37 protein-coding genes and 2 pseudogenes are annotated in these 45,694 nt (G+C 69.5%); 19 read left to right on the top strand and 20 right to left on the bottom strand.

The window, feature by feature from the left end; genetic code table 11:
• A partial coding sequence (locus ABD844_RS12100; RefSeq protein ID WP_344876094.1) for a hypothetical protein occupies window positions 1-563 on the bottom strand: 563 nt, incomplete at its 3' end.
• A 530-nt stretch (window positions 564-1,093) separates the two neighbouring features.
• Here ABD844_RS12100 and ABD844_RS12095 point away from each other — a divergent pair.
• Window positions 1,094-1,339 carry a hypothetical protein gene (locus ABD844_RS12095; protein ID WP_344876092.1) on the top strand — a complete coding sequence of 82 codons (246 nt, stop codon included), beginning with the start codon at window positions 1,094-1,096 and terminating at the stop codon, window positions 1,337-1,339.
• Window positions 1,340-1,654: 315 nt separating this feature from the next.
• On the opposite strand, the gene ABD844_RS12090 is transcribed toward ABD844_RS12095, so the two are convergent.
• A complete protein-coding gene (locus ABD844_RS12090; protein WP_344876090.1) occupies window positions 1,655-2,941 on the bottom strand; it encodes a CynX/NimT family MFS transporter in 1,287 nt (428 codons plus the stop codon).
• A gap of 84 nt (window positions 2,942-3,025) precedes the next feature.
• Window positions 3,026-3,955 (bottom strand): alpha/beta fold hydrolase, encoded by a 930-nt coding sequence (locus tag ABD844_RS12085; RefSeq protein ID WP_344876088.1) that lies wholly within the window; start codon window positions 3,953-3,955, stop codon window positions 3,026-3,028.
• Between the two features lie 127 nt (window positions 3,956-4,082).
• Between ABD844_RS12085 and ABD844_RS12080 the strand changes: the two genes are divergently transcribed.
• From ABD844_RS12080 to ABD844_RS12040, 9 genes and pseudogenes are all read left to right on the top strand, one after another.
• Entirely contained in the window at window positions 4,083-4,400 is a 318-nt protein-coding gene (locus ABD844_RS12080; RefSeq protein ID WP_344876086.1) for an ArsR/SmtB family transcription factor, read from the top strand.
• A gap of 639 nt (window positions 4,401-5,039) precedes the next feature.
• Window positions 5,040-6,389 carry a WD40 repeat domain-containing protein gene (locus tag ABD844_RS12075; RefSeq protein WP_344876084.1) on the top strand — a complete coding sequence of 450 codons (1,350 nt, stop codon included), beginning with the start codon at window positions 5,040-5,042 and terminating at the stop codon, window positions 6,387-6,389.
• Between the two features lie 484 nt (window positions 6,390-6,873).
• Window positions 6,874-7,005 (top strand): annotated as a pseudogene (locus tag ABD844_RS12070) (IS701 family transposase); the annotation flags it as partial.
• 1,184 nt (window positions 7,006-8,189) lie between these two features.
• The gene (locus ABD844_RS12065) at window positions 8,190-8,462 is read left to right on the top strand and encodes a hypothetical protein (protein WP_344876082.1); all 273 of its coding nucleotides are present in this window, start codon (window positions 8,190-8,192) and stop codon (window positions 8,460-8,462) included.
• Between the two features lie 259 nt (window positions 8,463-8,721).
• Window positions 8,722-8,952, top strand: coding sequence for a hypothetical protein (locus ABD844_RS12060; RefSeq protein ID WP_425568547.1), 231 nt, complete (start codon window positions 8,722-8,724; stop codon window positions 8,950-8,952).
• Between the two features lie 208 nt (window positions 8,953-9,160).
• Window positions 9,161-9,715, top strand: coding sequence for a hypothetical protein (locus ABD844_RS12055; RefSeq protein WP_344876080.1), 555 nt, complete (start codon window positions 9,161-9,163; stop codon window positions 9,713-9,715).
• A 484-nt stretch (window positions 9,716-10,199) separates the two neighbouring features.
• Window positions 10,200-11,582, top strand: a complete 1,383-nt coding sequence (locus ABD844_RS12050; protein WP_344876078.1) for an MFS transporter — start codon at window positions 10,200-10,202, stop codon at window positions 11,580-11,582.
• A 237-nt stretch (window positions 11,583-11,819) separates the two neighbouring features.
• Entirely contained in the window at window positions 11,820-13,706 is a 1,887-nt protein-coding gene (locus ABD844_RS12045; protein WP_344876076.1) for a RiPP maturation radical SAM C-methyltransferase, read from the top strand.
• Between the two features lie 17 nt (window positions 13,707-13,723).
• The gene (locus ABD844_RS12040; protein ID WP_344876074.1) at window positions 13,724-14,344 is read left to right on the top strand and encodes a DUF5825 family protein; all 621 of its coding nucleotides are present in this window, start codon (window positions 13,724-13,726) and stop codon (window positions 14,342-14,344) included.
• 76 nt (window positions 14,345-14,420) lie between these two features.
• On the opposite strand, the gene ABD844_RS12035 is transcribed toward ABD844_RS12040, so the two are convergent.
• Window positions 14,421-15,890, bottom strand: coding sequence for a serine/threonine protein kinase (locus ABD844_RS12035; protein ID WP_344876072.1), 1,470 nt, complete (start codon window positions 15,888-15,890; stop codon window positions 14,421-14,423).
• 258 nt (window positions 15,891-16,148) lie between these two features.
• Between ABD844_RS12035 and ABD844_RS12030 the strand changes: the two genes are divergently transcribed.
• Complete coding sequence (locus ABD844_RS12030) at window positions 16,149-16,394, top strand: WXG100 family type VII secretion target (RefSeq protein ID WP_344876070.1); 246 nt, start codon at window positions 16,149-16,151, stop codon at window positions 16,392-16,394.
• 57 nt (window positions 16,395-16,451) lie between these two features.
• Here ABD844_RS12030 and ABD844_RS12025 read toward each other — a convergent pair whose 3' ends face one another.
• Complete coding sequence (locus ABD844_RS12025; protein ID WP_344876068.1) at window positions 16,452-20,834, bottom strand: type VII secretion EssC family protein; 4,383 nt, start codon at window positions 20,832-20,834, stop codon at window positions 16,452-16,454.
• 184 nt (window positions 20,835-21,018) lie between these two features.
• Here ABD844_RS12025 and ABD844_RS12020 point away from each other — a divergent pair, with 184 nt between their 5' ends.
• Both ABD844_RS12020 and ABD844_RS12015 read left to right on the top strand, forming a co-directional pair.
• Window positions 21,019-21,315, top strand: coding sequence for a hypothetical protein (locus tag ABD844_RS12020; RefSeq protein WP_344876066.1), 297 nt, complete (start codon window positions 21,019-21,021; stop codon window positions 21,313-21,315).
• Window positions 21,316-21,322: 7 nt separating this feature from the next.
• Window positions 21,323-23,173 (top strand): hypothetical protein, encoded by a 1,851-nt coding sequence (locus ABD844_RS12015; protein WP_344876064.1) that lies wholly within the window; start codon window positions 21,323-21,325, stop codon window positions 23,171-23,173.
• An 88-nt stretch (window positions 23,174-23,261) separates the two neighbouring features.
• Here ABD844_RS12015 and ABD844_RS12010 read toward each other — a convergent pair whose 3' ends face one another.
• From ABD844_RS12010 to ABD844_RS12000, 3 genes and pseudogenes are all read right to left on the bottom strand, one after another.
• Window positions 23,262-24,917: an aldo/keto reductase gene (locus ABD844_RS12010; RefSeq protein ID WP_344876062.1), complete on the bottom strand. Its 1,656-nt coding sequence runs from the start codon at window positions 24,915-24,917 to the stop codon at window positions 23,262-23,264.
• 90 nt (window positions 24,918-25,007) lie between these two features.
• Window positions 25,008-25,280: pseudogene (locus ABD844_RS53095) on the bottom strand (Gfo/Idh/MocA family protein); the annotation flags it as partial.
• Between the two features lie 119 nt (window positions 25,281-25,399).
• A complete protein-coding gene (locus tag ABD844_RS12000; RefSeq protein ID WP_344876058.1) occupies window positions 25,400-26,698 on the bottom strand; it encodes a glycosyltransferase in 1,299 nt (432 codons plus the stop codon).
• Window positions 26,699-26,830: 132 nt separating this feature from the next.
• Between ABD844_RS12000 and ABD844_RS11995 the strand changes: the two genes are divergently transcribed.
• Window positions 26,831-27,124, top strand: coding sequence for a hypothetical protein (locus tag ABD844_RS11995; RefSeq protein WP_344876056.1), 294 nt, complete (start codon window positions 26,831-26,833; stop codon window positions 27,122-27,124).
• A gap of 229 nt (window positions 27,125-27,353) precedes the next feature.
• On the opposite strand, the gene ABD844_RS11990 is transcribed toward ABD844_RS11995, so the two are convergent.
• Genes ABD844_RS11990 through ABD844_RS11945 form a run of 10 tightly spaced genes read right to left on the bottom strand, consistent with a single transcriptional unit; the run spans window position 27,354 to window position 38,199 of the window.
• Complete coding sequence (locus ABD844_RS11990) at window positions 27,354-28,340, bottom strand: isopenicillin N synthase family dioxygenase (RefSeq protein WP_344876054.1); 987 nt, start codon at window positions 28,338-28,340, stop codon at window positions 27,354-27,356.
• Window positions 28,330-29,571, bottom strand: a complete 1,242-nt coding sequence (locus ABD844_RS11985; protein ID WP_344876052.1) for a glycosyltransferase family 2 protein — start codon at window positions 29,569-29,571, stop codon at window positions 28,330-28,332. Before ABD844_RS11985 ends, ABD844_RS11990 begins: the two co-directional genes overlap by 11 nt.
• A 52-nt stretch (window positions 29,572-29,623) precedes the next feature.
• Window positions 29,624-30,775: a VOC family protein gene (locus ABD844_RS11980; RefSeq protein ID WP_344876050.1), complete on the bottom strand. Its 1,152-nt coding sequence runs from the start codon at window positions 30,773-30,775 to the stop codon at window positions 29,624-29,626.
• A complete protein-coding gene (locus ABD844_RS11975; RefSeq protein WP_344876048.1) occupies window positions 30,772-31,695 on the bottom strand; it encodes an SDR family oxidoreductase in 924 nt (307 codons plus the stop codon). Before ABD844_RS11975 ends, ABD844_RS11980 begins: the two co-directional genes overlap by 4 nt.
• On the bottom strand, window positions 31,692-32,738 hold the full coding sequence (locus ABD844_RS11970) for an ROK family protein (protein ID WP_344876046.1): 1,047 nt from the start codon (window positions 32,736-32,738) through the stop codon (window positions 31,692-31,694). Before ABD844_RS11970 ends, ABD844_RS11975 begins: the two co-directional genes overlap by 4 nt.
• On the bottom strand, window positions 32,735-33,853 hold the full coding sequence (locus ABD844_RS11965) for a sugar phosphate nucleotidyltransferase (protein ID WP_344876044.1): 1,119 nt from the start codon (window positions 33,851-33,853) through the stop codon (window positions 32,735-32,737). Before ABD844_RS11965 ends, ABD844_RS11970 begins: the two co-directional genes overlap by 4 nt.
• Before the next feature lies 1 nt (window position 33,854).
• Entirely contained in the window at window positions 33,855-35,105 is a 1,251-nt protein-coding gene (locus ABD844_RS11960) for a sedoheptulose 7-phosphate cyclase (RefSeq protein ID WP_344876042.1), read from the bottom strand.
• 4 nt (window positions 35,106-35,109) lie between these two features.
• Entirely contained in the window at window positions 35,110-36,360 is a 1,251-nt protein-coding gene (locus tag ABD844_RS11955) for an MFS transporter (RefSeq protein WP_344876040.1), read from the bottom strand.
• 11 nt (window positions 36,361-36,371) lie between these two features.
• Window positions 36,372-36,626, bottom strand: coding sequence for a phosphopantetheine-binding protein (locus ABD844_RS11950; RefSeq protein ID WP_344876038.1), 255 nt, complete (start codon window positions 36,624-36,626; stop codon window positions 36,372-36,374).
• Between the two features lie 22 nt (window positions 36,627-36,648).
• The gene (locus tag ABD844_RS11945) at window positions 36,649-38,199 is read right to left on the bottom strand and encodes a GMC oxidoreductase (protein ID WP_344876036.1); all 1,551 of its coding nucleotides are present in this window, start codon (window positions 38,197-38,199) and stop codon (window positions 36,649-36,651) included.
• Window positions 38,200-38,425: 226 nt separating this feature from the next.
• On the opposite strand from ABD844_RS11945, the gene ABD844_RS11940 reads away from it, so the two are divergent.
• The 5 genes from ABD844_RS11940 to ABD844_RS11920 all read left to right on the top strand — a co-directional run bounded on the left by ABD844_RS11940 (window position 38,426) and on the right by ABD844_RS11920 (window position 43,915).
• A complete protein-coding gene (locus ABD844_RS11940) occupies window positions 38,426-39,526 on the top strand; it encodes an acyl-CoA dehydrogenase family protein (protein ID WP_344876034.1) in 1,101 nt (366 codons plus the stop codon).
• An 81-nt stretch (window positions 39,527-39,607) separates the two neighbouring features.
• Window positions 39,608-40,726, top strand: a complete 1,119-nt coding sequence (locus ABD844_RS11935; protein WP_344876032.1) for a DNA glycosylase AlkZ-like family protein — start codon at window positions 39,608-39,610, stop codon at window positions 40,724-40,726.
• Between the two features lie 61 nt (window positions 40,727-40,787).
• A complete protein-coding gene (locus tag ABD844_RS11930; RefSeq protein WP_344876030.1) occupies window positions 40,788-42,074 on the top strand; it encodes a DegT/DnrJ/EryC1/StrS family aminotransferase in 1,287 nt (428 codons plus the stop codon).
• Window positions 42,075-42,084: 10 nt separating this feature from the next.
• Entirely contained in the window at window positions 42,085-43,266 is a 1,182-nt protein-coding gene (locus ABD844_RS11925) for a hypothetical protein (RefSeq protein WP_344876028.1), read from the top strand.
• Window positions 43,256-43,915, top strand: a complete 660-nt coding sequence (locus ABD844_RS11920; protein WP_344876026.1) for a hypothetical protein — start codon at window positions 43,256-43,258, stop codon at window positions 43,913-43,915. The genes ABD844_RS11925 and ABD844_RS11920 overlap by 11 nt, the downstream gene beginning before the upstream one ends.
• A 28-nt stretch (window positions 43,916-43,943) precedes the next feature.
• Here the strand turns inward: ABD844_RS11920 and ABD844_RS11915 are convergent, their stop codons facing one another.
• A complete protein-coding gene (locus tag ABD844_RS11915; RefSeq protein WP_344876024.1) occupies window positions 43,944-44,921 on the bottom strand; it encodes a Gfo/Idh/MocA family protein in 978 nt (325 codons plus the stop codon).
• A partial coding sequence (locus ABD844_RS11910; protein WP_344876022.1) for an inositol monophosphatase family protein occupies window positions 44,914-45,694 on the bottom strand: 781 nt, incomplete at its 5' end. The genes ABD844_RS11915 and ABD844_RS11910, both read right to left, overlap by 8 nt.

Below are 45,694 nucleotides of genomic sequence, written 5' to 3'. Positions count from 1 at the left end.
GCACGCCGATCCTGTCTGATTCTTTCCAAGATCTGTATCACGAAGTCAGACGCAACCCACAGGTCCGCGACATCTCTCTGGCTGTGCGCCAATCGATCCAAGGACTTCTCTCGATGGACAAGAGCGTATGACCAGCGGGTCAGATCATCTCCCCATGCCTTCCACGCTGCTGCGACTTCAGTAGGGCTCGCCTTCTCGTTACGGCGACGTTGCACGTAACGCCCGTAGCTCGCCTCAACAGCTCGCCTGGCCTCGGTCAGCGCCGTGGCCTCGGTGGAAAGGATCACGGTGTCGGCTTGTGGAATTTCCGTCCCGATATAGGCGGATAGGTCGACGCCATCCTTGACCTCTGCGAGATGGACCAAGGCGCGAACCCACTCCTTCAGCGCCCAATACCAGGATTGCTGGGCGTGGCTTAGATCGCGGGTGGAGCTGTTTCCCGCTCGCAGACCGTGGCGAGCCTGCTGGTAATAGGCCATAGCCTGGCGAATTTCGCGGTACGCATCCTTGAACGCCTGCCGAGCGTCTTCCTGATCCTCGCGGGTCCAATCCCCAGGTAGCATGCTCGGATCATAGAACTCAACTGCCCCACGCTGATGCCTTCCAAGCCACTGTTTCTGACCCCAACGCCACTCGGATTGCAGCGCTCCATGACACACGGTTGCTGTGAGAGGGCCGTGCGTGGTCTGGGGTGGACGGCAACGAGTGCTCCCGAGAGGGGGGTTTCCGGCAATCGCTGCACTCGTATCTTGAACGGACCGGACGATCACAAACCTTCCTCAGGTTCTACGGGCGACGAGCTCGTAGATAACGGCACGGGAGGGCTTGCGATACCGCGGCTCCAGGTTCTACCTGCGCAAAGAGTCTCAGATGTCTATTCTGGAGCGGCAATACCTGCGGTCTTGGCCTCCCCTTCTTCGGTCGGGATTACATGCCTAATTTGGGCGAAGGTGTGAATGAGCGACGATCTTCTTCAAGGCAGTGACCTGTCCGTTGCTGATCTGGCCGAGCAGCGCTGGCAGGTGCGCCCCAAACTGGCGATCGAACGTTTCGCTCAGCCCGGCTGGTCCTATGAGCAGCAGATCAACGTGCCGTGCCCCCCTGCCTACCAGGGCGACTACACCGGTGCGGACCGTTCACGGTACAGGCATGGGCCAGCCACGACGGCGGCAAGAACTGGACCGCTCTGGGCACCCGCACCACCGACCGGGCCGGGCAGGCCCGGTTCGACATCCGCACGCCGCGGGACGCCAAGGCCGTGACACTACGGGTCAAGGCCGGCGACGCCCAGGGCAACTCGGTGGACCAGACCATCACCGACGCCTGGCACGTACGCTGAACCCGCCCTGAGAGGGCCGGCATCGGCCCTCTCAGGCTCGGCGGCGAGCGCCGGCCCCATCCGGGCCGGCTCGACGGCGCGTGAAGTCGGCCACCCAGGCGGCGTTCGGCCGCTCCGCGGTGAAGTCGCGCCGCGGTCCCGGCGAACTCCGCGTGATGGGCCTTCACCTGCTGGGCATGGTTCACGCACGTTGGGATCCACACCGCCCCTGACTCAGTTGCCGGAGAAGAACGCCTCGGCGATGGGCAGGACGAGTTCGGCGCGGTCCATCACACGGGTGTGCGTCGTCCCGGCAGCACGGTGATGGCGCGCAGGTCATCGGCCTGCCACCCCTGCCACCCTTGCCACGCCTCGACATCGCGGATCACCACCGATGTGGCGATCGCGGGCCGCCGCCAGTCCGGTGCACAGTTGTGGCACGAGGAGGGCCAGGAGTAGGACGAGGCCGGCCGTCCATGTGCCGGTTACGGCTTGGAGCAAGCCGAATGTGAGGGGGCCCGCGGCCGCGATGACGAAGCCGATGGACTGCGCCATCGTGGACAGGGCAGCGGTGTCCTCGGTGGTCCGGGAGCGCAGGACGATGAGGGTAAGGGTCAGCGGGAAGATGGGACCCTGGCCGAGCCCCATCAGGGTCGCCCACAGGTAGGGAGCCGCGGTGGGGGCGATGAGCAGCCCCAGAAGACCGGTGGCGGTGAGGGCGGTCAGGAGGACGATCCAGGGGCGTTGGCTCGGGCGTCTGGCCGCCAGAGTGGGCAGGACCAGGGAGACGGGGATGGCCACGAAACCGGTGACGGACAGCAGGAATCCGGCGGTGGCCTGGTCGATCCCCGCGTCGATGAAGATGGACGGCAGCCAGGCCAAGATCGTGTGATAGCTGAGCGCCTGGAGTCCGAACAGCCCGGTGACCTGCCAGGCGAGCCGGTCGTGCAGCAGCCGCCGCAGGTGGGCCAGGCTGGGCCCCGCCGAGTGATCAGCGAAGCGCGCGTCTGAACGTAGCTGCGGCGTCCAGACGATGAGGGCGACGAGCGCGGGAAGGCTCCAGATGGCCAGGGCGGTGGGCCAGCCACCCCCGATCGCGTCTCCGAGGGGAACGGTCACGGCGGCGGCGATGGCGGCGGAGGAGGCCAGCGCGGTGGTGTAGAGGCCGGAGATCAGGCCGGCCCGATCGGGGAAGTCGCGGCGTACGAGGACGGGCAGCACGATGTTGCCGACGGCCACGGCGGCGCCGACCAGGACAGTCCCGGCGAACAGCGCAAGGGCCGAGCCGCCGAGCCACATCGCCGTGGCCGCCGCGATGGCGGCCAGTGCCCAGGCCAGGCTGCGTTCGATGCCCAGACGGTTGACCAGCAGCGGTGCCACCGGGCCCGCCAGGCCGAAGAACAACACGGGAAGAGTCGTCAGCGCTCCGGCGGCGGCTCCCGACAGGTGGAGGTCCCTGCTGATTGGCTCCAGGATGGTCGCGGTGGCCGCGATGGCGGGGCGCAGATTGGCCGCTATCAGCACGACGCCCAGGACGAGGAGCGCGCGCGCCGCCCGGTGCGTACGGGCGGAGGCGATCGGGGTGGCCGGGGCCCGGTCGGGCGTCCGGTGCAGGAAGGGCATGGATGCTCCGATCAAGCAGCCTGCGGACCCTGGACGAGGTCGGCGTGACCGTGTCGAGGGCCCGCTGCGAAGGGGATCGCGCTGTCAGCCGAGGAAGGCGGTCAGTGCGTCGATGACGGCCTGGGGTTGTTCCTCGGGGATGTAGTGGCCGCAGTCGACCACCTCGATCACCTGGACGTCCGTACCCTTGGACGGCATCAGCTCACGCAGGAAGGCGTAGTTGCTCTTGTCTCCGCCGAGGGCGAGGATCGGCGTGGTCACCCGCCCATAGGTCTGCTCGTCGTCGATGTCGCGGGTGAAGGTCTGGTACCAGCCGTTGCCCGCACGTACGGCGTCGGCGGTGGAGTAGGCGTGGGCGTACACCTGCCGGGACCGCTCGTCGACAGAGTCCGGGTCCTTGGCCTGACGGTTGAAAAGCCAGTCGACCAGCAGCCGGCTGCGGCCTTCCAGCAGTTGCTCAGGCAGGTTACGGACCTGGTTGAAGGCGAACCACCACAGGTAGGAGCGGGCGCCGGCCTCGATGACCGAGTCGACGTGCTGGTCGGACTCGGGGAGCAGGCCGAACGTGGACCACGTCTTGTCGGGGTGGGGGACGTCCAGCAGCGCGATCTTGGTGGTCGCCTCGGGATAATTGGCCGCGAACGCGTACGCAACCATGGCGCCGATGTCGTGGCCGGCGATGCTGACGGTCGTCAGGCCCAGGTGGCGGACGAGAGCGTGGATGTCGGCCGCCATGGTCTTCTTGTCGTAGCCGTCGGCGGGCTTGTCCGAGCCGCCCATGCCGCGCAGGTCCACGGCGATCACCCGGTGGCGGCGGGCCAGCTCGGGCATGACCTTGCTCCACTGCCACCAGGTCTGCGGCCACCCGCCGAGCAGGAGCAACGGCTCACCGCTGCCGCCCTCGACGTAGTGCAGACGAACTCCGTTCACCTCGGCGTGGCGGCTGGAGAAGGCTCCCTCCAGCGAACGCGCGAGCTCGGGGTCGTGCAGGGGATCGGTGGGGGACGTGTTCATGGGGTTCCTTGTCGTTCGACCGTACGGTAATTTCGTACCGTTTATTCGTACGAGATGCTCGTACAGTCGTACGGAAGGTGTCAAGTAGCGGAGAGCAATTGTACGAAAATCGCGTACAGTGGTAGGCGTGGCCGTACTGCATCATCCCGACACCCAGGAGATCGAGCTGGTCGATGTGCTCGCCGCCCTCGGGCATCCGGTCCGCCTCGACATCGCACAGGCCCTTGCCTCCGGCGAAGAGAGGTTCTGCGGCGAGATCATGCCCGACGTCCCCAAGTCGAGCATGACCCACCACTGGCGAGCCCTGCGCGAGAGCGGCGTGATCCGCCAGCGCCGCGCCGGCCGCAAGCTCTACCTCACGCTGCGCCGCGACGATCTGGAGACCCGCTTCCCCGGCCTGCTCGACATCATCCTCAACCGGACGGCCCAGGACAGGGGCGAGTGAGCACGCCGCGTTGAGCCGGGCTCGAACATCCGGGAAACGTACTCCGCCTGGCTCGAAAAGGAGGAGGCAACCCCAGGATCGTGGCGTGGATGGTGGCGTTCACCTCGGCGCGGAGGCTGGTGGCCAGGCCCTCCAGCCCGTCGTGTACCCAAGCAGCTCCAGCCGGAGCAATTCCAGCGCCGCTCTGGATCCGCACGTAGGGGTGCGGTCATGGTCGGCGGTTGGGGCGTTTGCCTCAGCGGTGAGTCGTCCATGCTGGTCGGATCAGACTACGCACAGTGATGATCGTGTCGGCAAGGTCGAAGAATGCGCCGATGACGGCTTCTGTTCAATCCCCGCCCCGACCGGGCGCCAACGCGCCGTAGAGGGCCGCCATCGCGCGGGCGCCCGGCGCTCGCCGCGCTGGATCGTCATCTGCCCCCGGGACAGACCCGCCGCACTGCGTGCTGCCGGGGCCGGGGCCCATGGAGATCATGGACGCAGCCGGTGCCGTCGGGAGGGATGGGCCGATGCAGGAGATCCGGGGATCATGTGCGGAATCCGTGGACTGCGAACCATAATCACGGAGTGTGTGAAGATCAGCTTTACCAGTCGTTTCGTGTGCGTGGACGCTCCTTCTTCTGACTGTGAGGTTCGCAATTGTCCACCGATCTGTACGGTGTCCGCGTGCTTGCGCTCGAACCCGAGCGCCGCAGGGTGACGTTCAAGGTCTTCGTCGTCTACTACGACACGCACGCCAAGACCTGCCCGCCGCTGCCAGATGAGCCCGGCTTCTTCCTCCATGTCTTGTGGCAGCAGGGGCGGTGGGAGCATCCGCTGGGCGAAGCGATCACCGTGGACCAGATCCGGAACGAGGAGTGGGTCAACATCCACAGCCGGTGGTTCATCGAGAACATCGAGCGGACCTCGACCGCCAACTATCCGCCCCAGGATGAGGACTTCGAGCGGCTCTACGACTTCTCCTACGAGCGCCCGGGCGGCTGGAAGGACGAAGAACTGCTCGTCCAGGCCGATTACGACGTGCAAGTGACCGATCCGCGCTGGCTGGAGCAGTTGAGTGTCGGCGACGCCTGGGGTACGGCGGCGTACCCCATGGCTGCCGACGATGTGCGCTGCGAGGAGGCTGCGTACGTCCCGGACCTGCGCGACGCGGTCACGCTCATGCCCTTCGAGGGCCGGTCCGAGGAGGCGGGCACACCGGGTGGGCTCGCCTTCTCGGACGACGGCCGCTATCTGGCGGTCGCCAGCGACGAGGACGGGCTGGTGATCTACAACACCGACGACTGGGCCGAGCATGCCGATGTCGACGGCGTGAGAACAGGGCTCTTCCCCCAACTCACCTGGGTTCCCGGGGAGCACGTGGTGGCGCTGACGGGGTTCCGAGGGGACGGGCAGTGGGCGTACGACGTGGCCGCGCGCGCCTCCGTCGACGTCCCCCGTCAACCAGGGAAGGCCCGGTCCCGCACGGGCCGCTATCGCGTGGATTACGGCGAGGGCTACTGGCTCGACGCGTTCGTCAGCGATTCCGGCAGAGCTGAGGACGTCGTGCCCGTCGGTGCGGACGATCCGGAATTCACCGTCGAGTCGGCGGCTTTCACCGCGGACGAGTCCAGGCTGTTCGTGGCAGGCATGGACTCGAATATCCACGTCCTGGATTCGTCGACCGTGAGCATCGTGGACACCATCGCCGACGTCGGGGAACGGGTGATTGGTCTGGCGGTGAGCCCGGACGGCGCCTTTGTGGCGGCAACGGTCGACACGAACCGGTACTACGAGCCCAGTGAGCACGAGTTGTGCGTCTGGAGGATCGCCGACCACAAGATCGTCACGCGCCGCCGCGGCGGCATCTACGGCGGTCCGCTGGCCTGGTCACCGGACGGCCGCTGGCTGGCGGCCAATGTGACCACCGGCTTCGACGGCTGCGGTGGTGAGACGCGGATCTTCCCGATCGGGCTGCCCGCCGATCCGCCGGCCGGTCTGTTCGGGTAACGGCAGCGATGGAAAAGATCGCCTCGTCCTCCGTGGATGGCGGACGAGGCGGCTGGACCGCTTCCAGCCCATGCAGATAGGCGTGTGGTCATGGTCGGCGCTTGGTACGCCAGTGACACTTTGAGAGCATGGTCGGGATCTGCGCTGGTAGTGGCATTGGAGGCTCGTGGCTGGTGATGGCGTTGCCAGGCAGGCCAGTACAGATCGAGCGCCTCTACTTTCGGCCGCGGGTTGCCGGCCGCACGATGAGGAGGACCACGCCGCCGACAACTCCGACGAAGATGAGCAGCGTACTGTCGGAGGCAGACTCCAAGGTGGCCCTTGCCTGGGGCGTCCGCAAGGCTCCGGCGCTGGTGGATCGGGGTCACATGGCGACGGCCACTGCGTGATCATTCGGAGTTTGTGAAGACCAACCAAAGATCGTGCGGTGGCCGCGGGCCACAGCGTAGATCCTGACGGCTGGGTGGTCATCTTCAACGAGTTGATGGCCCGGATTGCCAGCCACTTCGGCCGCGTCGAACCACGCCGCACCGCCACCGCCTACGTGCGCGGGCTGCTGGCCGACATCGACCGCAAGAACTGCTGGAACCTGGCCGAACACGCCGGGCTGATCGGCTTACTGGATCCCATGACTGCGTGATGGGAGCCCCGGTGAACATCAACGCCCTCCTCGCTTTCCTCGGCGCTCCCATGGTCCTGGGCGGCTGACCTGGATCATTGCCGCACTCCGTACGCCAGGCCCTGAAGAGCCCGTACGTCCGCCCTCGCGATGAATCAGTGCCCACGCGGCCCTTGCTGTGCACTACCGCGTGATCGTCACGGTCCTGATCGCGGCGATCGCGATCTTCGCCGTCACGAAATGGCCAGTGGCATCTGTGGCCGTCTGAGTCGCCGGCCCGCCAATCCCAGGCAGGCTGCCCAGCCTGGAGCAGGTCGCGAGCATTCTGACCTCGCCGATGGTCGCAGCCGCACCTGATCGCGCGGCAAAGCCCCAGCTCGCATCGCGAAACCCGGGTTTCCGAGCGGGACACGCTGAGCCGTCGCGATCCGACCACGCCGCCCGACGAACCGCGTCACCGCTGGTTGAGGATGTGATGTTCATGACCATCGCGCGGCGTCCAGGCATGCTGAGCCAGGCGTGATATCCGATCCGATATCGATGATCGACTAATGTGGATATTGGACAGCGGGCCGTTTGGCTGGTGTGCTTTGATCACGAAGCAGTGAAGACGAAGATTCCGCGGTGCTGCCCTGTGCCCGCATTCACCGTCGCCGATTGTGGATGCACCAGGTCGTCACGCGAGGCGGCATTGTCCTTTCGCGCCCACCATCGACATCGATACAGCGACAATAAGCGGAGCTCCAAATCAAGGTTCATTTGAAGCCGGACCATTTATCGGAAAGGTGACTGGTGAACAAGGTGTGGGGGAGGCCTCGATCGCCATGGCGGTCGGTGTCGTCGTTCCGGCGACATCGCTTGGTGGCGCGGCACTGGCGGCGCCTCGGCCGTGTTCGTGTGACGTCGCTTTTCCTGGCGCCATCGAGAACGGCAGCACGGCCAATGGTTGGGGCCATCCAGTGGACCTGCAACGGTGCGCCGGAACAGCTTCGTACTCGATGCTGCCGGCGGCACCCGCGAGAGTACGCGGGGCGATGGTTTTCTGTAACCTCTCCACTTTGCGGGAATTAACCGATCGCCGCAGTTGACGCACATTATGGAATATCTATATCCTGGCCAGGTTCAGTCGAATCGGGGAACACGTATAAAGTGTTCCACTTATCGGAAAGTTAGGAGAATCTGTGAATACCAAGAAAATCGTTCTTTCTCTGGCCGCGTCTGCGGCATTCTTCGGTGCGACCATGGCGATGGCGCCGGCCGCCAGTGCCGGTGACATTGGCTGGGACGTGACCCCGGCTGGTGACATTGGCTGGGACGTGACCCCGGCTGGTGACATTGGCTGGGACGTGACCCCGGCTGGTGACATTGGCTGGGACGTGACCCCGGCCGGTGACATTGGCTGGGACGCGACTCCGGCCGGTGACATTGGCTGGGACGTGACCCCGGCTGAGTAAGTTGAATTGATGCCCCCCGGTGCGAGGCGCTGGCGTGGATCTCGCACCGGTACGGGCCCGTCGTCGGGGCAGGACGGCGGGCGAAGCTCAGAGGACGTCGGTTCGAATCCGACCAGCCTTGCCCCAAATCGTGGACGTCATCGGTGGGGGCGTGGGTGTCGGTCGCCGATCCCTACTTGACTGGGACACCGCCGCTCGGATGAGGAACCCTCCCCAACCAGGCTGAGGTCGAGACCTGCCTGCGATACCGCGACGCCTCTTGACCAGCGGCGACGACTTTCCGAACCCCACAGCGTGTCGTCATCTGATCGCCGACAGGTTTGACTTGGCCGGGGCGCGGTGGGGTCTGGCCGGGGCCGAAGCGGTGTTGAAGCTCCGTGCGCTGGTCGCCAACGGTCATCTGGAGGAGCGCTGGCGTTACCACCTTGCCCGGCAACACGAGCGTGTCCATCAGACCGGCTACCAGGACGGATATGCCCTCACGGCTTGATCGCTCCAGCCACTGAGAACGAGTCGCACCCATCTGAGCAGGGCGGAGTGCCTGGCTCACACCATCAGCCCTCCGCACCATAAAGTCACGGCCCTTCGCGGGCATCGCCAAGACACTCATCGACCCGTACGACTCGCCAACGAACCGGAAGCAGCAGAGCTACGGGTGGCACAGGGGGAGCAAGACTCGTCACGCTAAAGTGCCGCTTATGCAACGATTGTCGGCCCTATTCGTCGGTGCAGTGATCGGGACAGTCTTCATCTTCCTTAGCGTCAACGAGTCCCTCAGCTCATCCTTGGCAATTGTCCTGCGCGTGCTCGCCGCCGTTGCCCTCACCAGTGTCGTCGTCATGTGGCTCCTCGGCGTCAAGGTCGCCCAGTCGGGCGGCGCTTTGAGAGCGGAGCCGAATGCGGCGGAGGGCTTCTTCGGCCGCAGGTACGTCCTCGTCGTCGTCGCCGCTGAGGCCGCGCTGCTCTTTGCCGGGCTCACCCTGCTCCGCAATTGGAGCTTGCCGGAGCAGGTCAACATGGCCTGGCTGGCATTCATGGCGGGCGTGCACTTCGTCGCGTTCGCGCCCGTCTGGCGGGAACGCGGCCTTCTGATCCCCGGCGTGGTCCTCATCCTGATCGGCGTTGCCGGTTTCGCGCTGGCCGCCGCCACGGCCTTGGAGTGCGTGCCCGTCGCGAGCGGCGTGCTGACCGGAGTTACTATTCTGGCCGGATCCGCCGCCTACTCCTGGCGGACGCTGACGTCAATGCGGTAGTCGAAGCGCAGACCCGTCTCGCGCGTCTGCTCGCACGGTAGACGACGACCACTCGTCCAAGCAGCCCAGGCCTGATCCCGCCCAGCTCAGCCACTCGCTCAGATAGAGCTACACCCTTTCTATTTTCGGGTCAGATCGGTGGCGACCGCCTCGGCGGCCAGCGGTCCAGCGGGAGGAGGACTTCGCCGCGCTGATCGTCGAACTGGCCGTGTTCCGCAATGACCGGTTGCAGCACCAGCGCCCGGACCGTAGTTCGGCCCAGGCCGCCGGGGTCAGCCCGACCACGATCGAGGACTTGGCCGGCGGGTGATCGCCGCTACACCCGGACGCGATGAAGGCGCCAGGTCCTTAGGCCCGATTTTCACCGACAAGAAGGGATCGGAAGGTTTTCTTCTTGGCCTTCGGCGGTTAGCTTTGTTGCTACTAGTCCCTGTGACAGGAGACCGGCGGATCGATGGTGACCGGGATCTCGGCAGACCGAAGCGTGCTTCGTAATCCGGGCTTTCGGTTGTTCTTCGCGGCCGACACGGCAAGCCAGATCGGATCCAACGTCGCCCTGGTAGCCCTTCCCCTGGTAGCGGTGATGGCGCTCGGCGCCTCACCGTTCGAGACCGGGCTGGTGGTCGTGGCCGAGCGGGCGGCGTACCTGCTCGTCAGCTTACCGGCTGGGGTGTGGGTGGACCGGTTGCGCCGACGTCCCATCATGATGGTCGCCGACCTGGCACGAGCGGTGCTGCTGGCCTCCATTCCGCTGGCCTGGTGGGTCGGCGCGCTCACGATGGCGCAGCTTTATGTCGTCGCCCTCGTCACCGGTCTCGCCACCGTGTTCTTCGACATCGCCTACCAGAGCTACCTGCCGAGCCTGGTCGGCCGCGATCTCCTGGTCGACGGAAACTCCAAGCTGGAGGTCGTGCGATCGGGCGCCGAGGTGAGTGGCCCGATGTTGGGCGGCTGGCTGGTGCAGTTCATCACCGCCCCGCTGACGGTGCTAGCCACAGCGGCGGGTTATCTCCTGTCGGCGGTGTTTCTCGGACGGATCCGCGTCCCCGAGAGCGTGCCTGGGCCCACCGCTCGCCGCGGCCTGTTCGAGGAGATAGGGGAGGGGCTCCGGTTCGTTGCCACGCATCCGATCCTGCGGATGATCGTGCTGTGCATGGGGATCGCCAACTTCTCGGCCAGCATGCTCCTGTCCGTACAAGCGATCTTCATGGTGCGCGAGGTGGGCGTGTCCCCGGGGCTCTACGGAACCCTGATGGCAGCGGGAGCGCTCGGCGGCCTTGCCGCTGTCGTGCTGGTGCGGCCGCTCACCCGGCGGATCGGCTCGGCCCGGCTCATCTGGGTCGCCCTGCTCGTCGCCGCGCCGGGTTCGCTGCTGATTCCGCTGACCGAGCCGGGCTGGCGGGTGTGGCTGTTCGCCGTCGGGCTCTTCGTCGACGTGCTGGGCGTGGTGATGTACAGCATCTCGCAGGTCAGCTTCCGGCAGGCGACGACGCCGGCGGACCTGCTCGGCCGGATGAACGCCACGATACGCGTGGTCGCTTTCGGCGCTCTCCCGCTCGGCGCCCTCGCCGGCGGTCTCATCGGAGAGGTGTTCGGCGTGCGTACCGCCGTCTGGGCAGGGGCAGTCGGATCGGCGCTGTGCGTGATCCCGCTCCTGTGCTCACCGCTGGTACGCATGCGCGATCTGCCCGGTGGCGACAACGGCGGAGGCCCCGACGACACCGGTCCGGCCCTGGCACCCGCCTGGGCCGAAGACTGGAGCGGACGAGCGCCCGCGATCTCATCGACCCCCACGGCACCCTCGAAGACGGCAGGCGGGAACGACCCCGCCGGCCGTACCGTCAACACCCCACAGGAGGAGAGATGACCGGCGACCCGTGCCCGAAGCACACCGAGGCCGTCACGGCTGAGGAAGCGGACGACCTCGTGCCCCATGTGTTCGAGGATCACGACATCCTGAGTCTGTACCCGCACGTCTGAGTGGTTTCCGCACGCGGTGGCACCGGTGGCCATGGTGACCGGCATCGCCGCCGCGTGCGGCACACAAGCAGCTTCCGCCCTTGAAGACACCTGAGAGCCCTTGATGCGCCTTGTCCTCGTGAGCATGCCCTGGGCGGTCGTCGACTTCCCCTCGATCGCGCTCGGAATTCTGCGGCGAAGCGTCGCGAAGGCGATGCCGGACGTGGAGATCGAAACGCTCTATGCCAACATCGCCTATGCGGACTGGATAGCCGAGCACCACGAGTTCGGCTCGGCCGACTACCGGTTCTACGCGGAGGACTCGTACTTTCTCGGATGCGGGGACTGGGTCTTCTCCTCAAGCCTCCATGACACTCACGAATGGCGAGTGGGGGACTATGCGGAGCTGATGGCCGGGCGGGTCTCGGATCAACGGCTGAGGACGAGCAGCGTGCTGCACGGCCTCAGCGGGCGGTTCGTCCGGGACATCGCCGAACGCGTGGCGGCGCTGGAACCGGACGTCGTCGGCTTCACGACCACGTTCCAGCAGAACGCTGCGACGCTCGCCGCAGCCAGAGAGATCAAGAAGCTCGATCCCCGCATCGTGACCGTGCTCGGCGGGGCCAACTGCGACGGCGTGCAGGGAGCCGCACTGCACCGGAACTACCCTTTCGTGGACTTCGTGGTGCGCGGTGAAGGGGAGTTGGCGTTCCCGCAGGTCCTTGGCGCGATCCGGGACGGGGGAAGCGTCCTCGACGTGCCCGGCCTCTGCTGGCGTGACGCGAACGGCACTTCGGTCGCCAACGCGATGACGATGCGACCGCTCTCCCCGTCCGACATGGTCATGCCCGACTATGACGCCTACTTCGACCAGTGGGCGCCGTCGCGGGTCGCCAACTGGGCTGCTCCCGTGCTCGTGGTCGAGGCGGCCCGCGGATGCTGGTGGGGAGAGAAACACCACTGCACGTTCTGCGGGTTGAACGGGTCCTTCATGCAGTTCCGCAGCAAGAGCCCCGCGACCTTCTTCGACGAGATCGTGACGCTGGCACGGCGGCACCAGATCCTGGACGTCTGCGTCGTGGACAACATCCTCGACATGTCCTATCTCTCCTCGCTCGTGCCCAGCCTCATCGAGTCGGGCTACGACCTGCGCTTCCACTACGAGATCAAGTCCAACCTGCGCCTGGATCAGCTGAGACTCCTCGCCCAGGCGGGCATCGTGACCGTCCAGCCGGGGATCGAGAGCCTCAGCAGCCACGTGCTGCGCCTGATGGACAAGGGGGTCAGCGGATGCCAGAACGTCCGCCTCCTCCGAGACGCCTCGACGGCCGGCGTCGTCACCTCCTGGAACTACCTGTACGGCTTCCCCGGCGAGACCTCGCAGGACTACGAGACGGTCCTCGCCCAGATCCCCGCCCTGCACCATCTCATGCCCCCGGAGACCGTGAACCGGATCGCCATCGAGCGGTTCAGCCCCTACTTCGACCGCCCGGAGCTCGGCTTCGCGGATCTGAAACCGACGGCGCAGAACAGCCTGATCTACGGCCTTCCAGAAGAGGAACTGCTGGACATCTCCTACATCTTCGACGCCGCGCCCCGCGGCATCGACGAGAACGCCGCCGACCGGCTGAGAGAGGTGCTGGACGGCTGGCGGGACGAAGCGCGGAAAAGCCGGCTCACCCAGTGCGACCTCGGCCATCGCATCGTTCTCGTGAGCCGCCGGGCACATTTCGACTGGACGGTCCTGGTCATTGACGATCCGGTGGAGTGCGCCGCCTTCCGGCTGCTGGAGCAGCCGCGCCGAGTACAGTCGCTGGTGAGCAAGCTCTCGGCACAGTGCGGCCGGGACATCTCACTGCCCGACCTCGAAGGACTGCTGCGACGATGGCGTGCGCTCGGCCTGATCTTCGAGGACGACGGCCAGATCATTCACGTCGTGCCGGAGGCGGTCAACGGGGAGTTGCTGCGCGTTGGCGCCGCCGTCGACGCCCACGAGACCGGGCGCCCCGAGCCCTCGATGCCACGCGCCTGACGACACAGGAGGCCACGATGAACGGGCGAGAGGCCACGCTGTGGCGCGACTACCACCGCGACGCCATTGCCGTGACCGGCATGTCCTTGGGGACGAGGCAGCTCAGGGGGCATCCTTCCGCCTGCGCGCTGGAGCTGTTCCGGCAAGGGTGCCGCAAGGTGACGTTCGACGACGTCGTCGATGTGGAGTCCGGCACGGACGAAGTGGCGGCGGTGCGAAGCCTCGCCCTCGTTCGCGAGTTGACCGCCCTGGGGATCGTGACGGAGTGGCGGTTACGGCTCGGAGGTGATGTCTCCTGGCAGGTCATGAGCCATCTCTATCCGCCGCTGGAGATCGTGTCGGGGGAGACCGAGGCGCTCCGGCACTGGCGGAACGCGTATGTGACCGGCCGGCTCATCTGGCGTCGGGGTCCGGGCTTTCTCCTGGTACGAGACTGCCGATGGGGCGGCATGCGGCGTTTCACCATCACCCAATCTGACTACCTCCGCGTCATCGAAGCGCTGAACGAAGGCGACGCCGCCGCGAACGCGCCCGCGCGCGTTCTGGCCACCCTGGCCGCACGGCACCTGGCCGTCCGGGTCGGCAGCATGTACTGCTGGCTCCCGTACCGCGTACGGCGCTGGCCGGACAACCGCTGATCCGAAAATCGGCCGGCAACTGAGCCTGGGTCCCGCAAGCCGCCCGATCAGCCTCTCACGGCCGCGATGTTCTCGATCATGAGCCGCATTTGTTGAGCCATGAGTGCGTGATGTTCGTGTTGCTGCCCGGAACGTGACCGGTGACGCCGTTGTCGACCTTCACCCAGTACCACCATCGCTGGTCGGCTCCCCAGCGTTTGCAGGTCGCGTAGATGCGCGCGCCCGACGGGGTGACCCCCACGTTGTCCGAGAACGGGTTGACCCTCTTCCAGATCTTGACTCCCGCGTGCACCGATCCTGCCTTGTTGGCGGTGGCCGGGGTGGGCGAGGCCCGCTCCGAACGCGTCGGAACGGGAGCATCCGAGGGCGTGGGCGTCGGGGTGGGGGTGGGGGTGGGGGACGGTTCCGGCTCGGAGGTGGGCCGGTTCCGGGTGGATCGCGTGGGTTCAGGGGTGGGCTCGGCCGTGGGTTTCCTGGAAGGGCGCGAGTCGGGGCTTCTTGCCACAGAGGGCTCGCGCACGGTGACGGTGCTCTGCGGTTGTGCCTTGCGCGTACGCGTCGGCTGCCGGGTGGTCGGTTCCCGGGTGGACGGCGACTGCGACGGGCTCTTCGTCGTCTCGACGCTGCCCGCCAGCGCCTCCGTCCGCAGCGGCGGCTCCTCGCGCAGCGTCAGCCATCCTGTCACGGCGGCGATCACGAGCACGGTCATGGCGCCCGCGGCTATGGGGATACGCAGGTCCCGTCGTTTCTTCGGCGTCTGTGGCCGGGCCGGTGGACGCTTCGAGGCCGTCGCCGGGGCCGGCGCGGACGGCATGCCGCCGATCAGCATCTGCTGGGCGGAATGGGCAGGGGGCCGCGCCGCAGGGTCCTTGGACAGGCACGCGGCCACCACCTGCCGGAGCGACCCTGAGAGCCGACCGAGGTCCGGCTCGTCCCGCAGGATCCGATGGAACACCCCAGCGGTGTCCCCGTCGCCGAACGGCGGGCGTCCGGTCGCCGCGTACACGATCGTCGAGGCCCAGGCGAACATGTCGCCCGCGAACGTGAACTCGTCCGCCGCCACCTGCTCGGGAGCGGAGAAGGCGGGCACGCCTCCGCGCGCCACCCCGTAGTCCACGATCACCGGGCCCTGTGGACCGCAGACCACGTTTCCCGGGTGCAGGTTCCCGTGTACGACGCCCGCCTGGTGGAGCGCCCCCAGCCCGGCCAGCATCCCCAGGGCGGACCGGTCGAGCTTCTCGCCGCCCCGCGGCCCGTCCGCCTCCACGACGGCGGACATCGAAGGCCCTTCGACGAGTTCGCTCACGATGTAGGGCCGCTCGCCCGCCAGCCCCGTCTCGACGACGTGGGCCGCGCACATCGACGGGATCGCGGGGAGGAGCGGTGGAACGGCGGCCCGTAGGTTGAGCAGTTTGACGGCGTACGCCATGCCGTCGCGCCGCCCGGCGTAGACCACGCCTCGCGGGCTCGCGCCGAGGCGTCCGTGGAGTTCGTACCCGCCGAGGACGGCCGGATCGTCGCCCTGGAGCGGGCGTGCCTGCGCCATCACTCGTGCAAACGTAGCAACAAAAGTGAATGATGTGGCGGAATGCGCCCCTTTTGGTGCGGGACTTTCCGGCGGAGGGCCGCGAAATTGCCTCCGCTCGGCGAGCTTTGTCCGGATTTATGTAGAGATGTCGGACTCGATCTGGTTGGTCATGGCAAACCATCAACAGCCACGAAAGTTGTGGTGTATTACTACCTTCGGGCCAGAAAATGAAAGGTGCGATTGATGACAGCTAAGGTCGGTGGAATCCTCCCGGACATGGAGGCCATGGCTAAGGCGTTCTCCCAGCAGGCCGAGGCGGCGCAGGCCATGAAGCGGGCACTCGACGCGCAGGCCAACAAGATCCCGGCCTCCTGGTCGGGGCCGAACGCGGACAAGTTCAAGAGCGCGTGGGAGAACTTCAAGCGCTCTTTCGACGACCTGCAGCGTGAGCTGCAAGAAGCCCAGCAGGGCATTCAGAAGAACAAGCAGGCCATCGCGGCCGCCACCGGCAGCGGCGGCTGACCGCCTGCCGGGTGGCGGCTCCGCCGCGTGACGCCACCCGGCAGACGGACGGGCGCGTCAGGGGGTGGCCACCTGGATCTGCTCCCAGGAGCCCCCGCGCACGAGCAGTCCTCGCCCTGCGGGGGCCATCCCGGTGGCCGCGCTGCGCGGCAGCGTGATGCCGAACAGATCGCCCTGCCCTACGCTGTTCGGCCGCAGGAGCAGCCCTGACCTGGACTTCTTCATCGCCACGATCGGCCCCGAGTACATCGAGTCGAGGTCGTCCGCGCTGCCGGCCGCGATCACCAGATTGCCCGAGTCGCGGATCTCACCCACGTGCTCGGTCAGCCAGTACGCCAGCTCCGAGTCCGTGCCGAGCAGCTCCAGGTCGTCCACGACCAGCACGTGGCGACCCCGCAACGCCGCCCGCACCTGATCCGGTGTCGCGTCCGCGCCGAACGTGGCGGGCACCCCCAGCCCCCGCAGCGGACTCGCCCTCGGCGCCACGATCGCCGGCTGCCAGCCACGTTTCACCAGGTAGGCCAGCATGGTGGCGAGGGCCGTGCTCCGTCCCGACTTCGGAGTGCCCGCCACCACGAGCGCGGGGCCGTGCTCGGCGGCGCGGAAGTACCGCTCGCCGAGGGTGTCCCCGGCCACGCCCACCACGACGGCGTCGTCCGGCGGCGGGACCTCGGCCAGCGCCAGCGTGCCCGCCAGGTCGATCTGGCCCGGCAGCGCGTCCACCCGGAACGGCCGCCGCGCTCTCGGCTGCCCCGCGTGCCGCTGCCCCGCCCGCCTCGCCACCTCGTGCAGCGCGGCCACCTGCGCAGAACCGGCCGGGTCGGCGTCCAGCAGCGCCACTTGCACCTCCCGCAGTCCCGATGCCGCGCGGAAGGCCCGCCCCGGCGGCAGGTCCTCGGGCACGTCACGGGCCTTGAGTCCCAGGTAGGAGTAGTCGGAACTATCGGTCAGCTTGAGCACCAGGCGGTCGTCGAACTGCGTGGACACCCGCCCGATCAGCGTGCTGCGGTCGCCGGTGACGACCACCTTCACCCCGGCTCCCGCGCCCTCCTGCAGGATCTGCAGCCACTGGTCGATCAGGACGCCCTGGTCGTAGGTGTCGAACGCGGCGGTGAAGCCCTCCCACCGGTCGAACAGCACCAGCAGGTACGGCAGCCTCTGCCCCGGAGGAGCGACGGCCCGCTGCTCGGTGACGTCCGCGAACCCCTGCGCGGCCAGCGACTGCTGCCTGGCCGCGATCTCGTCCAGCAGCCGGTTCGTGAGCCGGCCCAGCCGGTCCGGCGATTCGCGTCCCACCACCGCGCCCGTGTGAGGCATGCCCACCAGCGGAAGCAGCGCCTTGTTGCCGCAGTCGACGCCGTAGATGTGCACGTCGGCCGGATCAGTCAGCCGCCCGGCGGAAGCGGCCAGCGCCCGCAGCACACTGGAGCGTCCGGTACGACCGGCTCCGATGACGAGCAGATGACCGGCGGTCTCCAGGTCATAGTGCTCGACGCGGCGCACCTGCCGCGCGGGCAGGTCCGCCAGCGCGAACGGCAGCGGCGACACCCCGGAGCGCCCTGCGGCGGGAACGGGCAGGTCGTCCAGCATCACCGTCTTCGGCAGCGGCGGCAGCCACGGGCTGCGCTGCCGTTCGATGCCCAGGCCCCGAGCGGCCTCGGCGATGGCGTCCACGAGGATGGCCAGGTCGGTCACCATGCCGCCGTCGTCCTCGGAGGTCTCGGCCGGCGCGGGCAGCGGCAGGCCGAGGCGCTGCCAGCCGACGGGCTCCACCCGGACGGGCTCGCCCACCGCCGGCCCCTCTCTCGGCCGCCGGCCGCCGATCCGGGCGGACTGCACCAAGTGCAGCGAGGCCGCCCCCGAGCGCACGTAGCAGCGGCCCGGCGTGGCCTTGGAGATGGCGGCGGCCCCGGCCGAGTCGATCACGTCGGCCGACTCGTCGCCGCTGGTCACGCGGAGCGCGATGCGCAGGTTCGTGTTGGCCGCGATGTCGGGGGTCACGACGCCGCCGGGACGCTGGGTGGCCAGGATCAGATGCACGCCGAGCGAGCGGCCCCGCCGGGCGATGTCCACCAGGCCCGTGATGAAGTCGGGCAACTCGGCCACCATGGCCGCGAACTCGTCGATGACCAGCAGCAGGCGCGGCATCGCTTCGAGCGTGCGGCCCTGCGGCAGGTCGCGCAGTTCGTTGTGGTCCTCGATGTCCTTGGTGCCGGCGCGCAGCAGCAGGTGCTCGCGCCGGCGCAGTTCGGCGGCGAGCGACTCCAGCGCCCGCTCGGTCAGGTGGCCGTCAAGGTCGGAGACCATGCCGACGGTGTGCGGCAGCTTGGCGCAGTCCTTGAAGGCGCTGCCGCCCTTGTAGTCGATGAGCACGAACGTCATCTCGTCGGGCCGGTTGGCCACCGCGAGTGAGGCGATCAGCGACTGCAGCAGCTCCGACTTGCCCGCGCCGGTGGTGCCCGCGATGAGTCCGTGCGGCCCGTCCACCTTCAGGTCCACTGTGTACGGCCCGTCGGCTCCGACGCCGATCGGCACCCGGGTCGCCCGTCCGTCACGCCGCCACCGCTCCGCGATCAGGCCGGGGCCCGGGTCCGGCATGCCGAGCAGGTCGAGCAGCCGGGCCGAGTCGGGGATGGCCGCCTCGGCGTCCTGCCCGCCGATGTCCCTCAGCGGCGCCATGGCGCGGGCGGCCCGGTCGCACCATCGCGGGCTCACCAGGTCGGCGATCGCCGGGGCCGCGTGCTCGGCGGGGCCGCCGCGCAGGCGTACCGTGCCCGGGCTCTCGCACACGGCCACGGCCGTGCACTCCTCGGGCAGCAGGCGCTGGTCGTCGTCCACGCAGATCGAGTAGACGCCCACCGTGGGCCCGAGCTGCAGCAACTGGGGCACGCCCGGCAGCCCGCGCAGCGCGCGGGCGCCGTCGAGCACCACCAGCACGTTGTACGGCTGCGCGCCCGCGTACCCGCCGGCCGCGAATGTGCCGGAGGCGAACGCCCCGCCGAGCCCGAGCTGCGCCTGCCGCTCCCGCCTGGCGCCGATCTTGGCCATGAGCTCGGCCACGCGGCGGGCGACCGTCTCCGGGTCATTGCCGACGAGCGCGAGGCACTCCTCGCCGTCGCGCGGCGCGCAGTGCGGCAGCCAGCGGGCCCAGCTCCAGTTCGCCTCACCCTCGTGATCGGCCGACAGCACGACAATGCTCAGGTCGCGCGGGCTGTGCAGGGCCGCGGCCTGGGCGACCAGCCAGCGGGCCAGTGACCTGGCGGGCGGCCGGTCGCCGGTGACGCCCATCACCCCGGCCTGCGGCAGCGGCACCACGATGGGCACGGCGTGAGAGACGGGCACGGGTGGCAGGTCGTCGGAGCCGGACGCGTTGCGCTCGGGCACCAGCTCGATCTTGGCGGGCAGGTCCGTGACACCGACGCGCAGGTGCAGGGTGTCGGCGTCGTGCAGGCGCCGCTCCCACAGCCGCTGCCTGGGCCCGACGGCGGCCAGCATGGTCGCGGCGGGGTCGGGGAACTCGGCCCGGCGGCCTGCCTCATCGGCCCGGCGCAGCTCTTCCAGGTGGGTGTCGAACTCGGCGCGGCGCCGCCGGTAGTCCTTCATGGCCTGCCGGTGCTGCTTCTTGCCGTACCGCTTGTCGCTCCACCACTGCGCGATGAGTGAGGCCGGCGTGAGCAGTGTCATCAGCAGGAACCAGGGCGTGTCCATGACGAACGCCAGGACGATGCCGCCGATGCCGAACACCAGGCTGGACAGCAGTTGCAGGCGATGATGCTCGGGTCCGGGCGGTCGGATGGGCACCTCGACCGTGCGCACCGTTACAGGGCCGTCCAGCCGGGGCGGCCGGTTGTAGGCCAGCCCGCCTTCGGGCAGCGGCGTCACATGGGCGTCGGGCGGCCCCGGCGGGTGCAGGGTGAGCACGCTCAGCCCGGCCTTCAACACGCCTCCGTACGGCCACGGCTCCGGCTCGTAGAGCGGCCGGCCGTCGAGCGTGACCCCGTCGGCCATCGGCGCGACCACGATCCGGCCTGGCGCCTCGGCCCTGATCTCGGCTACGCAGTCGGGCGCCGTGGCGTCCTCAACGGTGATGGTGCACCAGCGTCCGGAACCGAGGGTGGCCAGGCCCGGCGACAACGGGTGCACCTCGCCGGCCGAAGGCCCGCCACTGACCCGTACCTCGAACAGGCCCTGCGGCTCCTGGCCGCGGACGGTGGCGGTGGCGGCGGTGGGGTTGAAGGCGATGACGTCGCCGTCGCGCAGGGCCGCGCGCGCCAGGGTTCGCGGGTCGAGCGGCCGGCCGCCCGCCCACAGGCCCCCGGCGGGGACGCCCAGCGTGCGCCGCAGGGCGGCCGTCACGTCGGCGACCGTGGCGGCCTCTCCGCCGCTGACAACCAGGCTCTGCAGGCCCCTCGCGGTCAGGGCTGTCAGGGACGTGCGCATGCAGCCTCCACTCGGCGATGCGGAATGGGGACAATCGTAAAGCTCCTCGCCGATCTCAATGAACTACTCAAACGTCTGGCGCCCCTCCCTTATCATGACAATCTTTCGATTTCCCCGAGGTGACTCACGAAGTTGTCAGGAACTCGCCCGATAGACCGTGATCTTTCCCCGTTAGGATGCTGCGGTGGCTGAGGTGGACAACCCGATGCATGTCTATCTGGTGCAGCTGAAACGCCAGATGGAGTCAGTACGGCCAGCGCTCCGCAACGGCCTCGACAGACCGACCAGGAATATGGCCGGCGGCAAGGTGTGGACCAGCGCCGCGGCCACAGCCTTCGCCCGCGCCCTCGATGCCAACGACGCCAAGACCAAGAAGGCCGTGGACCGCGCGTACGAGGATCTGACGGACAGACTGGCCAGGACGCCCGAGAAGGTCTCCCCGGAGGAGGCCGACAAGATCCGGCGCCGGTACGGGTTGTGACGGGACCATGCCCCCCAAGAACTTCGACGGGATCGACCCGGCCCTCATGGCGGCGATGAACCGCGACATCGCCAACGCCCGCACGCAGATCAGCACCCATGTGCCCAGGCTCGAGGCCGCCTTCGCCAAGGTGGGCCTGCCCACCGCCGGGTTCGGCGCGCTCAAGGCCGTCGGCGGCTGGGTGGACTCGCAGTACCCGATGTTGCAGCGCCGCCAGAGCATGGCTCAACAGCTCGCCAGCGAGGGCCGCGTGTACGGCCTGACGCGCACGCCCAAGGTCCCGGGCGAGTCGCTCGGCCAGTTCGCCACCGTCCAGGAGGCCCAGCAGAAGGCCGCCGAGCTGGCCCGAGCCTTCCAGGCGGGCAAGGGCGGGGACGCCCTGTCCGGGCAGGCATGGGAGCAGGTGTCCAGGTACTCCAACGACCCCGACTTCGCCGCGGCGCTCGTGCGCGCGCTCGGCCCCGCCAAGCTTGCGGAGCTGGCCCATGGCACGAAGTCGGACCGCGACGGGACGGACGGCGTCAACCGTTTCGCGGCACTCCGGCAGATTCTGGCCACGGTCAGCCACCAGGGACTGATTGACAAGCGTTTCCGCGACTCCTTCAACCCCGGCAACGTCCCTGTGGACGAGCTGGAACTGCTCGGCATGCTCACGCAGGACGGCGTCTGGGATCCCCAGACGATCGTGGAGCTGGCCAAACGCGACCTGTCGGAGACCGGGGGGCGGACCGACCCGGCTGGCAAGGGCAAGGGCAACATCGAGGTCATGAAGGGCCTGGTGCGGAATCCGGTCGCCCTGCAGCGGATCCTCGCGGACGAGACGTACGCCAAGGGCCTGCTGGCGCAGAACGTGTGGAATGCCGCGCCGTTCCGCCAGTCCGCGATGTACGCTCTTGGCCGCGCGCTCGACAAGAACGGCCCCGATCCCGAGCTCGCCCCGCAGGTCTGGGGCAACCTCATCAAGCACGGCCACAAGGGCCCCTTCCACGAGGCTTTGAAGGACGACAAGGCACTGGCCGCGCTGGTCACGGAGAAGTTCCTGCCCTTCTACGAGTCGGCCGCGTACCTGCACGCCCTGGCCTGGGCCCGGGATCAGAAGGTTCCCCTGCAGGAGGGTGAGTTCAGGCCGCCGAACATGAAGCCGCCCCCGCCGCAGCTGGGGGTCCGGCCGGATGAGGAAAGGCCGAACCTGGTGGCTGGGAAGCTGCCGCTGCCGAAGGGCGGGCTCATGCTGCCCGACGATGTCGAGCTCGCGCACATCCACCGCTTTCTCGGCGCGCTCGTGCAGCACGACGAGCCGCGCCTGGTCATCAAGCGGGAGAACCAGGCATTACTGGCACGCAGCCCGACGCTGGCCTACCTGGGCAGGATGAAGTTCGACCCCAAGAAGATGGGGCCCGGCGGAGGCCTGTTCGAGGCCATGCTCAGGGACGCCGGGAGCGTGGCGCTCTATCAGGGGATCTACAAGATGGCGGAGAAGGACGGGCTCGACGCCCGCGCCAAGAAGGAGATGTGGATCGAGGAGGGCGTCGGCCTCGCGGTCAGCCTCATCCCGCTGGACAAGCTGTTCAACAAGCCGGTCTCCCAGTTCGTCGCGGACCAGGCGATGGGGGTGCTGGAGAGCGAGTTCGTCAAGCATCTCAACAAGAGCCTGGAGAAGTCGGCGCGCAAGCCGATCGATCCGGACGAGGCCGCGGGTGAGGTGTACGACGCGTATGTCGAGGCCCTGACCGCGCTCATGATCAAGCATGGCATGGACCCGGTCGCCGTCGACAGTGTCATCGCGCAGAACAGGGCGGGCCTCGATGCCCTGTTCCGGATGGTGGACGGCGCCCACGAGGAGAAGAAGGGCCCCTGACGCTGCGGCTGCCGTTCGCCGGGGTTGTCACGAGAGCATTGTTCTCGTTGCGATCTTGCGCACCCTTCTACATGTGCGCGGCCGCTGGTCACGGCCGGTCGCCGCGTAGCCAGGCGATCTGCTCGGTGGACAGGTGAACCTCGGCGGCCCTGAAGCCGGCTCTCGACTCCTCGAGCGTCTTCGGCCCGTACAGGGCGAACGTCGGGAAAGGCTGGTGCAGGACGTAGCCCATGGCGATCGCCGAGGGCGAGACGCCATAGTCGCGGGCCAGCTTTTCAGCTCGCTGCTTCCGCTCGAAGTTCTCCGGCCCGTAGAAGCACCGCACCAGCATCGCGTCCGTCCGGTCCGAAGGATCGGCTCGAGTGAAGAAGTTGCGGGACCGGGCCGACCAGGCGAGTAGCGGCAACTGCCGTTCGGTGAGCCAGCGGATCGATTCCGCGTCGCAAGCGTCCAGGCAGCCGGGCCACGGCAACTCGTTGGGTTCGGCCAGGCCGAAGTAGTTGCTGAGCAGCGAAAAGCCGCGTTTGTCATTGGCCCGTGCCCAGGCGTTGGCCTCGTCCACCCGTCGGATCGACCAGTTCGAGCCGCCGAAAATCCGCACGAGGCCGGCGTCGGCGTGCTGATTGAGGACGTCGACGAACTCGTCGGCCGGTATGTCCTCGTTGTCGCGGTGCAGCAGATAGACGTCGAGGTGGTCCGTTCCCTGCCGCTCCAGCGACTCCAGGAGTTGACGGGTCAGCCCGTCCGGGTTGCAGTCCGGTGTGTGCGCGCCCTTTCCGATCACCACGACGTCGTCACGGATGCCACGGTTGGCAATCCACCGGCCCAGACGACGTTCGGCCTGTCCGCCAAGATAGAAGTGCGCGGTGTCGAACACGTTGCCGCCGAGCGTGACGTAGTGGTCGAACAGCGCGGACGCCGTGGGAAGATCGGGCTGGTGGTCACATCCCATGACAATCCGCGAGAGCGGCTTGCTCAGGCCCTCGATCCGGCCGGTGCCGCCGCCGTGGTCCACGCCGTCGGGCGGCGCGGGTGCACGCAGCGACAGCGCGGACACCGTTGGGATCGTCGCGTTGTCCCGCTCGAACGGGTAGCAGACCCCGACCGCCCTGCGCCATCGGTCGAGAGCCGCGCTGTTGCCCAGGGAGTCGGCGTTGCTGATCTGCTCCGGCTCCGAGCCGTGAATGCTTTTGGCGAAGGCGTCCACCTGTAGGGCGTACGCCCCAGGCGCAGGGAATGTCAGCTTCTGTGGCAGGTGTCCGACCCGGCGGACGATGACTCGCGGGCTCGTCGAGAGCGCCCATGGGTCGAGCATCTCGATCGTGCCCTTCGACCCGACGATCTGCACGGTGTTGTTGTCGACCATCCGCACACCCGCCCGTACGGACGCCGTCACCCCGTTGCCGAAGCACAACTGCGCGGTCGCCCACTCGTCGACACCGCCGTCGCTGAGGCTCCCATCGCCGGTGAGGCTCACCGGGTCCAGGAAGTCGACTCCGGCCGCGGCGCCCGCGATCGCCCGCGCCATCGACATCGGATAGCACCCGACATCAAGGATCCCGCCGCCGGCGAGGTTCGGATCGAACAGCCGCCCGTCGAGCCCGCCGGCATCTTCGATGACCAGGTCGGCGCTGACTTCGGTGGCCGTGTTCGGGGCGGAAGGTACAAAGAACGCGAATCCCGCGTCGATGTGACGTACCTCCCCGATCTCGCCGTCGCGCACGAGATCGCGGATCGCCGCCATCTGCGGGTGAAAGCGGAACATCATCGCCTCGACCAGGCGGACCCCGGCGTGCTGCGCGGCATCCACGACGGTCATCGCCTGTGCGTGGTTGACGGTCAGCGGCTTCTCGCACAGGACGTGCTTGCCGGCGGAGATCGCACGCATGGTGAGCTGGGCGTGGGTGGTGTGGACGGTCGCGATGTAGACCGCGTCCACCTGATCAGAGGTGGTCGCGTGATCTTCGGTGCCGTAGATCAGGTCGCCCTCGCAGAGGTCGCCGAACTCCTCCCCGAGCGCTCGGGCCTGATCAGGATCGCGATCGCCTATCGCACGCAACGTGCACCGCCGGCTGTCCGGCAACTGCCGCAGGAATCGGCGGGCCATGTTTCCCGTCCCGATCAGCGCCAGGCGCAGCTTGGCTGAGTCTGCCTTGTGGTTGGTCGTCAGCATGTCCATCTCGAATCCTCGTGCGCAACGGCGTGTAAGAAGGGGTGTACCTGGATCTATGGGACGGCCAGTTCCGCCCAGGCCAACTCACCGTCGTGCCGGGTCACGAGCATCGCGAGCCGTGAGGTGCCCCGATACGGAATGTCGGCGGCGAACGAGCCGTCTGGTTGCCGATCGAGCGCCACGATCTCCGGTGGAGAACCAGGGAACACGACCTCAACCTGCGTGGCTTCGGTGCTGTCCCACCGAACGGAGACCAGGTCCGCCTTGCGTACGGCGGCTCCGCACGGTTCGGCAGCCGGTGCGTCCGCCGCGACGTCGGGAAACGTCGTCCCCATCGTGGTCGCGGGGACCGCGCCTCTCAGGCAAGCCTCGAACAACAAGAGGAACCGTCGTGCCACGGCGTCCCAGGTGAATCGGCGTGCCACCGCCACCGATCGCGCGCGAAGGGCGGACACGCGCTCGGGATCGGTATCGATCAGCTTCACCAGATGGCGCAGACCCTCATATACCTCTTGGGTCAGCAGCGGATCATCGACCCGGAACGAACGCCGGACCGCGAGGCCGGCGGCTCCCGGTGACTCGAGGTCGTACGCGTGCTGGAAGTGCGCCATTCCCCGCTGCGCCGTGGCCACCGGGATCGTTCCCGCCGCCATGGCCTCGCCCATCGCCATCAGGAACGTGTCCAACTCGAACTTGGACGGGAACACCGACAGATCGCTCGCGAGCGCCCAGTCCATCAGGTCGGTCGTCGCCCTCGCCTCGGTCCGGACCCGGACGAGGTCGGGGTGCCGGGACGCCAGGTCGGCGAGCTCGGGGTTGTCGAGCGGTCGCGCGGTCAGGAAGTGCAGAAGCACGTTGCAGTGAACACCGTCATCCAGGAGTCGCGCGACGGCCCGGATCACTTCCTGCTGGCCCTTGTGCTGCAGCGCGTAGCGCCCGCTGTGGTAGATGGTCGGCAGGCCGGGGTCCAGGCCCAGCGCGTGCAGCGTTCGACGGCGCCGGTCGCCGGTTCGCTCGACGGCCCGCCACTCATCGCCGATGGCGCACCCGCATACGACCAGGCGGTCCTTGTGCCTGCGCAGTTCACGCGCGATGGCGAGCTTTCCGAAGAGCTGCTCGAACGGGGTGCCGCCCTGCGTGAGCAGGTGCTGTAGCTGACCCTCGGAGAGAAAGTCCATGGCCGCGACGGCGCGCAGTACGATCGCGAGCGTGCTGACGTAGTTCGCCGCCGACGCCGTGATGTGGTCGGCGTAGGGCGCGGTGCGCGGCAGGAATGACCGCATCGCCTGGTGCAGGTAGGACTCCAGCGGCGGATCGGCGAGCCCGTCCAGCACCGAGGTGTCGGCGCCCAAGTGGTCGAGGACCGCCCGCGCTGTCGGCTCGTACACCTTCTGGTTCACCGGATGGTTGGTCTGCACCGTGGACACCACAGTGAGCCCGCGGTCCGAGAGTGCGGCCGGTAGCAGGTAGTGGTCTCGGGGCTCGTGGAGGTGCACCACCGTTCCCGGTGGTTCGTGGTCCGCCAGGTAACGGGCGGCGGCGATCTGGAAAGCCAGCGGTTTCAGGAAGTCGAGGTCTTTGCCTTCGAGTTCGGCCGGCGGGTAACGGGTGTCCGGGTACAGATCGAGCAGACCGCCGCGCAAGAAGACGATGGGGATGCCATCCACCGTGATCCGCGCTGCGCGAACGGAGAGGCGGAGATGAACGGTCTCGGGGTGGCCGGTCCAGATGCCGGGATCCAGGCGGATCGGTACCTCTTCGTCGATCGCCCACGGTAGTTCTTCGACTGAGTGGGTTGCGGCCAGGTAGTCGAGCAGACCGTGGGCCGGAGTGATCGCGCATATCTCATGTCCGGCATCCCGGAACTTCCGGACCAGGTTCCAGAGATATACCGAGGTCCCTGCTCGTACGAGGCTGTCGTCGAAGCCGGTGAACTCGTAGTGGCACTCAACAATCCGCAAGGGATCAGTCCTGTTCTCGTTCGATGGGTGACTTCGAGCCCGATGATCACCGGATGCTGTTCTCCTCGAGCGTCAGAGACCCTCGGACCTTCTCCAGAATCGATTCGCCGGCGATGACCGGGCTCATCCCCCGGCCGCCTCCCGCGGGCGCCGCCAGCGGTACGACCTCCAGGTCAGGATCGGTCTCGAAGAAGTAGACCAGGGACACCAGCTCCTCGTCCGGAGCCTTGTCGCTGGGCGCGAGCACCCGGTGCCGCAGTGAGCGCCAACGGCCGTCCGTCCACAGCCGCATCAGGTCGCCCAGGTTGACGACCAGGGTGCCCGGCTCGAAGGGCGGTTCGAACCAGCCGTCCGCCTCGTTCCAGACTTCCAGCCCGCCGACGCCCTGCTGGCGGTCGAGGAGACTCAGCGTGCCGAAGTCGGTGTGCGGACCGACCCGCATCTGTCCTTCCACCACGCCGCCGACGGCCCGAAGCGAGGGATACCAGTTGACGTTCTGGGTCCATGTCGCCCGCTGCGATCTGGCGGTGAAGAAATCCGCCGGCAGGCCGAGGACGGCCGCGAGGACACCGAGCACCTCGTGGGCCACCCGCGTCATGTGGCCGGTGTACCGCAGTGCTGTGCCCTGCAGTCCGGGCTGTTCCGCCGGCCACTTGTTGTGCGGGTAGTACGTCGCGTCGTACGACGGGTCGCCGGTGCGGTGGGAGGGACCGACGTGATACGCCTCGTGCAGATCGGGTGCGCCGGCCTGCCCGTTCACGGCGCCGACGTCGAGCGCGCCCAGGCCACGCCAGCCGTTGTCGTAGGGGCGGCTGACCGCGTACTGCCGCTTCACCTCGGTGGGCAGGGCGAAGAACACCCGTCCCTGCGTACGCATGCGCTCGGTGAGCTCTGGCGGAACGTCGTGGCCGCGCAGGAGAAAGAGCCCGGTTTCACGCAGGGCGGTATCCAGCGCCGCGGCGATCTCCGAGCGGCGCGCAGGGCCCGACGTTCGCCACTCGGTCAGGTCCAGAACGGGGACGTCACGAGACACGACTGTCTTCCTTTCGCTCGGGCCGGTGGCCGGTTCCGGTCGTGTGCGTGAACCGGTGGACGTCGCCGATGGGTACTGAGGAAGGTCCCCAGCTCAACGCGGGTATGTGGGCGTTGACCAGTTCGCCGTCCGCGCGCAGCACTGCGGAGGACGGGTGGTACATGTGCAGCAGGGGATCGTGGTAGTGGTCGAAGGCGGAGTTGATGTCCATCCGGTAAGCGAAGTCGTTGTCCTCGCCTCCCCAGCCCTCGAAGCGTTCGTCCATCCCGCCGACCCGGTGGAAGGCGCTTGCGCGTACCCAGACGCAGCACCCAGGCGGTCGCCGCAGCACGAAGGCCCGCAGTCGGTCCGCGTTCACCTCGGCGGCACGCCGCCACAGCCGCTCCTCGATGGCCTTGGCGGTGGCTGACTCATCGAGGCACCACATGTCGCGGTAACTGAGATGCCCCATGACGCCGGGCTGGTGGAAGCGGGCGACGTTCCGCGCGATGAAGTCGCGGTCGACCAAGGCGTCCGCGTCCAGGATGCAGATGATCTCCGCCCGGGCGGGAGTGTTGACCACTCCGACGTTCACCGCCCAGGACTTGTTGAAAGGGCCGGGCTTGTACGCGTAGAGGTAATGGTCCGTACGGGGCAGGATGACGTCACGCCACCGCGGGCCTTCGTCCGTTTCCACGACCGTGACCTGGTAGAAGGCGCGCGGTACGGACTGGTCCCGCAGCGCCAGCAGACAGGCCAGCAGGTTGCGCAGCCGCGGCCCTGAGCCCTGTTGGCGGAACGGCACCACGACCAGCACCTGGGGAGCGTCGCCGGGCCTGAGCCCTTCGCCCGGGGTCAGGGTGGCGAGCCGCGCCGCCCCGACCTCGGCCTGGCCGGTGGCGGCGTAGTGCCGGCCCAAGTGGTAGCCCAGGCGTGAGTTGGACTCTGCCTCCCACGCCCGCGCGAAAAGAGTGCCGAGGGCCGGCCCGTCGCCGGCGAGCTGGATCAGCCGCCTGCGCAGGGCGAGGTGCAGGGCCGGGTCGGCCGGGCCCGCGCGCAGTTCGCCGACCAGGCGGGTGACGGTCTCGTCCTGGGTCCGCTCGGCCGCCTCCACCACCGCTCGGCGGTAGCGCAGTCCCCGTTCCCAGTAGAAGATGCTGGCCTCACGGGCCTGCGGGTCGAAGTCGACGGCCAGAGTCGTGACGACGGCCGTGGCCAGGAGTTCCGGATCAACGGGTGTCAGCGTGGCCACCGGGCATCCTTTCTGTCGCCGGCCGGATGCGATGCCAGGGCTCGCCGGGCGCTCAACGGTTCCACCATCGATCACCACCGGCAGGACGGCGTCTGGCGGCGGTGCCGCGCTCATAGGGCAGGGTTCCGTCAGGCATGTGCACCACCTCGATGTACAGCCCGATTCCGGTTCGGACGTACACCCAGCGGTCGCCGGCCAGAGGGCCCGCTGGGATGGTCTCGGGGGCGCCGAGCACCGTACAGCCCGGCTGCGCGGCCAGATACGCGGCCGCCGCGTCGACGTCGTCCACGTACAGCGCCAGGTGGTTGCCGCCCACGTCGCTGTTGCGGGGCCACGCGCGGCGCGCGCCGGGCGAGTCAGGGAAGCAGTTGAGCTCGATGTTGTCGGTAGGACCCATGCGCAGGGCCGTTTGGTGCAGGGTGCCTCCCCGCGGCACGCCCAGGGCCGCGGCCAGGTCAGGGTCGGTGAGGTCGGCTGTCGTCCGGTAGATCTGTTCGGCGCCCAGGACCTGGGTGCAGAAGCGTTCCGCTTCGTCCAGGTCGGCGACCGTGCAGGCCAGGTGGTCGACGTTGCGCGCGCTGGGTAGTGCGCCGGCCGTCGCGGAGCCGTCGTCGCGGTTGCGCCAGGCCGCGCACGGACCGAAACGGCGCGCCGGAGTGTGCCGTTCGTACGGCAGTGAGGCGGGCACCGAGCGCAGTTCGAGGGGCATGCCCCAGGGAGTGGTCACCCTGACCCATCGGATCCCGGCTCCGGGCAGCCCGTGAGGCACGGTCCGTACGGGCCCGTACGGGTGCCATGGCCCGCGGTCCCTCAGGGCCGAGACGGCGGCGTCCACGTCCGTCACGTGCAGACCCAGGTGCGTGCTGCCCAGGTCGTGCGGTCGCGGCGGAACCTCACAGTGGTCGGGCGAGTCGTAGGCGAAGAGCTCCAGGTTCGTGGCCGGGCCGAGACGCACCAGGGCTATCTCGGCGCTGGCCCGGGGATGGACGTCGAGGTGTTCGCGCATCCAGGCGTCGTCGTGGGCCAACGGGGGCAGACGGTAGACGAGTTCGCCGCCCAGCACCCGCACCGTGAAGTCGATCGCGACATCGAGGTCCGGGACCGTGAAGGCGATGTGATCGACCCGGCGGGCGCCCGGCACACCCTGGGGCGCGGTGGTCCGGGTCGCCGGCCTGAGGGCAGGCGGGCCGGTGTTCGCTGTCACACGGTGCTCCTCGGGGTCGGGGGAGTGTGTCGGTCGAGCAGGAGGCGGCTGCCCTCGCGAACCGGCCGCGCGGCCAGCCCGGCCGTCGCGGGGTGCGTCGCGAGCAGCCCGCTGGACAGACAGGTGGAGGCGGGGCGGCCGGCATAACGGCCGTTCGCCCGCGGCTCCGCCACCACCAGGCCGGGCGAGGCGCCTAGCTGCTCGGCGATGGCAGCCGCCCAGCCGGCCCGGGAGATCCGGTCCGGGCCTCCGAGATGGAGCAGCCGCGGCGGTGCCTCCGCCTTGGCGAGCGCGACGATCACCTCGACCACGTCGTCGATGAGCACGGGGGTCGCCCACTGGTCGATGGGCGCGGTCACCGGCCGGCCGGCCTGGAGGCGGTGCACGCAGGCGGCGAAGAAGTTGAGCCACTTGGGGCTGTCGGCGGGCTCCCATCCATAGATCAGGCTGACGCGCAGGAGGGTGCGGGCCGGCAGTTCGGCCAGGATCTGCTCGGCGGCCAGCTTCGCCCGCCCGTAGGCATTGGCGGGCCGGGGCGGAACGGACTCGTCGGGTGCCTCGGGCACTCCGTCGAAGACGTTGTCGGTGGAGATGAAGACGACGCGCCGGTTCCCCGCCGCCCGCGCCACCTGCCTGGCGGCCTCGGCATGGCCGTGCATCGCCGCCGCGGGGTGTTGTTCGCACCAGGTCACATCTGACGGGCCGTGCACCAGAACGACGGTGTCCGGCCGCGCCTGCTGCAACGCATCCCTGAACGCGCCGTCTTCGGTGATGTCGAGGCCGATCCAGTCCTGCCCGGTACCGTCACCGTGTGGTGCAGGAGGCGTCCGCGAAGCGAGGACCGCCTCCTCTCCCGACGTGGTCAGGTGACGGGCCAGTGCGCGGCCCACGAACCCACTGCCGACGACGAGCGTCCTCATGCGTCACCCCCGGCGGGCAGGGCCTGAGACAGCATCCGTGCCATCCCGATGAGGCAGTGGTCGTCATCCGCGGCGCCCAGCGAGAGCATGTCGCGTATCTCCGCGTCGGTGAGCCCGAAACAGCCGAGCTTCGTCAGCTCATCGCCGAGCAAAGTGACGAAGCGGGGCCCGATCGCCATGGCGAAGCCGCCGATGAACAGATAGCGCCGCACACCGATCGCCGTGAAGATGCAGTTGACCGCGAGGGCCAGGGGAACCAGGCAGGTGCGCAGCACTCGTGTCGCGAACGTGTCGTCCGCGCGGATGGCACGGGCCAGGTGTTCGTTCGTGATACCGGCCGGCCTGCCACCCGCGGGCCCGGCGAGTGCGGAACGGCCGAAGCCTTCCGGGTCGGCCACCGCGGCCCGGCCGACGGCCCGCAGCACGCCGCGGCCGGACGCCATCCCGCCCAGGTGGCCCTGGCCACCGCATTCGCAGGGCACGGCATCCTCGCCAGGGTCGACGCGCCAGTGCCCGATCTCGCCGCCGTGCCCGGAATCCGAGATCAGCACCTCGCCGTTGCGGAAGACCTTGTGCCCGATTCCCGAACTGACGGTGATCAGGCAGAAAGGGTCCGCCGCGGCGCTCGCGTAGCGCCAGGTGGCGGCGGTGATGTCATTGGCCACGACGACCGGCACGCTGAGCCGGCGGGTCAGGATGTCCGTGATGGGCAGGGGGGCCGCGTCCCTTCCCCACAGCGTGGGCCCGGCCAGCACGGTGCCGTCCTTGGTCATCGGCCCGGCGAACGAGACACCCACCGCACTCACCCTCGCCCCTTCTGGAGAGGCGAGGTAGGCCTTCAGCTCCCGGGTGAGCTGTTCCACGACCATGTCCTGCAACGTCTGGGCGGGCAACTCCCGGTAGCGGTCCAGGCCCTCGGTCGCCACGCGGCGGACCGATTCGGCTGAGCCCGCACCTTCGGCGATCCGGCCGATCCGCAGCGTCGTGCCGCCCAGATCGGCCACGACGTACGCCCGCGGAGCGCCCGGCGACACCGCGGTCATGAGGCGACACCTCCGAGCACCGGAGCCGGCTCGCACTGCTGCACGGTCCCGTCCTCCAGAAGGATGGCCGACTCCAGCGCGGCGCCTTCGGGGACCGTGGTCCCTGGCAGCAGCACACAGTCCCGTACGCGCGCACCGGCACCGATCGTGACGCCGGGGTACACGACGCTCCACTCCACCCGGCCGGCATTGGACAGGTCGGCGGGCACGATGCTGGCGCGAACGGCTCCCTCTCGCGCGACGTACCGCCGCCTGACGGCGGGGCGGACGGTGAGCGGCAACTGGGCCAGACTCATGGTCGGGGACTCGCTCAACAGGCCGCGGTGGGCCCGGTGGTAGCGGTCGACGGTGCCGATGTCCTCCCAGTAACCGGTGACCTCGTACCCGCGGATGCGCTCGCCCGCGGCCAGCATCGCCGGAATGACGTCGCGGCTGATGTCGTGCTGCCAGCGCGTCCCGTCCAGTTGCTCCAGGTAACGGCGCAGCGTACGGGCGTTGAAGATGCAGAACGCGGCGAACACCAGGTCACTGGTCGGCTCCGCCGGCTTCTCTGCGAACGCGGTGAGGTTTCCGTCGGTGTCGAAGTCCACCATGCCGAACAGCCGCACGTAGCGGCGCTCGATGCGCTGGTACGACACCGTCAGGGCGGCCAGGTCGGCACGGTGCTGCCGGATCATGTCGCCGTAGTCGACCCGGTAGACATGATCGGCGTGCAGGACCAGCACCTCGGACGGGTCTCCACCGAAGACGTGATCAGCCTTCCTGATCAGCGCGTCGGCCGTGCCGCGTTCGCTCGGCCAGGTGCGGTCGGGCAGCGCCTCGGGAACCCCTCCTGCGGCCTGCCGATAGGCCTCGTCGTACGGCCCGAAGTGCACGCGGAAGTCCCGCGGGCTGCCGTTCCACACCGTGTGCAGATCGTCCATGAGGCGCCGCTCCTCGTACTGCGACAGCAGCAGCGCCTCCCGGAAGCCGGAGCCGCGGGTGTTGGCGAGGCTGAAGTCGATCAGCCGGCTGGTGCCGCCGAAGGGGACCAGCGGCTTCAGCCGGCCGTGGCCGAGCGGGCCCATGCGGCGGCCTTCGCCGCCGGCCAGCAGAACCGCGCGCACTCCGTCCATGTCACGCTCCTCGGTTTCCGGAGGTCACGGCCAGCGCGCTGGTGCTCCCGCTGATGTCCAGCAGCACGGCCATGGCCGTGTCCAGTTCCGCATGGCTGACGTCGTTGACGAAGCGGGCGTGGCCCATCCGGTCAGGCAACGGGAGAAGCTGCTCGCCGTCCCGGTGCTTGACGGTGTCGGCGAGCCCTCGCGCCATGAGCTCCGGCGTGCAGAACGGGTGCCAGGTCGGCAGTCTCAGACTGTCCATGACGTGCACGATCCGCGCCAGGTCGCGCCGGTCGAGCAGCCCTCGCCGGTGGGCGAGCACGGCACTGAACGCCATGTCGATGCAGACGGCTTCACCATGCAGCAATCTGGGCAACGCCGCCATCTCGATCGCGGGCGAGAAGGAGTGCCCGAAGTCGACCAGTCTCCGTAGCTCGTGCTCCCAGAGATTGGGCTGAAGCTCCTCCAGCATGGAGTGGATGGCCCGGGCCATCACTTCCTCCGCCGTCTTCGCGCCGTCGGCGGAGTGTGAGGACTGCATCCGCTCCTCGACCAGGCGCGGACCGTGAGCTTCGAGGTGGTCGAACAACGCCGCGTCCTTGACGATGGCCATCTTGAGGATTTCGGCGAGCCCGTTCCGCAGGTGCCGGCGGCTGAGCGACGCCAGGAACTCCTGGTCGATCAGGGTGACCGCGGAGGGGTGGTAGGTCCCCAGGCGGTTCTTGTGCTGACGGAAATTGACTCCGGTCTTGGCGCCGATTCCCGCGTCCACCATGCCGATGAGGGTGGTGGGTACCCGAATGTAGGGAGTCGACCTGCGATACAGACTCGCGGCCAGGCCGACCAGGTCGGTGAGGACGCCGCCGCCGATGGCGATGACCGGCTCATGCCGGCGGGAGACCTCGAAGGCGTCCATCGAGGCGGCGATCTCGAAGACCGTCTCCATGCTCTTCACCGACTCGTGCGCGTCGACGACGCACACCTCGTGCTCGATTGCCTGTCGTGTGAAGTACCTGCGGATCCGCGCGCCGTACAGAGCGTGCACGGTGGCATCGACGACCACGAGACGGCGCCCGGGCTGTGCTTTCCTCGGGACGCCCGCGGCGGCCAGTGTCGGATTCGAGGAGTTGAGCAGGCCTGGACTCAGGACGACTTCGTAGGTGACCGACTTGCTGGTGCTGACCTGCCAGGTGCGGCGCGGCGGCGCCACGACGGTGCGCAGGCAGGGGCCCATCGCCTCCGGCATCGATTCAGGCTGGACCGTCATGTCGTCAAGCCTTTTCTCCCTGCGCTGCCGGCGGTTTCGACTGGTGAGCCGGGCCGTCTCCGTCCGTACGGGTGGGCCTGACCCGGCCGACCAGCATGATCACGGCGACGGCGGAAACGATCACCAGCAGCAGGGCGGCGCGCAGGTCGACGACGCCGGCGAGCGCCCCGATGAGCGCAGGCGCAGCCAGAAACGCCGGCCACTGCCCGAGGGCCACCACCGAGACCCCTTCGCCGGCGCTGACGCCGCGCTGCTCGCCGACCAGGCCGAAGATGGTCGGCAGCGTGCAGGCGACCCCGATGCCGAACACCGCGAAACCCGCGATCGCCGCCGCTGGATGAGCGACCGACAGGGCCAGCGCGATGCCGGCGGCGGTCACCACCGAGGAAACCTGGATCAGCCGCCGCCGGCCCAGGCGCGCCGCCACCTGATCTCCCACGAGGCGGGTGGCGGCCAGGCCCGCGGACATACTCGTGTACGCGATCGCCCCCATCGCCGCGCCCGCGCCGATGGTGTCGGCAGTGTAGATGGCGCTCCAGTAGGCGCCCGCCCCTTCGGAGAAGGACGCGAGGAACGCCAGGGCGGCGAGCAGGACCAGTCGCGGCGTGAACCGATCCCGCAGCCGGCGCCGCGGGCCGCTACTCCCGGACCTCGACGAGGAGTCGTCGGGGTGCCACCGATAGCTCATCACCAGCAGAAAGCACAGCAGGACGCTGGACACCGCGAGCTGCACCCCGGGCCGCACCCCCAGCGCGACGGCCACGACACCCAGGCCCCCGCCGGCCAGCATGCCGATGCTGAAACTGCCGTGGAAAGTGGACATGAGCGGCCGCCCGTACCGCCGCTCCACCTCCACCGCCTGGACGTTCGCCGGTGTGGACAGCAGCGTGGCGGCGAACCCGTACACGAGGATGCCGATCAGCAGCGCGGGCAGGGTCGGCGCCGACGCGGCCAGCGGTGCGCTCAAGAGCACGAGGACGGCACCGACCAGCGACAGGCGGGGGGTGCGGGTGCGGCCGATGAGCAGCGTGATCGCGGCGAGCGCCACCAGCTCGCCCGCCGTCGCGGCGAAGTAGGACAGTCCCCAGCCGGTGTCCCCGAGGCCGACTCCGTGCCGTACGTCGGGTGCCCGGGACGTCCAACTGCCGAGCGTCACTCCCTCGATGAAGAACAGCAGCAGCACGGCCAGACGTGCTCGCGCGTCGGCGGAGCGGAACGCGCCGTCGCGGTGGGCGGGTATCGCTTCCTGGGCCACGTAGCCTCTCCTCAGCCATCCGTGTGGTTCGGGTCTTCGTCGGACCGAGACTCGCTCTCCACCAAGGCGAGCACGTCAGCCACGGTGCGGAGCTCCGCGTCCATGAATGCCGTGTCGCTGAAGTTGAGGCCGAGTGAATCCTCGATGCTGACGATCGCGCGGACGAGGGCGAGCGAGGTGAGTTCGAGCCCGCCGCCGGAGAGCGGCGTTTGCGGCGTCGGCACCACGCCGTCGGCCGGACAGGCCTCGGCGAGTAGCAGATCCACGATGGCCTGCGAGCGGGTGCGGTCACGTGGCTCCGTCGGGAGACCTCGGTGCGAGGGAGTGGATGCCATGGCGGCCATGCTCGTCCGCTCCGATACGTCGTCCGTACGCGGCCGATACGGCCCGCGGCCTGGGCCCGCCGCTGTCGTGCAGATAGTCGAAGACCTGGTCGGCCGTGTGCCGCGCGAGAGCGAGGGTCGTCAGAGTGGGATTCGCCGCACCCGGACGGGGGAAGGCCGCGGGACCGACGACGAACGCCCCTGGCACGCCGCTGATCTGGCCCGTCGGCTCAAGGATCCGGCCGTAGGGGAGGGTGCCGCTCTCGTGGTCGGTGCCGCCGAGGGTGTTGACGTAGCTCTCGGCCCTGCCCGGTGCCGTGACGGCCCGGTCGAGATAGCCCGTGACCTCTCGCGTGGCCGTCAAGTAGTCCCCGAAGTCGAGGCGCGAGGCCGGCAAGGCCAGCGCGCCGGCCACCGAGTCCCACAACTGCTGCAGGCGCGCCCGCTGCCCGGCCACGAGGTCGGCGTCACGCGCGGTGAGACCCGTGCGGATGACGGCGCGCCACGGCGGCCGGACGCGGCCGGGGAACTCGACGGCGTTCAGCTCGGAGGGCTCCTGCTCGCCCATCTCCCACGCGTCGAGGAGCACTCCGCCGGCTCCGGGGACGTCGATGAGCTTCACGAAGAGGTTGCTGCGGGCGTCGGCGTCGCCGCGGACCAGGAGGCACGCGCCCTCGCCGCCGCCGCGACCCCACGGGTTCCGCGGCAGGTGCACCGTGAAGCCTTGCAGGATGTGATCGCTGAGGCCCGCATACCGGCCGTGCCGTGGGTCGCGGTCTCCGAGCAACTGTGCGACCAGGCGGGTGTTCTCCACCGTGCCCGCGGCCAGCACCACCGCGTCGGCCGTCGTCCACCGCGGCTTCGCCGCGCCGGGGTCGTGCAGCAGCGCCCGCAGGCCGTCACGGTGGGCCTCGAGGCTGATGGCACGGGCGCCGGTGCGCAGCCGCACCGTGGGGCTGTCAGCCGCGGTGGCCGCCGCGCCCCAGCCGGCGTAGAGCGGGCTGAAGGCCCGCCAGCGCGGTCCCGCGTCGGTCGCGAAGCGCTGTACGGCGAGCGGGGTGCGCTCGACGTCGGTGCGGATGGAGTCACTGAACCACTCAAGGAGCGACTCCTCGGTGTCGGACCGCGGCGCCTGCAGCGACTGCCCGGACCAGGCGGTCAGCTCCCGCTCGATCTCCTGGTAGAGACCCTCGTCGGCGCCGAGTGCCGCCGGCCACGGGGTGGCGTCACTCAGCGCCCACGGATCCATCCGCAGGACCACGCCGTGCCAGTAGAGTGATCGCCCGCCGAGCTGGCAGCGCAGCCCGGTGGCGCCGTCGTAATGCGGTGGGGCGGCGCTGGACCAGGGACGCCACAGGACGGGGTCCTCGCCGGGCACCCGCCAGCGGTCCTCGATCTCCTCCTCCGACATGACGGCGTTGATGTGGTCGTCCAGACTCCGCTCGCCTGCCTCGGCCAGGATGATCTCGCGCGCGCCGCGGGCCGCCAGCCGTTGCGCCGTGGCCAAGCCGCTCATGCCACCACCGATGACGATGACACGCGGTTCTGTCGTCGGGCCATGCGGTTGCTCGTTCACTCGTGGCCTCCGTCCTTCGTGGGCTCGTGGTCGGCCCCGCCACGGCGCGGACGCGGCGGCCGGGCCAGGGAAAGAGCGTCGCCTTCGCCGATACGCGCGGCGTACGCACCGCCGGCACGGGCCGCCGACGTACCGTCCCCGTATCGGCGAGCCGGACCATCGCTGAGTGACTTCCCACCAGACTTCCGAGTGGTATCGCGCCGCCGTGGCCTCGGCGGCCGTCGAGGCCGCTGAGCGCGGCCTCGACGGCCGCGGCCTGTGGCAGTTGCTGGGCTCTCGCGGCCTGGTAGCGGCGCTCGCGCAGGACCGGGGCGGCGTGCCGGAGCCGAGTCGGCTCGCCGCCCTGCTTGAGGAGCTGGACGCGCGGTTGTCCGTCGGTCTCGTGCTGTCGGTGTGCGTTCAGGCGGCGTCGGTGGTGCCCCTGCTGGCCGAGGCCGCGGGGGACACCGGCCCGGATGGCCTCGTCGACTCCGCCGTCCGCGGGGACGCGGTGGTGGCATTCGCCGTAACCGACGCCGCGGCGGCCGGATCGGACGTGATGAGCGCGCAGACCGAGGTGACGGGCGATCCGCCGGTGGTGACGGGCGTCAAGCAGTGGATCACCAACGGCGCGGACTGCGATCATTTCCTCGTTCTGGTCCGGCGGCGGCCCGCCCGGCACTTCACGAGCTTCGGCTGGGTCGTCGTGCCCGCGCGGGCGGACGGCGTCACCGTGCGCCCGGTCGGACGGCAGGTCTTCGCGGCGGCGCGCCTCGCGGACGTGGAGTTCAAGGCCGCCCGCGCGGGCGGGCCTGGGCTTGTCGGCCCGTCCGGCCGAGGTCTGGCCATGTTCGCCCGGCACGTGGCCACCGAACGACTGGCCGGCGCGCTGTGGTCGCGAGCTCTGTGCCGCCGGGTGCTTGCTGACACGCGCGAGTGGCTGACCGGCCGGCCCTCCGGCGCGGGTGTGCTGTGGGACAGCGAGGCCGTCCGCCAGCGGTACGCGGCCTGCCTCGTGGAGTACGCCCGGCTGGATGCCATGTGCCGGTGGGCGGTGTCCGGAGATCCGCAGACTCCGGCGCGCGCCATGGCGTTGAAGGCCGCCGCCGGCGAGGGAGCCCTGCGCATCGTCCGTGAGTGCGCGGACCTACGGGGCGCCGACGCGTTCAGCGACGGCGGGCTGGCGTTCGTCAGCATGCAGACCGCGATGTTCGCGGTCGCCGGCGGCGCGACCGGGGCGCTGCTGACCGGCCTCGCCGACCACGCGGACGATCTGCTTCGGCAGTGATCGCCCGCCGCCGGCCGGTGTCCGGCTATCGTGGCCGGGCGCCCGGACCGCGGCGCGCGGACGCGAGACGGTGAGGTCGGTGTGCCTGCGAGCGAAGAGGCCGAACAGGTTACCTGGTCGCAGGTGCTGAGCTGGCGTCTCGTCCAGCAGCACTTGGCACCCCGAATGCCGTCCGGAGGCGTCGCCGACGTGGCGTCCGCGCTGTGCGGGCTGCACGCCCAACTGACGTCCTCGGCGGAGCTGTCCGCGGTGGCGCGGCTGCGGAACCCGAGGGAGCACGAGCTCGAAGAGTCCCTCTGGAACCGGCGGGACCTGGTGAAGCTCTGGGGCGTACGCGGCACCCTGCATTTCCTCCCGGCCGCCGAGCTCGACGAGTGGCTGTCGGTGTTCGGGACCTTCGGCAACTACGGGATGGGCAAACCGGACGTGCGCCGCCTGGTGGACATGGTCGGGCGCGCTCTGTACGGGCGGCACCTCACCAGGGTCGAGCTGGCGCGGGAGGTGGACCGGCTCTGCGGCAGCGCCGAGTACGGCCGGCTGCTGACAGAGAGCTGGGGAACCGCGCTCAAGCCCGCGTCGTTCAGCGGCCGGCTCTGCTTCGCGCCGGGGGAGGGTACGACCGTCCGCTTCACCCACCCCGGCTCCTGGGTGGGAGCCGACCCGTCGTCCGTACCCCCGCACGACGCCCGCCCGGCGGTGGCCCGCCGCGCGCTCGCCATGCACGGCGCCGCCGGCCTGGAAGACCTCACCCGCTGGCTGGGCACCGGCTCGGGCCGGACGGTCGAGCTGCTCGCCTCGCTGGGGCCGGCGGCGGTCCCGGTGACGATCGAGGGCAGGCCCGGCTACGCGCTCGCGGAGCACCTTCCGGGCCTGCGAGCGGCGACGGAGCCCAGAACCGTGCGGCTGCTGCCCGCGTTCGACCAGTGGACGATCACCCTCCCCCGCGACACCGACGCCGGCCTGGCGCCGGTACACCGCCCTCGCGTCTACCGGCCCCAAGGATGGCTCTCCCCGGTGATTCTGGTCGGCCACCGGATCCGCGGCGTATGGAGGGCGACCCGGCAGGGCGGCGGGCTGCTGGTGACGCTCGAAAGCTTCGGCCGAGGGCTGCCGCGATGGGCGATGCTGGCCGCGGAACACGAGGCGGAACGGCTGGCCGCCGTCTCCGGGCGGCGCCTGGCGCTCACGTGGGAAGCATGAGAAGGCCGAGACGTATGCACGCACGTATCGCGACCGTATCGGCGCCGCCAACGCTGGGCGCATGGCTTATTTGACGACCCCATCGGCCCAACTGGCGGTCTCCGGTGGGAAACCCGTAAGGCCGCCCACCCGTCGCTGGCCCACGTGGCCGAAGCCCGCACCCGAAGCCGAGTCCCTGCTGCGTGAGGTCCTGCACAGCGGCCGGTGGGCGATCAGCAGCCCGGAGGGAAGCGAGCTGTTCGAACGCAGGTTCGCCCGCGAGTTCGCGAGCTACCTCGGAGTCCGTCATTGCGTGCCGGTCGACCACGGCTCCAGCGCGCTCGTCGTCGCCATGGAGGTGCTCGACCTTCAGCACGGGGACGTCGTCCTCGTACCCGCACTCACCTGGACCGCCTGCGCCACGGCGGCGCTCCGCGCCGGCCTGGTCCCGCTGCTCGTCGACATCGACCCCGTTTCGGGTTGCGTGACCCCGGAGTGCCTCGACGTCGACGTCGAGGCCCGTGCGGTGATCGCGGTCCACTGGGCGTGCAGGATGGCGGACATACCGGCGCTCTCCGCCGCCGCGGCGGCCAAGGGCATGACCGTCATCGAGGACGCCGCTCAGGCGCACGGCGGCGAGTGGCGCGGACGCCAGGCGGGCTCCATGGGACGGTTGGGGTGTTTCAGCTTCCAGAACGGCAAGGCGCTCACCGCGGGTGAAGGCGGCGCCGTCGTCACCGACGACTCCGAACTGGCACCGCGCCTGGAGGAGCTGCGGGCCGACTCCCGCCGCTACCGTCACACGCCGAGTCCGTCCGGCGGACTGGACCTTGAGGAGACGGCGACCATCCAGGGCGCGAACCACTGCATGAGCGAGTTCAACGCCGCGCTGCTCTGCGCGCAGCTCACCGTCCTCGACCATGAGGTCGGAGTGCGGACCCGCAACTGGCGCAAGCTGGGGGAGCTGCTCGCCGGCGTGCCCGGGGTCCGCCTGCTCGAACCCGCGGCGGAGCAGACGAAGATGGCGATGTACGAGGCCACGATCGTGTTCGACGAGCTGCCCGGCGGCATGGACGTCGACGACGTCGCCGACGCGCTCTCCGCCGAACTCGGCCGGCGGTTCTACGTCACCGACACCCCGCTGCACCGCAGCCCACTGCTCGCGCCCTGGACCAAGCCGGCGCTCGCGCCGCTCGCCAAGCGGTTCGTCGACCTGCACGCGGGGCGCTCCTACCCGCACGCGGACCACTGGGCGAACCACTGCGTCCAGACGCACCACAGTGCCTTCCTGGGCGAAGAGCGGGACATGCACGACATCGCCGAAGCGATCATCAAGGTCACCACGACCCACCGGCCACCGTCTGCTTAGCGAGGGTCCCATGACGGTCCGCGAGGACATCACGCTCAGCGTTGTGATCATGCACCACCCTGCCCGCCGGGACGCCCTGCCGTCGCTGCTCGCGGCCTGCGACCCGCTGCCGGTGCGGGTGGTGGAGGACCCGGACCCCGGCGGGCCGCCGAGCCCTCTGCGGACCGCCAAACGGGCCTGGGCGGCGGTGGCCGAAGGCGCGACGCACCACGTCGTCCTCCAGGACGACGCGGTGCCCGTGCACGGTTTCGCCGCGCAACTGGCCCGGGCGGTCGCGGCGCGGCCGGGCGATGGCGTCACGCTCTCGGTTCAGCAGACCAGCCCGCGCAACTCCTACGCCGTCCGCCGGGCGGCGCTGGCCGGCCAGGCGTGGGCGCCCATGTCCGTGGTCGAGTGGACGCCCACCCTCGGGCTCGCGCTGCCGGCGGCGGAGGCACGTGCCCTGGCGGCGTACTTCTCCGAGTTCCCTGACGAGCTCCTCGAGGACGACGACTTCGTGACACCGTTCTGCGTCGCGCGCGGCCTGCGGGTGTTCGCGACGGTGCCGAACCTGGTGGAGCACGCCGGTCTGCCCAGCCTGTCCGGGTACGAGGCCGAAGGTCACCGGCCCGTCACCGTCTACGAACCCCGCTGGCTGATCCCGCAGGACCACTGGTCGGATCCCGCGCGCGGCCTGGCCCCCGCCTTGGCGGAGACCGGGCGGGGGGACGTCGCCGTCGAGCTGCGCGAGTCCCGGTGCGGGTTGCGCTTCTTCCGCCCGGGCACCGACGAGCCGCTGGAACACCCCTACACCTGGGACTGGCACGATTGGGCCGCGCTCACCGGCTTCGATGGCGAGCGCGTGGTGTCCGCGTGGGAATGCGCCGTCGCGGTCGCCGAGCGGCGTGGTGACCCCGGCTACCTCCTGTACGCGCGAATGCCCTGCCTCACCCTCGAAGTATGGGCCGCGTCGTTCCTCACGGGTGCCCTGCCGCCCAGGCTCTCCACCCCGCTCCGCGGCACCGAGTTCGAGGCGCTGGTTCGGCGCCGCGCCCTGGAGACCATGCTCGACACGGGCCTGTCGGCGGCGGACCGGAAGGCGCTGACGGCCGGCGACTCTGCCGCGCTGCTCGACCTCGCACTGTCAGGGGCAGCGGCGGGCCATCAGACACGATTTTCCAGAACCGGACAGGAGGCCGCCCATGCGAGATGAGACGCCGCGAGCCCTGCTTCCCGCGGTCAGGTCAATGGCGCGCAGGGAAGCCGCCGCGCTGCTGCTGCACCCGCGCCTTGAAGCGTGGCTCACGGCACCCGCCGTCACGGTGTCGCTCCGGGTCATACCGTGCCCGTGGCCCGGTTGCGCCACCCCGCCCACTCCCACGGGTCTGCTGCCCGTCGCGGCGGCGGAATCGCCCGGTCGTGGCGAGCGTCCCGCTGAGGGAACCGTCACGCTCAGCGCCCTGTCCTGCGAATGGCTGAGCGCCCGTGCACTGCTCCCGCTCGCCCTGGGCGGAGCCGGCGGACGCGTCCCCCGCGCCGTCACGACGCGCGCCGCCGCACTCGTCCGGCTCCTTGCCCGCACGACGCCCGGCGCGTGGGTAGCAGGGCTTCCCGAACTTGACGCCCGTGAGCGCTGGCTCGACGGCACACTCGCGATCGCGGACGTTCCCCCGACGGCAGACTCGTGGCCGGCGGAGCCGGTACTCCCGGCGTCGTCGCGCAGGCTTGGGCAGGCCCACATGGTCAGCCCGCATCTGGCAGCGGAGGAGACCCGAGCGCTGAACGACGCCTACATGACGTGGCGGCGTTCCGCTGTCACGGCCGCGTTCGAGCAGGCGGACAAGGGCCAGAACGGCGCGTGAGGAGCTCTCCGCCGTTCGACACGACCTTTCAGCACGCTTTCAGCGCGGCCGTCGCCGCCTCGGCGACCTCCAGAGTCCGAATCGCGTCCTGCAGTTCCGCTTCGCAGGACCTGCCGGCCCTGACCAGGTCGGCAAAAGATTCGGCCTGCCGAATCAGGGCGGTTTCGAACGCCGTGGGCTCCGCGGGACCGATGAGGCAGTGCCGCTCGTGCCCGCGCGAGCCGAAGACCTCGACCATCACGGTATCCCCTGAGGAGTGGTACCGGCCGAGGCTGACCGTTCCCAGCACCCCACCGGACAGGCGCAGTGACGCGCACGCACCGTCCACGTCGCCGCTCGCGGCCGGATCCTCGACGTGGACGGCCGCCATGGCGTGCACCTCGATGACATCCTGTCCCGTCAGGTAGCGGATCTGGTCCACCTCGTGGACACCCATGTCCACGAAGATGCCACCGCTGGTGGACCGGAACGCGGCGGCCGGCGGTTCCTCGTCCCACTGGGACGCGGCGACGAGGTACAGAGAGCCCAGGTCGCCGGCCCGGATTCGGTCGCGCAGCGCGGTGAGCGCGGGCAGGTGCCGGCGCCAGTACGCGACCTGCACCGGCACCCGCTGCCGGCTCGCGAAATCGGCGGTCTCGCGGAGTTCCGCGGCCGAGCCACCGCCGGGCTTCTCGCACAGCACCGGTACGCCCGCGGCCACCGCTTCCCGCGTCAGCCGCGCGTGCTCGTCAGTGGGAGCCGCCACCAGGACGCCCTCCGGCGGTTGTCCGTCGAGCAGCTCGCGGAGGCCGGCGTGGACGCGCAGCCCGGCTTCGGCCAGGACCGCGCGGGTCTCGGCCATCGGCTCGACGACGTCCGTCACCGCGACCTTCTTGCTGAGGGCCAGGGCCCTCAGGTGGGTGCGGCCCATCCTTCCCGCTCCCACGAGCGCGAGCCGGAAGCGGCCGTCGCGGTCTGGTCCGTCAAGGGCCGCGGACGCGCCGGTCCCGTATGTCTGCTCAGTCATCGAGCCACCCGCTGACTGCCGCGACCGTGGCAGGACCGCCGGCGACGAGGACGTGGCGACCGTCGGGCTTGCGCCAGCGACGGCTCGTGCCGCCCGCGGCCTCGACCAGAGCCAGGCCGGCCGCGACGTCCCAGGGCTTGGGGTCGATGCTGACGAATCCGTCGAGTTCGCCCGTGGCGACCGCTACCAGGTCGCAGACGGTCGACCCGGAGTTTCGCAGGTCCTGCACGCGGCCCGCGAGTTCGGCGAAGCAGCGGTACGCCGCCGCGCGGGCCGGGGAGGAGCTGGGCACCGCGAAAGAGATGAGGGCGGAGCCCGGGTCCCGGCCGGTGACCCGCACCGGGCGGGAGAGGCTGGACGTTGCGACGCCGTGGGAGACGGCCAGCCAGTGTCCCGTCGCCGGCAGCACCACGGCCGCCGCCAGCACGTCGCCGTCCCGCTCGGACTCCACAGCCACGCTGACGGCGAACCTGTCGATGCCGTGCGTGACGTTGACCGTGCCGTCGAGCGGGTCCACGACCCAGCGCAGGCCCGACGTTCCCGGCCGGTGCCCCGACTCCTCGGTGAGCCAGGAGTCGCGCGGACGGGCGGCGCTGATCACGTTGCGGATCGCCTCGTCGCTGGCGAGGTCGGCGGCCGTCACCGGGTCGCGGTCGTGGTGATCCCCGGCGGCCTGGTCCCGGTGCGCGCGTACTGCGCCCAGCCGGGCGACCACCTGGTGCTGGCCCACCACGGCGGCGGCCAGCGCCAGCTCGACAAGGCCCGGGCCGGCG

Source organism: Nonomuraea antimicrobica (assembly GCF_039536965.1).
Classification (GTDB): Bacteria; Actinomycetota; Actinomycetes; order Streptosporangiales; family Streptosporangiaceae; genus Nonomuraea; species Nonomuraea antimicrobica.
The sequence above is the reverse complement of the archived record's forward strand: the minus strand, read 5'-3'. Positions and strand labels throughout refer to the sequence as shown.

Coding starts and splice junctions, on each gene's coding strand:
- ABD844_RS12090 (WP_344876090.1), bottom strand. CDS start 2,941: ATGCCCTTCCTGCACCGGACGCCCGACCGGGCCCCGGCCACCCCGATC.
- ABD844_RS12085 (WP_344876088.1), bottom strand. CDS start 3,955: ATGAACACGTCCCCCACCGATCCCCTGCACGACCCCGAGCTCGCGCGT.
- ABD844_RS12055 (WP_344876080.1), top strand. CDS start 9,161: ATGCAACGATTGTCGGCCCTATTCGTCGGTGCAGTGATCGGGACAGTC.
- ABD844_RS12045 (WP_344876076.1), top strand. CDS start 11,820: ATGCCCTGGGCGGTCGTCGACTTCCCCTCGATCGCGCTCGGAATTCTG.
- ABD844_RS12040 (WP_344876074.1), top strand. CDS start 13,724: ATGAACGGGCGAGAGGCCACGCTGTGGCGCGACTACCACCGCGACGCC.
- ABD844_RS12035 (WP_344876072.1), bottom strand. CDS start 15,890: ATGGCGCAGGCACGCCCGCTCCAGGGCGACGATCCGGCCGTCCTCGGC.
- ABD844_RS12030 (WP_344876070.1), top strand. CDS start 16,149: ATGGAGGCCATGGCTAAGGCGTTCTCCCAGCAGGCCGAGGCGGCGCAG.
- ABD844_RS12025 (WP_344876068.1), bottom strand. CDS start 20,834: ATGCGCACGTCCCTGACAGCCCTGACCGCGAGGGGCCTGCAGAGCCTG.
- ABD844_RS12015 (WP_344876064.1), top strand. CDS start 21,323: ATGCCCCCCAAGAACTTCGACGGGATCGACCCGGCCCTCATGGCGGCG.
- ABD844_RS12010 (WP_344876062.1), bottom strand. CDS start 24,917: ATGGCGGCGATCCGCGATCTCGTGCGCGACGGCGAGATCGGGGAGGTA.
- ABD844_RS11975 (WP_344876048.1), bottom strand. CDS start 31,695: ATGAGGACGCTCGTCGTCGGCAGTGGGTTCGTGGGCCGCGCACTGGCC.
- ABD844_RS11970 (WP_344876046.1), bottom strand. CDS start 32,738: ATGACCGCGGTGTCGCCGGGCGCTCCGCGGGCGTACGTCGTGGCCGAT.
- ABD844_RS11965 (WP_344876044.1), bottom strand. CDS start 33,853: ATGGACGGAGTGCGCGCGGTTCTGCTGGCCGGCGGCGAAGGCCGCCGC.
- ABD844_RS11960 (WP_344876042.1), bottom strand. CDS start 35,105: ATGACGGTCCAGCCTGAATCGATGCCGGAGGCGATGGGCCCCTGCCTG.
- ABD844_RS11945 (WP_344876036.1), bottom strand. CDS start 38,199: ATGAGCGGCTTGGCCACGGCGCAACGGCTGGCGGCCCGCGGCGCGCGC.
- ABD844_RS11930 (WP_344876030.1), top strand. CDS start 40,788: ATGGCTTATTTGACGACCCCATCGGCCCAACTGGCGGTCTCCGGTGGG.
- ABD844_RS11925 (WP_344876028.1), top strand. CDS start 42,085: ATGACGGTCCGCGAGGACATCACGCTCAGCGTTGTGATCATGCACCAC.
- ABD844_RS11920 (WP_344876026.1), top strand. CDS start 43,256: ATGCGAGATGAGACGCCGCGAGCCCTGCTTCCCGCGGTCAGGTCAATG.
- ABD844_RS11915 (WP_344876024.1), bottom strand. CDS start 44,921: ATGACTGAGCAGACATACGGGACCGGCGCGTCCGCGGCCCTTGACGGA.